At 67.4% G+C, this 57,671-nt stretch carries 48 protein-coding genes (1 of these 48 running past the window's edge); 18 read left to right on the top strand and 30 right to left on the bottom strand.

Going from position 1 to position 57,671, the window contains the following annotated elements; all coding sequences use genetic code 11:
* On the bottom strand, window positions 1-816 hold the 5' portion of the coding sequence (locus tag ACV22V_RS28100; RefSeq protein WP_448016134.1) for a DUF3772 domain-containing protein. 1,644 nt of this gene lie to the left of the window's left edge; the window shows 816 of its 2,460 coding nt (coding positions 1-816); the start codon lies at window positions 814-816; the stop codon falls past the left edge of the window.
* A gap of 420 nt (window positions 817-1,236) precedes the next feature.
* On the opposite strand from ACV22V_RS28100, the gene ACV22V_RS28095 reads away from it, so the two are divergent.
* Window positions 1,237-2,655 carry an MFS transporter gene (locus ACV22V_RS28095; protein WP_059697576.1) on the top strand — a complete coding sequence of 473 codons (1,419 nt, stop codon included), beginning with the start codon at window positions 1,237-1,239 and terminating at the stop codon, window positions 2,653-2,655.
* A 268-nt stretch (window positions 2,656-2,923) separates the two neighbouring features.
* Window positions 2,924-4,105, top strand: coding sequence for a hypothetical protein (locus tag ACV22V_RS28090; RefSeq protein WP_448016133.1), 1,182 nt, complete (start codon window positions 2,924-2,926; stop codon window positions 4,103-4,105).
* A 271-nt stretch (window positions 4,106-4,376) separates the two neighbouring features.
* Here the strand turns inward: ACV22V_RS28090 and ACV22V_RS28085 are convergent, their stop codons facing one another.
* Window positions 4,377-6,575, bottom strand: coding sequence for a penicillin-binding protein 1A (locus ACV22V_RS28085; RefSeq protein WP_448016132.1), 2,199 nt, complete (start codon window positions 6,573-6,575; stop codon window positions 4,377-4,379).
* A gap of 97 nt (window positions 6,576-6,672) precedes the next feature.
* Window positions 6,673-8,226, bottom strand: coding sequence for a MocR-like pyridoxine biosynthesis transcription factor PdxR (gene pdxR, locus ACV22V_RS28080; protein WP_448016131.1), 1,554 nt, complete (start codon window positions 8,224-8,226; stop codon window positions 6,673-6,675).
* Between the two features lie 125 nt (window positions 8,227-8,351).
* Here pdxR and ACV22V_RS28075 point away from each other — a divergent pair, with 125 nt between their 5' ends.
* Window positions 8,352-8,990 carry an FMN-binding negative transcriptional regulator gene (locus ACV22V_RS28075; RefSeq protein WP_448016130.1) on the top strand — a complete coding sequence of 213 codons (639 nt, stop codon included), beginning with the start codon at window positions 8,352-8,354 and terminating at the stop codon, window positions 8,988-8,990.
* Between the two features lie 162 nt (window positions 8,991-9,152).
* Here the strand turns inward: ACV22V_RS28075 and ACV22V_RS28070 are convergent, their stop codons facing one another.
* The 4 genes from ACV22V_RS28070 to ACV22V_RS28055 all read right to left on the bottom strand — a co-directional run bounded on the left by ACV22V_RS28070 (window position 9,153) and on the right by ACV22V_RS28055 (window position 11,420).
* A complete protein-coding gene (locus tag ACV22V_RS28070; RefSeq protein WP_448016129.1) occupies window positions 9,153-9,407 on the bottom strand; it encodes a hypothetical protein in 255 nt (84 codons plus the stop codon).
* A gap of 59 nt (window positions 9,408-9,466) precedes the next feature.
* Window positions 9,467-10,099, bottom strand: coding sequence for a type VI secretion system amidase effector protein Tae4 (locus ACV22V_RS28065; protein WP_448016128.1), 633 nt, complete (start codon window positions 10,097-10,099; stop codon window positions 9,467-9,469).
* Window positions 10,100-10,102: 3 nt separating this feature from the next.
* Window positions 10,103-10,657: a PAAR domain-containing protein gene (locus ACV22V_RS28060; RefSeq protein ID WP_223965405.1), complete on the bottom strand. Its 555-nt coding sequence runs from the start codon at window positions 10,655-10,657 to the stop codon at window positions 10,103-10,105.
* 190 nt (window positions 10,658-10,847) lie between these two features.
* The gene (locus ACV22V_RS28055; protein ID WP_448016127.1) at window positions 10,848-11,420 is read right to left on the bottom strand and encodes a thioredoxin family protein; all 573 of its coding nucleotides are present in this window, start codon (window positions 11,418-11,420) and stop codon (window positions 10,848-10,850) included.
* A gap of 228 nt (window positions 11,421-11,648) precedes the next feature.
* Here ACV22V_RS28055 and ACV22V_RS28050 point away from each other — a divergent pair, with 228 nt between their 5' ends.
* Together ACV22V_RS28050 and ACV22V_RS28045 are read left to right on the top strand one after the other, a co-directional pair.
* The gene (locus ACV22V_RS28050) at window positions 11,649-12,389 is read left to right on the top strand and encodes a response regulator (RefSeq protein WP_059532572.1); all 741 of its coding nucleotides are present in this window, start codon (window positions 11,649-11,651) and stop codon (window positions 12,387-12,389) included.
* Entirely contained in the window at window positions 12,386-13,708 is a 1,323-nt protein-coding gene (locus ACV22V_RS28045) for an ATP-binding protein (RefSeq protein ID WP_448016126.1), read from the top strand. The genes ACV22V_RS28050 and ACV22V_RS28045 overlap by 4 nt, the downstream gene beginning before the upstream one ends.
* A gap of 22 nt (window positions 13,709-13,730) precedes the next feature.
* Here the strand turns inward: ACV22V_RS28045 and ACV22V_RS28040 are convergent, their stop codons facing one another.
* From ACV22V_RS28040 to ACV22V_RS28030, 3 genes are all read right to left on the bottom strand, one after another.
* Window positions 13,731-14,465: a metallophosphoesterase family protein gene (locus ACV22V_RS28040; protein WP_448016125.1), complete on the bottom strand. Its 735-nt coding sequence runs from the start codon at window positions 14,463-14,465 to the stop codon at window positions 13,731-13,733.
* A 97-nt stretch (window positions 14,466-14,562) separates the two neighbouring features.
* Complete coding sequence (locus tag ACV22V_RS28035; protein ID WP_448016124.1) at window positions 14,563-15,099, bottom strand: GNAT family N-acetyltransferase; 537 nt, start codon at window positions 15,097-15,099, stop codon at window positions 14,563-14,565.
* Window positions 15,100-15,141: 42 nt separating this feature from the next.
* Window positions 15,142-15,774, bottom strand: a complete 633-nt coding sequence (locus tag ACV22V_RS28030) for a LysE family translocator (protein ID WP_448016123.1) — start codon at window positions 15,772-15,774, stop codon at window positions 15,142-15,144.
* Window positions 15,775-16,086: 312 nt separating this feature from the next.
* Here ACV22V_RS28030 and ACV22V_RS28025 point away from each other — a divergent pair, with 312 nt between their 5' ends.
* Entirely contained in the window at window positions 16,087-17,280 is a 1,194-nt protein-coding gene (locus ACV22V_RS28025) for a porin (RefSeq protein ID WP_448016122.1), read from the top strand.
* A gap of 590 nt (window positions 17,281-17,870) precedes the next feature.
* Window positions 17,871-19,793, top strand: a complete 1,923-nt coding sequence (locus ACV22V_RS28020; RefSeq protein ID WP_448016121.1) for an SMP-30/gluconolactonase/LRE family protein — start codon at window positions 17,871-17,873, stop codon at window positions 19,791-19,793.
* A gap of 34 nt (window positions 19,794-19,827) precedes the next feature.
* Here the strand turns inward: ACV22V_RS28020 and ACV22V_RS28015 are convergent, their stop codons facing one another.
* From ACV22V_RS28015 to ACV22V_RS27990, 6 genes are all read right to left on the bottom strand, one after another.
* Window positions 19,828-20,769, bottom strand: a complete 942-nt coding sequence (locus ACV22V_RS28015; protein WP_448016120.1) for a c-type cytochrome — start codon at window positions 20,767-20,769, stop codon at window positions 19,828-19,830.
* Complete coding sequence (locus tag ACV22V_RS28010; RefSeq protein WP_448016119.1) at window positions 20,766-21,452, bottom strand: c-type cytochrome; 687 nt, start codon at window positions 21,450-21,452, stop codon at window positions 20,766-20,768. The genes ACV22V_RS28015 and ACV22V_RS28010 overlap by 4 nt, the downstream gene beginning before the upstream one ends.
* Window positions 21,453-21,508: 56 nt before the next feature.
* Complete coding sequence (locus ACV22V_RS28005) at window positions 21,509-22,561, bottom strand: molybdate ABC transporter substrate-binding protein (protein WP_448016118.1); 1,053 nt, start codon at window positions 22,559-22,561, stop codon at window positions 21,509-21,511.
* An 8-nt stretch (window positions 22,562-22,569) separates the two neighbouring features.
* Complete coding sequence (tetH, locus tag ACV22V_RS28000) at window positions 22,570-23,361, bottom strand: thiosulfate dehydrogenase (RefSeq protein ID WP_448016117.1); 792 nt, start codon at window positions 23,359-23,361, stop codon at window positions 22,570-22,572.
* A 214-nt stretch (window positions 23,362-23,575) separates the two neighbouring features.
* Window positions 23,576-24,871 (bottom strand): MFS transporter, encoded by a 1,296-nt coding sequence (locus ACV22V_RS27995; RefSeq protein WP_059532534.1) that lies wholly within the window; start codon window positions 24,869-24,871, stop codon window positions 23,576-23,578.
* A 133-nt stretch (window positions 24,872-25,004) separates the two neighbouring features.
* The gene (locus ACV22V_RS27990; protein WP_448016116.1) at window positions 25,005-26,468 is read right to left on the bottom strand and encodes a mannitol dehydrogenase family protein; all 1,464 of its coding nucleotides are present in this window, start codon (window positions 26,466-26,468) and stop codon (window positions 25,005-25,007) included.
* Between the two features lie 157 nt (window positions 26,469-26,625).
* On the opposite strand from ACV22V_RS27990, the gene ACV22V_RS27985 reads away from it, so the two are divergent.
* Genes ACV22V_RS27985 through ACV22V_RS27975 form a run of 3 tightly spaced genes read left to right on the top strand, consistent with a single transcriptional unit; the run spans window position 26,626 to window position 29,648 of the window.
* Window positions 26,626-27,357, top strand: a complete 732-nt coding sequence (locus ACV22V_RS27985; RefSeq protein WP_059532528.1) for a GntR family transcriptional regulator — start codon at window positions 26,626-26,628, stop codon at window positions 27,355-27,357.
* 21 nt (window positions 27,358-27,378) lie between these two features.
* Entirely contained in the window at window positions 27,379-28,587 is a 1,209-nt protein-coding gene (gene manD, locus ACV22V_RS27980; RefSeq protein ID WP_448016115.1) for a D-mannonate dehydratase ManD, read from the top strand.
* Window positions 28,588-28,616: 29 nt separating this feature from the next.
* Window positions 28,617-29,648, top strand: coding sequence for a Zn-dependent oxidoreductase (locus ACV22V_RS27975; RefSeq protein WP_448016114.1), 1,032 nt, complete (start codon window positions 28,617-28,619; stop codon window positions 29,646-29,648).
* Window positions 29,649-29,720: 72 nt separating this feature from the next.
* Here the strand turns inward: ACV22V_RS27975 and ACV22V_RS27970 are convergent, their stop codons facing one another.
* From ACV22V_RS27970 to ACV22V_RS27945, 6 genes are all read right to left on the bottom strand, one after another.
* A complete protein-coding gene (locus tag ACV22V_RS27970; RefSeq protein WP_448016113.1) occupies window positions 29,721-31,907 on the bottom strand; it encodes a TonB-dependent siderophore receptor in 2,187 nt (728 codons plus the stop codon).
* A gap of 218 nt (window positions 31,908-32,125) precedes the next feature.
* Entirely contained in the window at window positions 32,126-33,220 is a 1,095-nt protein-coding gene (locus tag ACV22V_RS27965; RefSeq protein WP_059691611.1) for a porin, read from the bottom strand.
* Between the two features lie 102 nt (window positions 33,221-33,322).
* Window positions 33,323-34,666: an MFS transporter gene (locus tag ACV22V_RS27960; protein WP_448016112.1), complete on the bottom strand. Its 1,344-nt coding sequence runs from the start codon at window positions 34,664-34,666 to the stop codon at window positions 33,323-33,325.
* Between the two features lie 155 nt (window positions 34,667-34,821).
* Window positions 34,822-35,883, bottom strand: coding sequence for a Rieske 2Fe-2S domain-containing protein (locus tag ACV22V_RS27955; RefSeq protein WP_448016111.1), 1,062 nt, complete (start codon window positions 35,881-35,883; stop codon window positions 34,822-34,824).
* Window positions 35,884-35,939: 56 nt separating this feature from the next.
* On the bottom strand, window positions 35,940-36,905 hold the full coding sequence (locus ACV22V_RS27950; RefSeq protein ID WP_448016110.1) for a PDR/VanB family oxidoreductase: 966 nt from the start codon (window positions 36,903-36,905) through the stop codon (window positions 35,940-35,942).
* A complete protein-coding gene (locus ACV22V_RS27945; RefSeq protein WP_059691645.1) occupies window positions 36,902-37,981 on the bottom strand; it encodes an aromatic ring-hydroxylating oxygenase subunit alpha in 1,080 nt (359 codons plus the stop codon). Before ACV22V_RS27945 ends, ACV22V_RS27950 begins: the two co-directional genes overlap by 4 nt.
* A 198-nt stretch (window positions 37,982-38,179) precedes the next feature.
* Here ACV22V_RS27945 and ACV22V_RS27940 point away from each other — a divergent pair, with 198 nt between their 5' ends.
* Window positions 38,180-38,668 carry a MarR family winged helix-turn-helix transcriptional regulator gene (locus tag ACV22V_RS27940; RefSeq protein ID WP_059532660.1) on the top strand — a complete coding sequence of 163 codons (489 nt, stop codon included), beginning with the start codon at window positions 38,180-38,182 and terminating at the stop codon, window positions 38,666-38,668.
* 73 nt (window positions 38,669-38,741) lie between these two features.
* Here the strand turns inward: ACV22V_RS27940 and ACV22V_RS27935 are convergent, their stop codons facing one another.
* Entirely contained in the window at window positions 38,742-39,488 is a 747-nt protein-coding gene (locus ACV22V_RS27935; RefSeq protein WP_448016109.1) for a TetR/AcrR family transcriptional regulator, read from the bottom strand.
* Between the two features lie 171 nt (window positions 39,489-39,659).
* Here ACV22V_RS27935 and ACV22V_RS27930 point away from each other — a divergent pair, with 171 nt between their 5' ends.
* The 7 genes from ACV22V_RS27930 to ACV22V_RS27900 all read left to right on the top strand — a co-directional run bounded on the left by ACV22V_RS27930 (window position 39,660) and on the right by ACV22V_RS27900 (window position 48,772).
* Window positions 39,660-40,841: an isovaleryl-CoA dehydrogenase gene (locus tag ACV22V_RS27930; RefSeq protein ID WP_059532493.1), complete on the top strand. Its 1,182-nt coding sequence runs from the start codon at window positions 39,660-39,662 to the stop codon at window positions 40,839-40,841.
* 31 nt (window positions 40,842-40,872) lie between these two features.
* Window positions 40,873-42,480 carry a carboxyl transferase domain-containing protein gene (locus ACV22V_RS27925; protein ID WP_059532490.1) on the top strand — a complete coding sequence of 536 codons (1,608 nt, stop codon included), beginning with the start codon at window positions 40,873-40,875 and terminating at the stop codon, window positions 42,478-42,480.
* Between the two features lie 19 nt (window positions 42,481-42,499).
* Entirely contained in the window at window positions 42,500-43,285 is a 786-nt protein-coding gene (locus ACV22V_RS27920) for an enoyl-CoA hydratase/isomerase family protein (protein ID WP_448016108.1), read from the top strand.
* Window positions 43,286-43,321: 36 nt separating this feature from the next.
* Window positions 43,322-45,322, top strand: a complete 2,001-nt coding sequence (locus tag ACV22V_RS27915; RefSeq protein WP_059691605.1) for an acetyl-CoA carboxylase biotin carboxylase subunit — start codon at window positions 43,322-43,324, stop codon at window positions 45,320-45,322.
* Window positions 45,323-45,568: 246 nt separating this feature from the next.
* The gene (locus ACV22V_RS27910) at window positions 45,569-46,711 is read left to right on the top strand and encodes a DUF2827 domain-containing protein (protein WP_059697627.1); all 1,143 of its coding nucleotides are present in this window, start codon (window positions 45,569-45,571) and stop codon (window positions 46,709-46,711) included.
* Between the two features lie 751 nt (window positions 46,712-47,462).
* Entirely contained in the window at window positions 47,463-48,266 is an 804-nt protein-coding gene (locus ACV22V_RS27905; RefSeq protein WP_223960840.1) for an EAL domain-containing protein, read from the top strand.
* Between the two features lie 62 nt (window positions 48,267-48,328).
* Complete coding sequence (locus ACV22V_RS27900; protein ID WP_448016107.1) at window positions 48,329-48,772, top strand: hypothetical protein; 444 nt, start codon at window positions 48,329-48,331, stop codon at window positions 48,770-48,772.
* A 42-nt stretch (window positions 48,773-48,814) separates the two neighbouring features.
* On the opposite strand, the gene ACV22V_RS27895 is transcribed toward ACV22V_RS27900, so the two are convergent.
* From ACV22V_RS27895 to ACV22V_RS27865, 7 genes are all read right to left on the bottom strand, one after another.
* A complete protein-coding gene (locus tag ACV22V_RS27895; protein WP_448016106.1) occupies window positions 48,815-49,141 on the bottom strand; it encodes a hypothetical protein in 327 nt (108 codons plus the stop codon).
* Between the two features lie 224 nt (window positions 49,142-49,365).
* Window positions 49,366-50,502, bottom strand: a complete 1,137-nt coding sequence (locus ACV22V_RS27890) for a DUF2827 family protein (protein WP_448016105.1) — start codon at window positions 50,500-50,502, stop codon at window positions 49,366-49,368.
* Between the two features lie 28 nt (window positions 50,503-50,530).
* Complete coding sequence (locus tag ACV22V_RS27885; RefSeq protein WP_448016104.1) at window positions 50,531-50,995, bottom strand: DUF4019 domain-containing protein; 465 nt, start codon at window positions 50,993-50,995, stop codon at window positions 50,531-50,533.
* A 25-nt stretch (window positions 50,996-51,020) separates the two neighbouring features.
* The gene (locus tag ACV22V_RS27880) at window positions 51,021-52,175 is read right to left on the bottom strand and encodes a DUF2827 domain-containing protein (RefSeq protein ID WP_448016103.1); all 1,155 of its coding nucleotides are present in this window, start codon (window positions 52,173-52,175) and stop codon (window positions 51,021-51,023) included.
* A 14-nt stretch (window positions 52,176-52,189) separates the two neighbouring features.
* Window positions 52,190-53,335 carry a DUF2827 domain-containing protein gene (locus ACV22V_RS27875; protein ID WP_448016102.1) on the bottom strand — a complete coding sequence of 382 codons (1,146 nt, stop codon included), beginning with the start codon at window positions 53,333-53,335 and terminating at the stop codon, window positions 52,190-52,192.
* A gap of 399 nt (window positions 53,336-53,734) precedes the next feature.
* Window positions 53,735-54,409, bottom strand: a complete 675-nt coding sequence (locus ACV22V_RS27870) for an OmpA family protein (protein ID WP_448016101.1) — start codon at window positions 54,407-54,409, stop codon at window positions 53,735-53,737.
* Between the two features lie 123 nt (window positions 54,410-54,532).
* A partial coding sequence (locus ACV22V_RS27865) for a YadA family autotransporter adhesin (RefSeq protein WP_448016100.1) occupies window positions 54,533-57,671 on the bottom strand: 3,139 nt, incomplete at its 5' end.

Raw genomic sequence — 57,671 nt, 5'->3', positions numbered from 1 at the left:
CGTCGCCAGCGCCAGCGCACTGCGGCGCAGCCGCGTGGGCGGCAGGCGGTTCAGGCAGAACCACGCAAGCCCGCGTTCGACGATGCGGCGGCCGCCGAGCCAGGCCGCGAGCGCGGCGATCACCAGCAGCGTGGTGAGCGCGCGCTGGCCGGGTGTCCAGGACGAACGCAGCATGTCGCGCAGTTCGTCGTTGAAATCGTCGAGCCGCTGGACGTCGTCCGGCGACAGATGGAACAGCGGCAGCCAGAACTGCGCGCCGAAGATGCTGCCGGAACGGAACGCAAGCTGGTTCTTCAGCAAGCTGCGGTGCAGCTTCGAGAACTGGTCGTTCAGGTTCGCGAGGTTGGTCTTCTGGTCGGCGGCCTGCTTCAGCGCCGCGTCGATCTGCGCCTTGCGCGCGTTCAGCGTCGCCCGCTGCTGTGCGACGGCGGGCGTTTCGGGCGATGCGCCCGGGGCCGGCGGCGGGCCGAGCACGTCGAGCTGCGCCTGGACCTGCGTGCGCTGCGGCGCGAGCTGGCTCTGCAGCTTGTCGACGTCGGCGCTCAGTTCCTGGGTCGCGTCGCCGAGTTCGTCGAGCTCCTTGCTGTTGGTCGCGTTCGACGTCTGCTGCTTGATGCGGTCCTGCTGCACCTGCATCTGCTTGAGTTGCGCGACGGCGTCGCCGAGCGAAATCGTCGGCACGGGGACGCCGACGCCGCTCGCGCCCGGGGCGGACGCGGCCGTCGGAAATGCCGACACGGTCGCGATCGCCGCGAACTGCAGCAGTGCGAACAGCGCGATCCGGCGTGCGTACGTGGATAGTCGTTGTATGGACATGGAATGCTTACGTTTTGCCGACAATGGCGGGCGCCGCAAGGCGCCCGGAAGCCGGGAGTTGGCCCGGTAGCATGTTACCGGGGCATGGCGGCCGCGGCGCTGCCGATCGTGCATCTTGCCTGGCGCGTACCGTGATGCCCGCGCGGGCATGCGATGGCCCCGCGAGCCCTTGCCGGCGGGGCCGTGACGGGTTGCGTTCGCAGTCCGGCAGCGAAACGTCGCGACGCCGGCGAACCTTACAGATCCGACAGACGGTTACGCAATTTACACAATACCCGGCGCGAAAGTGGGGTGTCCGAACCGGTTCGCCACGCCGCGCGGCCCGCGCGGCGTGCCGGTACAATGCAGCGAATCGCCCGACGGCGGCCCGCTGGCCGCCGGACAACAAAACATACGACACGATCAGGAGACACGACCAAGATGGTCTCAACGGACAGCTTTCCACCGGCAGCCGCCTCGTCCTCTTCCATCGACGCCGGCTCGATTTCGGCCCGCCTCGATCGCCTGCCGCCGACCCGCAGCGTCTGGAAGCTCGTCGTGCTGCTGAGCCTCGGCTTCTTCTTCGAACTCTACGATCTGCTGTACAGCGGCTACGTCGCGCCGGGCCTCGTGAAGAGCGGGATCCTGTCCGCGACGACGCACGGCCTGTTCGGCACCACGGGCGTCGCGAGCTTCATCGCCGCGCTGTTCTCCGGCCTCTTCATCGGCACGATCGCATGCGGCTTCCTCGCGGACCGCTTCGGCCGCCGCGCGATCTTCACGTGGTCGCTGTTGTGGTACACGGCCGCCAACGTCGTGATGGCGTTCCAGGATACGGCAGGCGGATTGAACTTCTGGCGCTTCGTCGTCGGTCTCGGCCTCGGCGTCGAGATGGTGACGATCGGCACGTACATCTCCGAACTCGTGCCGAAGCAGATCCGCGGCCGCGCGTTCGCGTGCGAGCAGGCGGTCGGGTTCGTCGCGGTGCCGGTGGTCGCGTTCCTCGCGTATCTGCTCGTGCCGCACGCACCGCTCGGCCTCGACGGCTGGCGCTGGGTCGTGCTGATCGGCGCGCACGGCGCGCTGTTCGTGTGGTGGATTCGCCGCGAGTTGCCCGAGAGCCCGCGCTGGCTCGCGCAGCAGGGGCGCGTCGACGAAGCCGATCGCATCATGCGCGCGCTCGAGGCGAAGGTCGAAGCCGAATATGGCCGGCCGCTGCCGCCGCCCGCGCCGGCCGAGCCGGTGCCGCCGCGCGGCAGCTTCCGCGACATGTGGGTGCCGCCGTATCGCAGCCGCACGATCATGATGACGATCTTCAACGTGTTCCAGACGGTCGGTTTCTACGGCTTCGCGAACTGGGTGCCGACGCTGCTGATCAAGCAGGGCATCACGATCACGTCGAGTCTCATGTATTCGAGCGTGATCGCGCTCGCGGCGCCGCTCGGCCCGCTGATCGGCCTCGTGATCGCCGACCGCTTCGAGCGCAAGTCGGTGATCGTCGCGATGGCGGCGGCGATCGTCGTCTGCGGGCTGCTGTTCAGCCAGACGACGGCGGGCGCATTCCTGATCGTGCTCGGCATCGGCCTCACGCTCGCGAGCAACATCATGTCGTACAGCTTCCACGCATATCAGGCCGAGCTGTTCCCGACGTCGATCCGCGCGCGCGCGGTGGGCTTCGTCTACTCGTGGAGCCGCTTCTCGGCGATCTTCTCGTCGTTCGTGATCGCGGCCGTGCTGAAGGGCTTCGGCACGTTCGGCGTGTTCGCGTTCATTGCCGGCGCGATGGTGATCGTGATGGCCGCGATCGGGTTCATGGGGCCGCGTACCAAAGGCATCGCGCTCGAAACCATTTCGAAGTAGACGCCGGTTGCGCACTCGCGTGTCGCGTGCGGCACGCGGGTGACAAGCAAGCGGCAACGAGTTGAAACAAAGCGTGACGAAGCGCAATACCGCCGCGAAACCGGGGGTTCGGCCCTGCCGATTCGTGTCCGCGCGGGTAGAATGAAAGACCTGACGACTCATTAGCCGCCATTGGACCGAACGCGTTGTACTGCGAACGACTCCACCGCGAAGAGGCGTCGGCGCCGGGCACATGCATGCGCCGGCGTGTCGATGGCTCGCGCGGGAGATGCGCCGTTCGCCACGTGCGATGGCCGGATCGGCCGATGGCTTCGATCGCATGATGCTCTCCGACCTGACGCGGCGGTTATCCAGGCCGCGTTGCCGTACCCTCGCGGTCGCCACGTATGTGTGGCTCGCGGCCGCAGTTCCGATCTCCGTTCTTGTCGCGCGGCCGGCCTTCGCCGCGTCCGACGTACCGTCGGCCACTGCTACGTCTTCCTCATCAAATGCTTCGGCCGCGCATCCGGCTTCGGCGGCGCACGTGTCGTCGGAGGCGGCGCCGGCATCCGCGGCGTCCGCCGCGTCCGCGGCCTCTCCGGCATCGGCGGCATCCGCCACACCGGCAAGCGAAGCCGAAGCACCCGCACCGACGCCGCCGCGGCGGCACCCGCCGCTGTCGGCCGAGGAGGCGAGGAGCGCAACCGCGCGTGCGATCGACATGCGCAAGCGCTTCACGCAGGAAGTCACGCGACGCCTGAACGTGCCCGCGAGCGAGCAGCGCGCGTATGGCGATCGCCTTCAGAACGCGCTCGCCGATGCGGATCTCGGCGATCTGGCCGGCGAATACGTTGTGCTCGTCGACCGTGCGCCGAACGTGCAGGCGCTGTTCATCTACTTCCGCGCGACGCCGTCCAATGCGTGGTTGATGATCGGCGCGTCGCCGGTCGGCACCGGCTGGCCCGGCAAATACGATCACTTCCTGACGCCGCTCGGCGTGTTCCACCACTCGCCCGACAACATGGATTTCCGCGCGGAAGGCACGACGAACGACAACGGCATTCGCGGCTACGGCAAGCGCGACATGCGCATCTACGACTTCGGCTGGGTGGACGGCGAGCGGGGCTGGGGCAAGGGCGGCAAGTCGCCGATGCGCTTCCAGATGCACGCGACCGACCCCGATCGCCTCGAACCGCTGCTCGGCATCCGGCATTCGAAAGGCTGCGTGCGGATTCCTGCGTCGCTGAACACGTTCCTCGACACGCACGGCATCCTCGACGACGACTATCAGGCGCGCGTCGAGGCCGGCAAATCATTGTGGGTGTTGCGCCGCGATCGCGACATCACGCCGATCGCCGGCCGCTACCTGGCCGTGATCGACAGCGCGCGCAAGACGCGTCCGGCATGGTCGCCGGCGCCGGGGCGCAACGCATGGTCGAAGTTGCCGAAGAACGGCGACACGGCGGACTGACGACAGCCGGCCCGACGGGGGCGGTACGGCGGGTGCGCCAGTTCGATGCACTGGCCGCGACGCTCGCGGCGGCCTGAGCGCGTTGTCGGTCGTATCCGCCGGCCCGCGCATCGCTCGGGGCCTGACGCAGGTCGCCCACGAAATCGTACGGCGTGCAGTCGCGGAACGCGAAACGCCACGCGTTGGCGACGCGCTCGAACGCGTCGACGATGCGCGATGCGTGACGGGATCGCTTCGTCAAGGATGACGAAGCGTCATTGTCGAGCGGTGCTCAGCGGAAGATTTTCAGCCAGTCGAACAGGCCGGGGTGCGGATGTCGCTTCGGCACCGGTGCCGGCGCACTGCGCGGCCGGAAGTCGGGCGAGAACTGCGCACGCGGATCGATCGCGCGCGCACGCAACGCCGCATCGTAGAACGAGCCGACGATCGGCAGCGCGCTGTGTGCGCCCGCGCCCCAGTAGTCGCTGCGCAGCGTCACGCTACCGTCGTCGAAGCCGACCCACGCACCGGCCACCAGTTGCGGATGCATCAGGATGAACCAGCCGTCCGTGTTGTCCTGCGTCGTGCCGGTCTTGCCCGCGACGTCGACGCGAATCCCGTAGCGCGAGCGGATGTCGGCGCCGGTCCCGTAATCGACGACGCCGCGCATCACGTCGACCAGCGTCTGTGCCGCGGCCACCGGCAGCGCGCGTTCGGGCGGCGCGCTGCCGAACGCGGCGAGCACCTTGCCGTCGCGGTCCTCGATGCGCGTGATCATCTGCGGCGCGACGTATACGCCGCGGTTCGCGATCGTCCCGTACGCCGACACCATTTCCTTCAGCGTGACGGGGCTCGTGCCGAGCGCGAGCGACGGCACCGCGTCGAGCGGGCTGTCGCGCACGCCCATCGCGCGCGCGAGCTGCGCGACCCTGGCCGCGCCTTCGCGCTGCATCACCTGCGCGGTGATGCGATTGCGCGACAGCGCAAGCGCGTCGCGCAACGTCATCGGCGCGTCCGTCGGCGGCTCGGCATCGGTCGGGTGCCACACCGCGTGCGCGCCGATCGGGATCGCGACGGGACGATCGACGAACGTATCGCCCGGCCGCATGCCGTCCGCGAACGCGGCGCCATAGACGAACGGCTTGAACGTCGAGCCCGGCTGGCGTCGCGCCTGCACGACGTGATCGAACGGCTCGCTGCCGAAATCGGGGCTGCCGACCCACGCGCGAATCGCGCCGTTGCGCGGATCGATCGCGACGAAGCCCGCCTGCACCTGCGTCTTGCACTCGCACAACGCGCGGATGAACGCGCGATTCGCGCCGAGCTGCTTCAGCGCCGCCGCATCGGCGAGCCCCGCGTCGCGCGCGGCGCGATAGTCGGGCGTCTGCCGGATGAAGCCGCGGAACAGGTCGTTGCGCAGCCCGCAGCCGGACGGGTTGTGCCACGCGCTATCGGCGATCGCCTGCAGGCGATCGGTCTGCTGCGTCAGCGCTTGCGTCGCCATGTCCTGCAGTTGCGCGTCGAGCGTCGTGCGGACGACGAGGCCGTCGGCGTAAAGATCGTAGTTGTTGCGGTCGGCCCATGCGATCAGCCACTTGCGCAGCTGCACCGCGAAGTGCGGGGCGGGGCCGGGCTGCGCGGTCTGCGGCTCGAAGTCGACGCGCAGGGGCCGGCGCTGCAATTGCGCGAGCTGCCGCGGCGACAGCATGCCCATCGACGCCATCCGGGCGAGCACGATGTTGCGGCGCTGTTCCGCGCGCTCGGGGTTCAGCACCGGGTTGTAATAGCTGTTGCCCTTCAGCATCCCGACGAGCGTCGCGCTTTCGACGATGTCGAGCTGGTCCGCCGACTTGCCGAAATAGGTGCGCGCGGCCATCTCGACGCCATACGCGTTGTACAGGAACGGCACCGTGTTCAGGTAGGTCTCGAGAATCTCGTCCTTGCTGTACACCGTCTCGATCTTGAACGCGGTGATCAGCTCCTTCACCTTGCGCGTGAGCGTCGGCGCGCGGCCGACTTCGTCCGGATACAGGTTGCGCGCGAGCTGCTGCGTGATCGTCGAGCCGCCCTGGCGGCTGCCCGAGAACGTGTGCAGCCCGGCCGCGAGCGTGCGGCGCCAGTCGATGCCGTGATGCGCGTAGAAGCGGTGGTCCTCGGTCGCGATCAGCGCGTCGACCATGTGCGGCGAGATCTGCTTGAGCGGCACCCATTCGCGATTGACGGGTCGGAATTCGGCGATCAGCTGACCGTCGGCCGACAGCACGCGCGCGGGGCGGTCGATGCGCGCCTTGCGGATGTCGCCGATGCTCGGCGTGAACGGCACGAACGCGAGCAGGACCAGCAGGCCGAGCACCGGTATCGCGGCGAGCGTCAGCGCGACACCGTGGCGCGTCGGATGGCGCAGGCGATGCCAAGCGCCGGCGCCCAGCACGCGGGCGCCGGTGCGGCAGCGAAGCCACAGGTCACGAAGAAACGGCACGAAGCGATTCACGACGGCAGGAGCGCGAGCGGAAAAGGCGCGATCCTAGCAAACCGCGCAGCGTTGCCGGCGGCCAAACAGCCCGTTTTCTTGCAGGATTTACAGACGATTACGTTTGTTTCCCGCGGACAACCTTTGGTCGTGTGCGCCGCCGCGATTCGTCCGATGAAACGGTGCCGGCCGCTTCGCCGACCACATCCGCGAGCCGCTGCGCGGCCGCCTCCATCCGCGCGCGATCGAACCCGCCGAAGCCGAGCACGAGGCCCGGACGCGCGGTGCCCGGCGCGAACATCGGCGACACCGCGCGCACCGCGACGCCCGCCTGCGCGGCGCGCGCCACCACGTCGAGATCGTCGATCCCTTCCGCGAGCCACAGCACGACGTGCATCCCCTGATCGCCCGGCTGCACCCACGCGCGCTCGCGCGGCAGCCGCGCGCCGAGCGTGTCGATCAGCAACGCGCGCTGTTCCGCGTAGACGCCGCGCACCCGGCGAATGTGGCGGTCGAGATGCCCTTCCGCGATGAAGGCGGCGAGCACGTGCTGATCGGCGGTCGGCGCGTGCCGATCCATCAGCGCGCGCGCACCGCAGAACGCGGGCACGAGGTCGTCGGGCGCGATCACGTAGCCGAGCCGCAGCGACGGGAACAGGATCTTGCTGAACGTGCCGAGATAGATCACGTGTTCCGGATCCAGACCTTGCAGCGACGGGAACGGATAGCCTTCGTAGCGCAGCTCGCTGTCGTAATCGTCCTCGACCACCCACGCGCGATGCGCGCGCGCCCAGCCGAGCAATGCGTTGCGTCGCGCCATGCTCATCGGCATCCCGAGCGGGTACTGATGCGACGGCGTGACGAACGCCGCGCGTGCGTTCGGCGCGAGACGGATGCCGGCGTCGACGTCGATGCCGTCCGCGTCGACCGGCACGCGGACCATCGCGTCGCTCCGGCCGGTGCTTTCGAGCAGCGCGGTGATGCCGCGATAGGCGGGATTCTCGACCCACGCGCGATCGTTCGGGCCGAGCAGGACCTGGCTCGCGAGGTGCAGCCCCTGTTGCGTGCCGCTCGTGATCACGACCTGATCGGCGCTGCAGCGCACCGAGCGCGAGCGGCGCACGTAATCGGCGATCGCTTCGCGCAGCGGCAGCGCGCCTTGCGGATCCGCGTAACCGGACGGCGCACCGGCGCCGCGGGCGCGCAGGCGGTTGCCGAGCCGGCGCCAGATGTCGTCGGGCGCGGTGAGCCCGACCGGCACCGAGATCGCGAACGGCACGGCCGGCAACGGCCGGAATTCGCGGGCGATCCGCGCGAACGTCGCGGCCGGTTCGGGCAGCCCGGCGGGTGCGGCACGCCGCCGGGCGGCGGGCGGTTCACCGGCCGGCGGAGCGGGCTCGGCCAGCGCGTTCGCGACCCGCGTGCCGGCGCCGCCGCGCGACTCCAGGAAGCCTTCGGCGACGAGCTGCGCATACGCGTCGACGACGGTGCCGCGCGCGACCTGGAGCGACGTCGCGAGCAGCCGCGTGGACGGCAGCGTGTCGCCGGGCCGCATGTCGCCGCGCCGCACCGCGTCCCGCAACGCCTGCGCGAGCTGGCGGCTCAGGTCGCCGGCCGCGCGATCGAGCACGCCGAGCGACGGGATTTCGACGATCCGGGCGGTTCTGGCCATGATTCTGGTCTGCTGAAATTGTTCGAAACCGGCTCTACAGCATAAACCAGTTAGCGATCACAATCTGCGCATGACGGGCCGGTTGCGCCTGTTCCGTCCGAACCCTTTTCGACCGTGGAGCCGCCATGTATGTCCCTGCCGATTGCGCCGAATCCCGCCCCGACGCGCTGCGCGAACTGATCGTCGATCATCCGTTCGGCAGCCTGGTCACGCACGGGAAGGGCGGGCTCGACGCGAACCACCTCCCGTTCGAATTGCTGCCGGCCGACGGCGGCCTTGGCGAGTTGCATGCGCACGTCGCGCGGGCGAATCCGGTCTGGCAGGAGGTCGCGAACGGCGACGAGGTGCTCGTGATCTTCCGCGCCGGCGACGCGTACATCTCGCCGAACTGGTACCCGAGCAAGCATGCGGCGCATCGACAGGTGCCGACGTGGAACTACGTGGTCGTGCATGCATACGGCCGCATCACGGTGCGCGACGACGAGAAGTTCGTGCGCGGCGTGGTCGCGCGGCTGACGCGCACGCACGAGGCGTCGCAGCCGGCGCCGTGGAAGATGACCGACGCGCCGAAGGACTATCTCGACACGATGCTGCAGTCGATCGTCGGGCTGCAGATCGAGATCACGCGGCTCGTCGGCAAGCGCAAGCTCGGGCAGAACAAGGCGGTCGACGATATCCGCGGCGCGGGCGACGCGCTGATCGCGGACGGGAATCTCGCGATCGGGGAGGCGATGCTGGCGGAGGCGGACCGCAAGAAAGAATAGTCTCGCGATCGTGAGGCGCGGCGTCCGTCGCCGAGAGCACAGTGTCGTGCGAAGGTCGTTTGCGGTCGGGCAGATTGTTCTCGACGGTTCTCGCACCTTCTCGTATGGCGCAATGCACATGTCGGTGAAGGTAGCTGGCACGTGTCGTGCAGGTCACGTGGTTTACTTCATGACGGAATCGACCATATAAAGCGTGGCGGTCACGATGAGAATGGCGACACTCCACAGTGCCCACTTTCTGGCGGACCACCGCTTCCAGGCAACGGCGTTGAGTGTGCCGAAAGCGATAGCGGGACCAAAAAAATACGAAACCAATACGGGTAAAACCCACCACGGCGTAGGACATTTACCGAGTTCATGGCAGCCCGTTGCGATATGGTCAGGTTTGAACCATTGAACACGGCTGAGCGTGTACATGAATACCCATGCGACGAGCAACCCGTAAAAGAAGCCGCAGAGTGATATTGCAAACCGTTTCACTTGATTTCCCAAAATAGGATTTGCTTAGCCCCTCCCAGATCAGAATACGATGCGCCGGCCAGTATGGACGCGCCTTGACGGATGGACCCGATGCCAAGATAACGCCCCCATGTCGCGAACCCATTCCAAAATCCGCTGACCGTCAGTCGCGATCCGTTCCACAAATCTATGTGACCACCGCTAGCGTTTTCAGTCGATTCGCCATCGCGCGTCCAGTACCTTGAAAACTGGATGATACCGGTGCGGACTTTGACCTTCGATGCCCAATCCTCCCCAGTGATGTTTTCGGCTTTGGGAAGACCGGCGAACGGCTGTAGCTGCAACCATGCGCCCAACTCATCGGCACGGGTCGCGGTGGGTTTCCCGTCAAGCAAGATACGGCCGATCGTCTTTGAACCCAACATCGGCCTGACGTTCCTCGCATTGAACGATTTCATTCCGACACCGACACGGTGCAGCGCAACGCTAAGGCGAATGGCGCATTGATTGGTATACGCTGGGTCGTCGTACGGATTGCCGGACGGGAAATTATCCCAAAGTTCCTTGAAGGTGACCCCTGCTAACGGCACCACCTTCTCGGAACCTTTCGTGTTGGTAGTACGAACTCTTGTGGGCTCGGTGTGTGGCATCAGTTACTCCCCGTTTTGCTTGGAGAGCGCGTCATCGCCCCAATAGACCATGTAATCACTTGCCCCGTCTCCGGTATGGATACGGGGCAGTTTTCCGCTTGAATCGAGACGCCCAAAATGCATGCGACCGTCGGAGGTTTCGATATAGTAGGGAAACCCTTCCGTTACCTCCTTGGTCGCCCTTACCCGCTCGTCGAAAGCGCCTTTCCTGATCGATGCGATCTCGCCCGTTAGCGTGCGGCTCGAGATGACTTCTCCGAGACCCTTTATCCCATCATTGCACCAAACTTCTCCTGCCAGCAGTGCAACGATGTGCGGTGGAGTCGTGCAGCCGCACAGGACGACATCGTTGTCCAGAGCGACCTCTCCTTGGAATTTGATTCGGTATGGGCCACCGGATTTTGCGATGGTGCCGAGGCTTTGGCACGCGGTGCAGAATGCGTTACCTCCAATCAGGGCTGCTTGATACCCGTGTACAAGGAACGGCGGACCGCGGTATGGTTCAATTGTCCCGCCGCTTGAAAGACTATCGCCAACGACTGCAATTCTTCTTTTCATTGATCAGCCCTCTCGGAAAGCCGTCATCGTAGCCGCGTGGTGCGATAGCGCATCTCGATATTGAGAGGTTTACTTGGAATGGCAAGTTTGAACCAGCAACAATCACGGGGAAACCGCCCGCTGGGGCATGAATCCGGAGTGCGTGCGTTCGCTGTTTCCGAATCGGTTTCCCTGCGGCCGCACGCGTCATCTATTGCGATCGCTTTTCGCCTTCCCCCGCCTGCGCCAGCGCCCCCCGAATCGCCGCTTCCGTCTTGTCATACCCGCCCTCGCCGTACCGCGTATAGACGACCTTCCCGTTCGCGTCGATCAGGTACAGCGCGGGCCAGTACTGGTTCCCGTACGCACGCCACGTGTCGTAGCGGTTGTCCTGCGCGACCGGATACTGGATGCCGAAGCGCTTGACCGCATCGGCGACGTTCTTCGCGTCGCGTTCGAACGGATACTCGGGCGTATGCACGCCGACCACGACGAGCCCCTGGTCGCGATACTTCCGGTACCAGTCGTTCACGTACGGAATCGTATGGATGCAGTTGATGCACGAGTACGTCCAGAAGTCGACCAGCACGACCTTGCCGCGCAACTGGTCGAGCTTGAGCGGCGCGCTGTTGTGCCAGCGCTCGATGCCGGTGAAGTCGGGCGCCGGCGTGCCGGCCAGCGAGGCGGTCATGCCCGCGTCGTCGCGGGTGCCGGCGAACGCGGCGAGCCCGGCCGTGGCGGCGAGGGCGATCACGAGGGCGGTGGTCTTGAATCTGGGCAGCATGGCGGTTCTCCGGTTCGGCCGGCCGCTGCGCGAGTGCGCGGGCCGGACAGGTTTCGACAGCCGCCATTGGGCCGCGCCGACGTATCTGCGGTGTGTCCGGCAAGCCGCGCGTGTGCAATGTTGTGTGTCGTCACGGCGGCGCGATACATTGGGATACAAACGCGCGCCCGCGGTGCGGTATAAAAGCGGACATCACCAGCCGGAACATCACGCCAACGACATCGACTCATGGACAAGATCGACCACGTACTGATCGTCGACGACGATCGCGCGATCCGCGAACTGATCGCGGACTATCTGGAGAAGAACGGCATGCGCGTGTCGCTCGCCGCGAACGGCCGCGAGATGCGCAACGCGCTCGACGACGGCGCGCCCGACCTGATCGTGCTCGATCTGATGATGCCCGGCGAGGACGGCCTCACGCTGTGCCGCGACCTGCGCGCGGGCAAGTTCCGGACGGTGCCGGTGCTGATGCTGACCGCGCGCGGCGAGGAAACCGACCGCATCATCGGCCTCGAGATGGGCGCCGACGACTATCTCGCGAAGCCGTTCGCGGTGCGCGAACTGCTCGCGCGGATCCGCTCGGTGCTGCGCCGCGCGCGCATGCTGCCGCCCGGCATGCAGGTGACGGAGACGGCCGCGATGCTCGCGTTCGGCGAATGGCGGCTCGATACGACGGGGCGTCACCTGCTCGACACCGAAGGCACGCTGGTCGCGTTGAGCGGCGCCGAGTACCGGCTGCTGCGGGTGTTCCTCGACAATCCGCAGCGCGTGCTGACGCGCGACCAGTTGCTCAACCTCACGCAGGGCCGGCAGTCCGATCCGTTCGACCGGTCGATCGACCTGCTCGTGAGCCGGCTGCGGCAGCGCTTGCGCGACGGTGCGCGCGAGCCGCGCTACATCAAGACGCTGCGCAACGAGGGCTACGTGTTCTCGTCGGCGGTGACCGCGGTCGAAGGCGACGCATGAACACGCGCACCCTGTGGCACTGGCCGCGCTCGCTGTTCGCGCGGCTCGCGCTGATCCTGTGCGTGGGCCTCGCGCTCGCGCAGACGCTGTCGTTCTGGCTCACCGTGACCGAGCGCGACCAGGCGACCACCAACCTGATGATGGGCTACATCGAGCGCGAGGTCGCGAGCTCGGTCGCGCTGCTCGACCACCTGCCGCCCGATCAGCGCGCCGCGTGGCTGCCGCGTCTCGCGCGGCGCAGCTACGCGTTCATCCTCGGGCCGGGCGAGACGGGCACGCCACCGGAGGCGCGGCTCTCGGCGCGCGTCGAGCGTTCGATCTCGGACGGCATCGGCGGCGATTACCCGCTGACCGCGAACGCGCTCCCCGGCGATCGCGAGCATCTGCAAGTGCATCTGCGCCTGACCGACGGCTCGCCGCTGACGATCGACATCCATCCGATGTCGACGGTGCCGCTGTCGGGCTGGCTGCCGGTCGTGCTCGCGCTGCAACTCGCGGTGCTGGCCGCATGCTGCTGGCTCGCGGTGCGGCTCGCGACGCGGCCGCTGAAGCAGCTCGCGCAGGCGGCCGACGCGCTCGGCCCCGACCTGAAGGGCGAACGCCTGAACGAGGACGGCCCGTCCGAAGTCGCGCGCGCGGCCCGCGCGTTCAACGCGATGCAGGACCGCATCGCGCAGTACATGGCTGAGCGCATGCAGATCCTCGCGTCGATCTCGCACGACTTGCAGACGCCGATCACGCGGATGCGGCTGCGCGTCGACGTGATGGACGACGACGCGCAGGGCGCGAAGCTGCGCCAGGACCTGCTCGAGATGGAGCATCTGGTGAAGGAAGGCGTCGCGTATGCGCGCACGCTGCACGGCACGGAAGAGGCCGCGCGCCGCATCGATCTCGACGCGCTGCTCGACAGCATCGTGTGCGACTACACGGATGCGGGGCAGGACGTCGCGCTCCACAGCGGCGGCCCGCTCGCGCTCGTCACGCGGCCGAAGGCGCTGCGCCGGATCGTCGGCAACCTCGTCGACAACGCGCTGAAGTTCGCGGGCGCGGCCGAGATCGACGTGCAGGCGGCACCGGGCGGCGGCGCGGTCATCGCGGTGCGCGATCGCGGGCCCGGCATTCCGGATGATCAGCTCGACGCGGTGTTCGAACCGTTCCGGCGCGTGGAGACGTCGCGCAACCGCGAGACGGGCGGCACGGGGCTCGGCCTCGCGATCGCGCGTCAGCTCGCGCTCGCGATGGGCGGCACGCTCACGTTGCGCAACCGGCCGGACGGCGGCGGGCTCGAAGCGCGGTTGACGCTGGCGGACGCTGCGTGATCGGACGCCGCGTGATGCGGCGTCAGCACCGGCCGGTGCGCAGCGCGACGGTCCAGTCGTCGCGGCCGCGCGATGCCGCGGTGGCGGCGGCCGTATGCCAGTCGTATTCGACCGCATGGAACTCGGCGTGCCAGCCGGCCGGCGTGCGCGACACCATCGCATAGCGCGCATGTGGCGAACCGGTTTCGATCCGGTGCGGATGCGGAAGATCGTCCCTATACGCCTGCAGCCCGACGCTGCCCGGGTTGACGATCACACGGCCGTCGTCGAGCTTCGCGATGCGCGGCACATGCGTGTGGCCGCACAGGATCAGCGACGCCGGCGCGTCGCCCGCGCGCTGCGCGATTTCATCGGGCGTCGCCGCGCGGCAGCCGTCGGGCGTCACCGTTTCGAGGAAATAGACGAGATCGCTGGCGGGCGTGCCGTGCACTATCAGCACGTCGTCGCCGAGCGTCAGGCGCTCGGGCAGCGCGGCGATCCACGCGCGATGGTCGTCGCGCAGCGTGTCGTGCGCCCAGCGATCGGACAGCCGCATCGCGTCGCGATCGCCGGTCAGCAATTGCCGTTCGTGATTGCCCTTGATGGTCGGCAGGTCGAGCGCGATCAGGCGGTCGGCCGTGTCGGCGGGATGGAGTGCGCCCGACACGATGTCGCCGAGGTTGACGATCACGTCGGCGCCGCGGCGGCGCACGTCGTCGAGCACCGCGTCGAGCGCGGCGAGGTTGCCGTGGATGTCGGACAGCGCGGCGATTTTCATGGTGAGCAAGTCGAGGCGGGGAACGGCGATTGTCGCGAATGCGGCGCGGATCGTCCAATCGCATCGATGGCGGGACACGCGCGACGCGCGGCGAGTTTCAGTCGGTCGCGAGGCGCGCGTACATCGCGAAATCGCCCGGCACGCCGCGCACCATCCGGTACGCGCGCAACAACCCTTCGTAGCGGTAGCCGCATTTTTGCAGGACGCGCACGGAGCCGGCGTTGCTGGTCAGCACGACGCCCTGGATGCGCATGAAGCCACCTTCGGCGAACGCCCATGCGGTGACGCTCGCGCACAGCGCGCTCGCGATGCCGCGCCCCCAGTGCGACGGCGCGAGGTCGTACGCGATCTCGGCCGAGCGGTTCGCGGTGGACACCGTATGCAGTCCGATCGTTCCCGCGAGTGCGCCCGACGCGTCGTCGACGATCGCGAGACGGCGGATCGAATCCGGATGAGTCGACTCGATGCCGTCGAACAGCGGCAGCAGATCGTCGCGCGCCTGCAGGTTCCAGCTCGTGTGGCGGACGACGTCGTGATTCGACAGGTACGCGTACCACGCGTCGAGATACGCGGGGTCGAGCTGCCGGAGCGACAGGCCGGGGAAACCGGAGCGGGGCGGCGCGGCGATCCTCATCGCGCACCCGCCACGCACGCTGCGGCGCGCATGCCGACGCGCCTACGCGGCATGACGCCGGTACAGCGCGAGCGAACCGGCCAGGGCGAGCAGCATCGCGCCGCACGTGCGTTCGAGCCACAGCGCGCCCGAGCGCTTCAGCAGCCGCACCGCGCGAGCGCCGAGCAGCGCGTAGCCGAACATCACCGCCCCGTCGAGCAGCGCGAACGTGACCGCGAGCGCGACGTATTGCGGCGCGAGCGGCGCGGACGGATCGAGGAACTGCGGCAGGAATGCGGAGAAGAACAGATAGCCCTTGGGATTGGTCGCCGCGGTCAGGAAGCTCTTCGCGAAGATCGACGCGTTGCGTCCGTGCGCCGCGCCACCATGCGCGACGGCGACGTCGAGCGCGCCCTTCGACGTGAGCAGCCGGATGCCGACATACGCGAGATAGGCGGCGCCCAGCCATTTCACCACCGAGAACCAGAATGCCGACGCCATCAGCAGCGCGCCGAGGCCGAGCGCGACCGCGACGATCAGCGCGAAGTCGGACAGCATCGCGCCGGCGAAACCGTAGGCCGCGCGGCGCACGCCGTAGCGCGAGCCGTTGGTCAGTGCGAGCAGCACGGTCGGGCCGGGCGTCGCGATTCCGACGAACGCGACGGCGGCGAAGATCAGCAAGGTCGTTTGATGCATGCCGAAGGCTCCCTGTGCAAGGCGGGTGCTCGATTATCGGGCGCACGTCGTCGCGCTGTACAGCGGCGTTCGATGCGCGAGCGATTATCTCGATTCTCGCAAGAAATTGTTTTCATCATTGCGCTGTCGATGGGAACCGGTTCCAACTACCATGGCGGCCGTGGCGGGCATGCTCGCCGCGACGTCGCGCGCGCGTATCGCACGCGCGCGTTCCCGTATGCGGCCGCGGCCGGCCTCGCATGCCGGCGGATCTCCCTGCCGCACACGCTACTCGCATAGAACAACGGGTTCAGCCCGGAGACGCTAACAACCATGAACAAGCAACTGATCGCAGCCCCGCTGCTGCTCTCGCTCGCGGGCATCGCATCCGCGCAAAGCTCCGTCACGCTGTACGGCATCGTCGACGCGGGCGTCACCTATCGCAGCAACGACCGGGTCGGCTCGCCGGGCGCCTATACCGGGCATTCGAACGTCGGCCTGACCACCGGCAACCTGTCCGGCAGCCGCTGGGGCATCAAGGGTTCCGAGGATCTCGGCGGCGGGATGCGCGCGCTGTTCGTGCTCGAGAACGGCTTCGACATCACCAACGGCACATCGGGCCAGGGCGGTCGCCAGTTCGGCCGGCAGGCGTTCGTCGGCGTCGGCAGCACGCGTTACGGCACGGTCACGCTCGGCCGCCAGTACACGTCGCTCGACGACTTCGTGAGCCCGGTCGGCCCGTCGTCGTTCATCGGCGGCTTCGGCGCGCACCCGGGCGACATCGACGATCTCGACCAGACCGCGCGCGTCGACAGCTCGATCAAGTACACGAGCGCGAACTACTCGGGCTTCACGTTCGGCGCGCTGTACGGCTTCGGCGGCCAGCCGGGCAGCATGAAGCAGCGCAACACGTGGAGCGTCGGCGCGGCATACGCGGCGGGGCCGCTGCGCGTGGGCGTCGGCTACGAGCGTTCGGACAACAGCAAGACGGGCGCGACCGACCCGACGGCCGGCAAGTGGCGAAGCACCGACGACGGCCTGTTCAACTCGTCGATCAACGAAGGCTATGCGAGCGCGCAGTCGCAGCAGATCATCGCGACCGGCGCGACGTACGACTTCGGCCCGGCCGTGATCGGCGTGAACTACAGCAACGTGCAGTACCGCAGCGGTGCGCAGTCGCTGTTCAACGGCCACGCGACCTTCAACGTCGCGGGCGTGTTCACGCGCTGGAACGTGCAGCCGCAGACGCAACTGTTCGCGGGCTACAGCTACACGCGCGGCAGCGACGTCGACGGCATCGACAACCGCGCGCAGTATCACAACGTCACGCTCGGCGCGGTCTACGACCTGTCGAAGCGCACCAGCGTGTACCTGCTCGGCGCGTACCAGCATGCGTCCGGCACGACGCTCGACGCGCTCGGCCGGCCGGTGGCCGCGACCGCGTCGGTGTCGGACAAGGCGAACGGCCACTCGTCCGACTCGCGGTCGCAGGCGATCGTCAGCCTCGGCCTGCGCCAGAAGTTCTGACGGCACGCGCATGACCGGCGGCCCGCGTTCGAGGCGGGCCGCCGGTTGCGTGGCCCGTTGCCTGTCGATGTCTGTTCCGCCGGCAGCGCGCGATCGACATCGTCGATGCGCTGCCATCGCTGCGCGCATCGCTCGTCGCCGCACGCGCGGGACATCTCTCTCCTCATCCGCATCTTCATCGGCAATGGCATTCCGCCGCACATCGCCTTATTTCACATATTCACGACTTTCCCGGCAATGCAGCGTGCGCCGCATAATATTTTTTCTCTTTCATTTTAATTTCGATTTGTAATCATTGAATCGCTTTGCCGGAAATGGGAATTCAATGCATGTAAATCAGAAAAAATGACGCGTTCGTATTGGGTGATTCGGAATTTAGTGCCGGAAAGCGCGAATTGCGAGAGCGCCGCCGGGGCGCGGATCCGCGATATGACACCCGGAGCGGCGTGTCTTCAGTCAGCCGGTGTCGCGCGGTCAAAGAACGTAATGGATCATTCGCGGCGCAATTGAGCCGGTTTTTGAAAAAATCACCAATATTTCATACGCATCGAATTAGAGTGTCGAAAAACGATCGTCCGGGAGCATCATTCATGTTATCGAAACAAATTCGCGCGGCATTGCTTGGATTGTGCATGGCAATGCTGGCGCCGGTCGGTCACGCACAAGCGCAATACACGACGGACTGGCTTGCGAACACGTTCGGCACGCTCGCCGCGCACGTCGGCAACGGTGCGCGCTCGCTGTGGGTCGCGCCCGAGGGCGTGATCTATACGGCGTCGCGCTGGGACGAGAACGCGGGCGGCGTCGCGATCTACCAGAACGGGCAGACGCTCGGCACGATCGGCATCCACGACGAATTCCAGGGTGGCGCGATCACCGGCAACGCGAACTCGCTGTTCGTCGCGCTTGGCTACAACCGCACGTTCGGCAGCGGTTCGGTCGGCCGCTACAACCGCAGCACGAACCAGCGCGACCTGCGCATTCCCGTCAGCACGTGGACGGGCATCCAATACGCGGACGTGATCACGGGCCTCGCGACGACCGGCAACCTGCTGTACGTGAGCGACTTCTACGGCAACCGCGTGCGCGTCTATACGACGGACGGCGTGTGGCAGCGCGACATCGGCGTGTCGGGCCCCGGCGCGCTGGCGCTCGATGCGGCCGGCAACCTGTGGGTCGCGCGCAAGAGCGCGGGCGTCGTCGCGCAGTTCAGCCCGACGGGCACGGCGATGAGCACGATCCAGATGGCGGCCCGCGCGCGGCCGGCGTCGCTGTATTTCGATGCGCCGAGCGGGCAGTTGCTGGTGGGCGACGAAGGCCCCGACATGAACATCAAGATCTACGCGCTCGTGGGTCAGCCCGTGCAGCTCGGCACGTTCGGCGTGCAGGGCGGGTATCTCGACACGACCTCGGGCATCAAGGGGCAGGTCGGCGACAAGCGCTTCACGCGCGTCGCCGGCATCGGCAAGGATGCGGCCGGCAACCTGTACGTGCTGAATAACGCGTGGGGCGGCGGCTGGGATCTCGGGCGCAACGGCAGCACCGATCTTCATTCGTACGGCCCGACGGGCGCGCTGCAATGGAAACTGCAGGCGCTGAACTTCGAAGGTGCCGCCGCGCCGGATCCGGCGACCGACGGCGCATTCTTCTACAGCGGCAACAACGTATACACGGGCACCGCGGGCGGCACGTTCGTCGCGAACACGATCGATCCGTTCAGCTATCCGAAGGACCCGCGCCTCGACATGAACGACTACCAGCGCGGCCAGCATTTCGGCCAGCTCGCGTTGGTGAACGGCACCCGGATGCTCGTCGCGACCGGGCAGAACCCGGGCAACTACAACATCTATCACTTCAACGGCGCGAACGGCTACATCGCGATTCCGGACGGCTCGATTCCCGGCAAGCCGTTCAACACGACGCTGCAGGTCACGGCCGGTTTCGCGCTCGACGACAACGGCGACGTGTGGGCCGGGCTCGATCGCACCAACAACATTTCGCACTATCCGATGACGGGTTTCGACGCGACCGGCAAACCGACGTGGGGCAAGCCGGTGCAGATCCCGATTCCGCGCACCGTGCTGCCGCTCACGCGAATCATCTACCAGGCCGACAGCGACACGATGATCCTCGCGCAAGGCATCGCGGGCACCTGGGACTGGACCGCGATGAACGGGCACATCGAGGTCTATCGCGGCTGGAAGGCCGGCAACATGAGCACGCCGAACGTCGCGATCAACCTGACGAGCGCGAATCCGAAATCGATGGCGGCGGCCGGCCACTACCTGTTCGTCGGCTATGTGCACACGGTGCCGAACGTCGACGTGTTCGACCTCAACACCGGCAGCCTCGTGACCACGCTGACGAACTCGAACACGTCGGCGATGGACGTCGGCAACGACGTCGACTCGATGTACGGCATCCGCGCGTATCTGCGCTCGACCGGCGAATACGTGATCACGAAGGACAACTACAACGGGTCGAGCGTCGTCGTGTATCGCTGGCGTCCGTGATCGCGCATGCCGCACCGTTCGGACCAGCCAGGTCTCACGGCGCGCCGAGCACGCGGCCGTTCACCTCGCGCCCGTACATCGAGTCGGGCGTGTCGTGGAATTTCGCGCGGGTGTCCTGGACCGAGCCGGTGAAACGCGGGTCCTGCGGGCGCTCGTGACTGTCCATGAAGGTCGCGACGTCCCACGCTTCCTGATCGGTCAGCGTGCCGCCGAGCCCGAGCGGCATGTTGGCCTTCACGAAGCCGGCCGCGTTGCGGATGTCGCCCATCCCCGCGCCCCAGTTGAACGAGCGCGCGCCCCAGAGCGCCGGAAAGACCGGCTTGCCGCCGCTCGATTGCCCCTGGCCGTCCGCGCCGTGACACAGCGCGCAGTGCTGCGTGTAGACGGCGGCGCCACGTGCGTAGTCGGCCTTCTGCGCGGGCGGCGGCAGTTTCGGAAAGCCTTGCCCCGGCAGCTTCGCGCCGACCGGCGCACCCTTCGCGAGCCAGTACGAATAGGTTTCGAGCGCAACGAGGATCGGGTCGCCGGCGGGCGGCGCCTTGCCGTTCATGCTGTAGCGAAAGCATCCCTGCAGGCGTTCGGCGAACGTGTTCACATGGCCGTTCTTGATCCGGTAGGCCGGGTACAGCGGGTACGCGGCCCACATCGGGCTCGAATCCGGACGGCGGCCCGCGTCGAGGTGGCAGCTCGCGCAGGTCAGCTTGTTGCCGACGTACTTGCCCGCGTATTCGGGCGTGTGCAGGAAAATCTGCTCGCCGAGCTTCACGGTCTTGCCGAAGTCGTCGGCGGGGATCGCGGATTCGGGCGGCGGCGTGAACGGCTTCGCCGTCGTCGCGGCGGGCAGGGCGACCGCCGCAGGAGCGGAAGCGGTGGCCGGTGCATCCTGTGGCGCGGCCGCGCAAGCGAGCGCGGGCATCCAGGCCGCGCCGAGCAGCGCGGCGCGCGCGCCGCGGATCAACGTCGTGCGGTCGATCATTGCTTTTCTCCGTTCGCGGCACCGCCGCGCGCATAGTACGCAGCCACCGCGTCGACATCGGCGTCGGACAGCTTGCCGGCGATCGTCGGCATCAGCGCCATCGGGCCGGGCGCCCGCGTGCCGTGCTTCCAGCCGTTCAACTGGCCCGCGATGTATGCGGCCGGCTGGCCGGCGAGCGGCGGAAACGCGGCGCCGACGCCGAGGCCGCCCGCGCCGTGGCATTGCGCGCACGCGGGCAGGCCCTGCGACCAGCGTCCGCGCGTCGCGAGCCATGCGCCGGTGTTCGCCGGGTCGATCGACGTGGCGTCGGAAGCGGCAATCGCGGGCGGCGCGGGCAGGCTCGCGAAGTACGCGGAGACCGCGTCGCGATCGTGCGCCGACAGCAGTTTCGCGAGCGGCTGCATGACCGGGTTCTGGCGGCTGCCGTCCGCGAACGCGGCGAGTTGCGCGGCAAGATAGGCGGCGTTCGTGCCCGCGAGACGCGGAAAGCCGGCGGCGGCGTTGCCTTCGCCCTGCGCGCCGTGGCAGCCGATGCATGCGGCCGCGCCCGTCGTCGTGCCCTGGGTGGCGATGGTCTTGCCGAGTGCGATGTCGTCCGCGTGGGCATGGCCGGCGAGCAGTGCCGCCGCGGCGAGCAGCAACCGCGCGGACCGGCGCCGCGGGATGTCGACCGAATCGTTCACGTGTCCCCTCCTTGATGTCTGTCTTATGGCGTGGCCCGGCGTGCACACTCGCGCGGTCAGCCCGCGTCGGGCCCGTCTTGCCGTGGCGCGAGATTCGGCGTCGGTGCCGTCGCGTCGTATTGCCCGAAGCCGTAGCGCGCGAATATCCGGAACGCTTCCGGCGACCGGATGAACGCGAGCCACGCGCGTGCGGCTTCCGGATGCGGTGCGTGCTTCACCATCGCGCCCGCATAGATCGCCGTCGTATTGTGCGCGGCCGGAATGTCGATGTGCATCAGCGGATGCCCGACCTGTTCCTGGAATGCCGCTTCCGATTGCCACAGCACGCCGGCGTCGGCACGCCCCTGCATCAGGAACAGCGCGGTTTCCCGATGATGGATGTGCGTGAGCTCGGTCGTGCCGGCGCGCACCTTGTCGTCGTAGACGATGCGCGCGAGCGCATCGCCGCCGGCCTTCACGAGCGATGCGCGGATCTGCCGCGCGACGCCTTCGAATGCCGGGTTCGGCATCGCGAGCGTCACGTCGGGCCGCGCAAGATCGTTCAGCGACGTAATGCGCTTCGGGTTGCCGGCGCGCACCATGATCGTCAACTGGTTCGTTACGTAGGGCACGGCCGGGCCTTCGAGCGTGCCGTCCGCGATCAGCTCGCGGATCTTGCCGAGCCCGGCGAAATACGCATCGGGCTTGACCGTCCACGTCATGTTGCCGACGGTGATCGTGCCGCCCGCGTGAATCTGCTTCACGAGCAGGCCGGGCGGGATGGTTTCCCAGTAGATGCGGCCGCGGTATTCGGGATGGTCGGTCTCGAACTTCGCGACGAGCGGTGCCATCGCGAAGAAGTAGTTGCCGCCGACGTACAGCACCAGCTTCGGCGCGGTGAGGTCGCCGTGGAAATCGGCGAGCACGTCGACCTGCGGCACCGTGAATTCGAGGCCGCGGTTCGTCGCGTCGTTGTTGCGGCCGTCCTGCCACGGCGGAAAGATGCTGCGCGACGTGTCGGCCGGTGCGGCGAGCGACAGCATCGACGTGCAGCAAAGCGCGGCCAGCGCGGCATGCAGCGCCGGGCGCCACCGGCGTCGCAACGGAGAACGCGTGCGGAGCGATGTCATCGGGCGCCTCACTTCGCGTAAGTGAAACCGGCGTGCTGCAGTTCGGGCAGCGTGCCGACCGCGCCCGGCGTGACGATCGCCGACGGAATCACGTGGTTGGTGAGATCGGCGGCGAGGGCGTCGAGCGGCAGCTTGTCGGGATTCGCGTTCGCGCCGTCGAGCCGTTCCGCGAGTTCCCAGATCGCGTTGTGGCACGACAGGAACACGACGCCGCGCTGCAGCAGCGCGGCGATGCTGTTGTCGTGCGACGAGAATGCGCCGTCGGCCCGTTCATGGTCGGCGGCGTCTTTCGATTGCGCCGGTTTCGCGGCAAGCAGCGTGTTGGTCGCGAACGCTGCGCCGGCGAATTTCGCGAGGCCGTATTTGTCCCACGCGGCCTGGTCGAACAGCGCGAGATGCGCGGCGCCATGCGTGGCCGATACGACGAGGAAGTCCGGATGACCGAACGCCCAGATCTGCGCGTTCAGCGCGTTGCGCATCAGGTTCAGCCATGGGCCGCCGAGCTCGGTGTTGTCCCACACCTGCTTCGGGCCGCCGCGATAGCCGATCACTTCCATGAGCGCCGCATGATCCCATTGATCGGGGCGCTCGATGATCATCGGCACCGTCTTGAAGTCGCGTCGTCTCGGTATGGCCGCGAGACGGCGGGTGAGGTCGGCGAGGCGCGTCGCGCCGCCGGCCAGCAGCGCGCCGGATTCGGGTGTCGCCGCCTGCGCGACGCGCGAGGCGCCGAGCAGCGCGGTGCCGGCCGCGAGGCCGAGTGTCTTGAGCGCGCCGCGGCGCGCATCCCGGTCGGACATCGAACTCTCCCATATCGTTTTTGTGGGGGCGTGGCGCATCGCAGTGTCGCGGCGATGCGTCGCCATCGCGTAGCCAGTCTAGAGGCGCGCGATCGACAGCGGAAATCGCGATATCGGATGGGAGATATTCGAGGGTCCGATGATTGACGGAAACGACAAGGCCGCGCGGCGCCGACGTGTGCGGCATCGCGCGGCCTTCGTCAGCCGAGAAAGGTCAGTGCGCGGCGCGTTCGCGCAGCACTTCCGACGGCCGCACGTTGCGCACGAACACGCCGGCCAGCACCGCGCCTGCCAGTGCGATCGCGCCGGCCAGCACGAACGCGGACGCGAACGAGCCGCTGCGCTCGACGATGAAGCCGGTCACGGCCGGCCCGATCACGCCGGAGAGGCTGCCCATGCAATGCAGGAAGCCGCTGACGCCGCCGACGCGCGCCGGATGCACGACGTCCTGCACGATCGCCCAGTAGATCGCGCCCGTCACGTACAGGAAGAACAGCGATACCGACATCAGTGCGACCGCGCCTTGCGTCGACTGCACGGCGCCCGCGACGGCCACGCACGCGCCGGCGCCGAGCAGGCAGGTGACGAGCACGATGCGGCGCGACAGCAGGAGGTTGCCGGTGAGCCGGTACAGCGCATCCGAGATCGCGCCGCCGCACGCGAGGCCGACGGTGCCGACGAGCCAGGGCACGACGGTGGCGATGCTCATCTCCTTGATGTTCAGATGGTGCGCGCGCACGAGGTAGCTCGGGAACCAGCTCAGGAAGAAGAACAACACGTAGTTGTAGCTGAAGAACGCGGCGGCCGTCGCGAGGATGCGCGGCTGGCGCACATAGTGCGACAGCGTGTGCGCGGGCGTTGCCGTGCCGGCGGCGGCAGGGGCGTGGGCGGGCGTTGCGGCAAGCGTTGCCGCGGGCGCACGCTCGGCATCGCCGACCGGCGTGGCCGGACGGTCCGTCGTCGACATCATCCACACGACGACCCACACGAGCCCGATCGCACACACGATCCAGAACGCCGGTCGCCAGCCGAACTGCGCGGCCAGCAGCCCGACGATCGGCCCGGCGATCGCGCCGCCGAGCGGCGAGCCGGCACTGAGCAGGCCCATCGCGGTCGCGGCGGCGTCGCGCGGCAGCCAGTTGTTGACCATCTTGTTGGCCGCCGAGCACAGCGGCCCTTCGGCCATGCCGAACAGCAGCCGCACGATCAGCAGGCTCACGAAGCCGACGGTGAGCGCGGTCATTCCGCAGAACACCGACCACAGCCCGACCGACAGCACGTACACGAGCTTCGGCCCGAGCCGGTCGGACGCAAGCCCGCCGATGAAATTGAACAGCGCGTAGCCGATGAAGAACGTGCTGAACACGAGGCCCATCTGTGCGGCGTCGATGCCGAGATCGGTCTGCACGATCGGCGCGACGATCGACAGCGCGACGCGGTCGAGATAGTTGATGCCGTACACCAGGAACAGCAGGAATACCGTGAACCATGCCTGCGACTTCTGCTTCATCTCCGTCTCCTTCGTGCCGGTGGGCCGGCCGTCATGTGTTGTCTTGTCGATCGTTTGCCGCGTCGTCGTGGACCTCGGCGGGCAGGGTATTGCGCGGTTCGCGTCGATTGCCGCGAACCGGGTAAACGGTCGTTCAGCGCGCGTGCAATGGCGCGAGCAGCGCATCGGTGCCGCCCGCGCGCAGCGTCGACAGGTGCGCGCCGACGCGCGCGATCAACGCCTCGGGCCACGCGGCCGAGCCTGCCTGCGCGGTGCTGCCGAGTGCGGCCCGAACCGCGCCGGTCGCATCGCCGGCCGCGGACAACGTCGCGCCGAGCGTGGCCGCGCCCGGATCGCTGATCGTGAGCGGTCGGCCCGATTCGTCATGCGCGGTGGCGAGGTAGTGCAGCCACAGCGCGAGCGCGCGTTCCAGATACGGTCGCTCGGCACCGGCCGCCGCGCTTTCGCCGAGCGCCGGCAGCCAGCGCAGCGGCACCTTCTGCGTGCCGTCCATCGCGATCTGTTCGGTTCGATGCGCGAGCGTCGGATTGCGGAAGCGCTGCACGAGCGTCGCGCAATAGCCGTGCGCGTCGTATCCGGCCGGCACGTCGACGGTCGCGAGCAGGTCGCGCGTCATCACGCCGTCGACGAGTGCCGCGATCGCCGGATCGGCCATCGCATCGGACACGGTCGCACGGCCGCGCAATTGCCCCGCGTACGCGATCGCCGAATGCGAGCCGTTCAGCAGCCGCAGCTTCATCGTCTCGTAGGGCCGCACGTCGCCGACGATGTGTGCGCCGGCATCTTCCCAGCGCGGGCGCGGGCCGGCGAAGTGATCCTCGATCACCCATTGCGAGAACGGCTCGCAGACGATCGCGGCCGCGTCGCGCGCGCCGAGATGGGCATGCGCCCAGTCGAGCGATTCGGGCGTCGCGGCCGGCACGATCCGGTCGACCATGCTGTTCGGGAACGCGACGTCGTCGCGGATGCGCCGCGCGAGCGCGCCGTCGATGCGTTCCGCGTAGTCGATCATCAGCGCGCGCAGCGTGTCACCGTTCGACGTCATGTTGTCGCAGCTGACGACGCTCAGAGGCGCATGGGCCGGCCGCAGCCGCAGGCCGGCCGCGATCACGCCGAGCGCGGTGCGCGGCGCGTCGGGTGTCGCGAGATCGTGGCGGATCGCGGGATCGTCGGCATCGAGACCGCCACTGGGGCGGCGGCAATAACCTTTCTCGGTGACGGTCAGGCTGACGATCGACACGGCCGGATCGGCGATCAGCGCCAGCAGCGCCGGCAGCGATTCGGGTGCGAACAGCGCGCCGTGCACCGCGCCGACGATGCGCGTGCGCGCGCCTTGGCCGTCGCGTTCGGTCACCGTGTACAGGTGATCCTGCGCGGCGAGCAGGTCGACGGTATGACGCCGCCGCAGTTCGACGCCGACGATGCCCCAGCGCAGGTCGCCCTGTTCGAGCACCGTATCCGTATGCAGCGCCTGATGCGCGCGATGGAACGCGCCGAGGCCAAGATGGACGATGCCCGTGCGGACCGCCTGCCGGTCATAACCGGGGCGGCGCGTGCCTGGCGGCGCGGTGCGCAGGAAATCGGGGGCTGATGACATGACGATTGGCAACGAGTTGTACCATGGTAGACGATAGAGTGCGTGCAGGTTATTTCGAGTTTCACCGCGAAGTTATCGGTGTAAACGCTAGATCGTCTGAATTCGATTGCTTATGTACCATGGTAGACATCGATATCAAGTCGGATCAATCGCAACCATGAGCGAAACGGCAGCACTGGAAGAAGCAGACGTCGTGGTCACGGCGTTGCAGGGGTTCTCGCTGGACGAGAGCCGGTCGTATACGGATCAGGTGCATGCGCTGCTGCGCCACGCGATCGTGCGCGGCGCGTTGCCGCCGCGCACCGCGCTGTCGGAGGCGGTGATCTCCACGACGATCAAGGTCAGCCGCACGCCGGTGCGCGAAGCGTTCGCGCAGCTCGCCGATGAGCGGCTCGTGCAGATCATCCGGAAGGTCGGCACGCTGGTCGCGCCGATTCCTGTGTCGATCCTCGAGGAAGGGCGCTTCGCGCGCAGCACGCTCGAATGCGCGAACCACGTCGAGCTCGCACAGAAGATCACGCCGGCGCAGCTCGCGGAACTGTCGCGGATCATCGATGCGCAGCGCGAGGCCGTGGCGGCCGGCGATGTCGAAGCGTTCTTCGATCTCGACGAGGCGATGCACGGCCGGATGTTCGCGTTCGCGGGCCGGCCGCACGTGTGGGAAATGCTGCAGCCGATGAAGCGCCAGTTCGACCGCGTGCGCTGGCTGCTGCTCGACCGCGTCGAGGATCACGCGCGCCGCGCGCTGCAGGAACACGAACAGATCCTCGCGCACATCGCGTCGCGCAACATGGCGCTGCTCGGCGCATCGGTCGCGGCGCACGTCGACCGGATCGGCTCGCACCTGCCCGACGTGCGCAGCCGCGCGCCGCATTACTTTGTCGACTGAAACGCCCGCTGGAGGAGCGCAGTGAAAATCGAACGCTTGCAGATCATCGTCACGTGTCCGGGCCGCAATTTCGTGACGGTGAAGATCGTGACCGACGAAGGCGTATACGGCCTCGGCGACGCGACGCTCAACGGGCGCGAGCTCGCGGTGCGCGCGTACCTGGAAGACCACGTGTTCCCGTGCCTCGTCGGCCGCGACCCGCGCAATATCGAAGACATCTGGCAATACCTGTATCGCGGCGCGTACTGGCGGCGCGGGCCCGTGACGATGACGGCGATCGCCGCGATCGACATGGCGCTGTGGGACATCCTCGGCAAACTCGCGGGCATGCCCGTCTACCAGTTGCTCGGCGGAAAGAGCCGCGACGGCCTGATGGTGTACGGCCACGCGAACGGGCGCGATCACGAGGAAGCGGTCGACGCGGTGCGCGCACACATCGAGGCCGGCTATCGCGCGATCCGCGTGCAGTCGGGCGTGCCGGGGCTCGACAAGGTGTACGGCGTCGGCAAGACGGCCGGCGCGTACGAGCCCGCCGAGAAAGGGCTGCCGCCCGAGGAACCGTGGGACACCGCGCTCTACCTGCGCCACACGCCCGAGTTGTTCCGCAAGGTGCGCGACGCGGTCGGAGATGCGCCGCACCTGCTGCACGACGCGCATCACCGGCTCACACCGATCGAGGCCGCGCGGCTCGGCCGCGATCTCGAGCCGCATCGCTTGTTCTGGCTCGAGGACGCGACGCCCGCGGAGAACCAGGACGCGTTCCGCCTGATCCGCCAGCACACGACGACACCGCTCGCGGTCGGCGAGGTATTCAACTCGATCTGGGATTGCAAGGACCTGATCCGCGACCAGCTGATCGACTACATTCGCGCGACCATCGTGCACGCGGGCGGCATCACGCACGTGCGGCGCATTGCCGATTACGCGGCGATGTACCAGGTGCGCACCGGCTTCCACGGCGCGACCGACCTGTCGCCCGTGTGCATGGCGGCGGCCGTGAACTTCGGGTTGTGGGCGCCGAACTTCGGCATCCAGGAACTGATGCCGCACAGCGCGCTGACCGATGAAGTGTTTCCGCACAGCTACCGCTTCGAGGACGGCTATCTCGTGATGGACGACGTGCCGGGTCTCGGCGTCGACATCGACGAGACGCTGGCCGCGAAATATCCGTATGAGCGTGCGTACCTGCCGGTTGCCCGGCTGCGCGACGGTTCGATGTGGAACTGGTGAGCGCCGAAGATCCGAGGGAGAGAACTGAAATGTTGAGCGTCGTTGTCGATCGTCCGAACAGCATGGCCGTGCGCGAGGTGCCGCTGCCCGCGCCCGCCGCCGGCGAAGTGCGCGTGAAGGTGCGCTATGCGGGCATCTGCGGGTCGGACCTGCACATCTTTCACGGCAAGAATCCGTTCGTGTCGTACCCGCGCATCATTGGCCACGAGTTCGTCGGCACGATCGAATCGGTCGGCGCGGGCGTCGACGCCGCGCGGCTCGGCGAGACGATCGCGGTCGATCCGGTGATCAGCTGCGGGCATTGCCATGCGTGCACGATCGGCCGGCGCAACGTCTGCCGGCACCTGACCGTGCTCGGTGTGCATCGCGACGGCGGCTTCAGCCAGTACACGTGCGTGCCGGCCGACAATGCGTACCGGATTCCGGACGCGATCGCCGACACCTGCGCGGCGATCGTCGAGCCGTTCGCGGTGGCCGCAAACGCGACGTCGCGCACCGGCGTGCTGCCGGGCGATGTCGCGCTGATCTACGGCGCCGGCACCGTCGGCCTGACGATCCTGCAGGTGCTCAAGCGCGTGTACGGCATTCGTGCGTTCATCACCGACCAGCTCGACGCGCGGCTGCAGCTCGCGCGCAAATGCGGCGCGGCGGAGGACGAGATCATCAACACGAGCGTCGAGTCGCTGCCCGACGCGCTGGAAAAGCGCGGCGTCGACGGCGGCCCGACGCTGATCTTCGATGCGGTCTGCCATCCGTCGATTCTCGAGGAGGCCGTGCGGATCGCCGCGCCGGCCGGCCGGATCGGCGTGCTCGGATTTTCGTCGGAGCCGTCGGCGATCGTGCAGGCGGAGCTGACGAAGAAGGAGCTGACGCTTGCGGCGTCGCGGCTGAACTGCGCGATGTTCCCGCAGGTGATCGACTGGATTGCCCGCGGGTTGATCCAGCCGGAGCACATCGTCACGCACAAGGTGGGTTTTCGCGACGTGGCGCAGGCGTTCGAGATGGCCGAGCGCAATCCCGAGAAAAGCTGCAAGATCCTGCTCGATTTCGCGGGCGGCTGATACCGCCTCGCATAGCCGGTCAGGGCGCGTTGTAGCCGCGAGCCAGGCCGCGGCCGTCCGCACGAAGGTGCGTCAGAACGACACCGTCGTCGTCAGCGTGACGAGCCGCGGCTCGCCGACGGCGACGATCAGATTGCTGTTGCTCGACGGATAGTAGGTCTTGTCGAGCAGGTTCTTCACGTTGAGCTGGATGCGTGTCGGGAACTTGCCGATCGTCGTTTCATAGGCCGCGAATGCGTCGACGGTCACGTAGCCGGGCAGCGTGAAGCTGTTCGCGGTGTCGCCGGGCCGTGCGCCGACGAGCCGCGCGCCGCCGCCGAAGCGCCAGCGTCCGGGCAGGTTCGCGATCGCCGTGTCGTACACCGCGAACAGGCTGCCGGTGTGGCGCGCGACGTTGACGAGCGGCGTGTTGCTGTCGCGGTCGTTCGCGTTCGTGTACGCGTAGCTGCCGATCAGGCTCAGATGGCGCGTGAGCTGCCCCGCGACGTCGAGTTCGATCCCGCGCGAGCGCGCGGTGCCGATCGTCGACGTGATGTCGCCGACCGTGACCGCGACGTTGCGCTTGTCGATCTGGTAGGCCGCGAGCGTGCCGGTGATGCCGGGTTTCAGGCTGAACTTCAGGCCGGCTTCCAGCACGCGGCCGAATTCCGGCGCGAGCGGTGCGGCCACGTTCGACGCGACGTTCGGCTTGAACGAGCGGCTCACGTTCGCATAGGCGGTCAGCGACGGCGTGAGCGCATAGGCGAGCCCGAACTGCGGCAGCCACACGTTGCCGTGCGAGCGGTCGGCGAACACGAACGGCCGCCCCATCCCCGATTCCTGCTGCCAGTCCTCCCAGCGCAGCCCGCCGACCGCGGTGAGCCGGTCGGTGATCTTTACGGAGTCCTGTACGATCATCGAGTACGTGTGCACCTTCGAAAGCGAATCGCTCTGCTTCGTGCTGATCGTGCCGCCGGGCGCGAGCAGGCCGTAGACGGGATCGTAGAGATTGAAGCCCTTGGTCGCGGCGCCGCGGATCGTGTCGCCGCGGAAGCTGCGCTGGCGCTCGTATTCGCCGCCGATGTAAAGCGCGTGGTTCATCCCCGCGAGCGTCAGGTTGCCGAGCAGGCCGAGCGTCGCGATCTGATCGGAGTCGTTGCGCCCGAGGTTCGCGTCGGACGTGCGCGACAGCGCGCCGGTCGTGGCGTTGAAGGCGGTCGCGCGGGTGATGTATTGATCGTAGCGGTCGCGGCCCCAGCCGTAGGTCGCGCGCACGCGCCATGCGTCGGAGAGGCGGTGCTCGATGCGCGCGCGCAGCGTTTCCTGGATCCCGCCGCTTTGCGCCCACGCTTCCTCGTAGCGGCGATAGCGCAGCGCATCGTCGGGGCGGCCGTTCACGAGCACGGTGCCGCGATCGAACGGCATCGTGTAGTCGACATACTGGTAGCTGACGTCGATCGACGTGTTCGCGTCGTGCCATGAAAGCGCGGGCGCGATCAGCGCGTTGCGTTCGCGGCCGAAGCTGCGCCAGTAGCGGCTCGTATCGTATTCGCCGGTGAGCCGGAACGCGAGCGTGCCGCCCGCGACCTGGCCCGGCTTGCCGAGCGGACCGGTCAGGTCGAACTGAGCGCTGCTGCCGCCGTGGCTCGTGCGCGAGGCCGAGATCGAGCCGCCGAACGTTTCTTCCGGCTTGCGCGTGACGAGGTTGATCACGCCGCCCGGGTCCTGCATCCCGTACAGCAGCGAAGCGGGGCCCTTCAGCACTTCGACGCGGTCGATCGTCGCGAGATAGCTGTGCAGCACCGGTGTGCGCACGCCGTCGACGAGCACGGAGCCGTCGTTGTTCGAACCAAAGCCGCGCTTGATGAACGCGTCGCGCGTGCCGCCGAGCGTGTTGGTCTGCGTCACGCCGCTGATGTTGCCGAGCACGTCGTCGAGCGAGCGCGCCTGCTGGTCCTGCATCACGCTGCTGCTGACCACGGCGACCGATTGCGGAATGTCCTTGAGCGGACGATCGTCGCCGCCGGCGACGCTGCTGGTGCGCGGCTGGTAGCCGACGGTCGGATCGGCGGCCGCCGATGCGCTGACGCTGATCGTCGGCAGTTCGCGTTCGGGCGGCGCGGGCGTCGACGACGGCGAGGACGTGACCGCCGAAGCCGTGGCGGCAGGGTCGGCATCCGCATGCGCGCCGCTTGCGACGCAAAGAGTGATCAGGGCAGGCAGGCTCGCGCGCCACGGACGCAAGGTCCGCGCGCGGCGGGGCAATCGACGGGATGGCATGAATCGATGAATGGACGGCGTGCTAAGGAGAAGGCGCGGGCCGCGGCGCTTCACTGATTCGCCGCGGCAGGACGCGCATGATATACGTAATGAGAATCGTTTGCAATTATGGCGAGGCCGATACGGACCGGCCATCGCGATTACCGGGCCGCAGGCCGTCTGCTGCCGTAGCGGCAAAAATTCCTGTCACGTCGCGCTCGACGCGCGGTGTCCGGCAATCAGAACTTCTGCTGGATGCCGGCCATCACGCCGAGCTGATTCATCCCGGTGCCGACCGTCCCGCCGGCGGCGACCGCGTTCGCGGCCAGCGTGCTGTTGAACATGTAGCCCACCGACGTATAGACGGTCGTCCGCTTCGACAGGAAATAGTTCGCTCGGCCGACGAGGAGCGTGGCGTTCGTGCCGCTTTCGCCGTTTTCCCGGCGTTGCAGGTAGCGCACGCCCTGCAGGTCGAGCGCGAGGTAAGGTGTCGCGTAGTACGTGCCGCCGGCGAACACGATGTCGGCCTGCAGGTGTGCGGCCGCCGCGAGATTGCGGCGGATCCAGCCCGCGCCGAGTTTCGCGGGGCCGATCTTCACGTAGCCGGCGACGATGTCGCGCGTGTCGGTGTACGCCGGATTGTTCAGCGGCGCGAGCGCGCCGCCGCCGCCGCGCATCACGTCGTGCGACGCGGCGAGCCCGAAATTGCTCGCGTCATAGGCGAGCATTGCCGTGTATTGGCGGCAGGCGACGATGTCGCCGGGCACTTGTCCCGCGCAGCCCGTCGCGGACGGTCCCGCCGGCCCGGCCGCGTCGCGGCCGAAGCTGTAGGTCGCGCCGAGCGTCACGCCGTGGAACGTGCCCTTGTAGCCGATCGCGTTGTCGCTGCGCGCGTTCGGCAGATACGAGTCGAAATCGGCCATCGAATGAATCGACGGACCGATCACGTCGGCATTGGTCAGCACGATCATCGACATGTTCATCTGTCGGCCGAGGGTCAGCGCGCCGAAGGGGCTGTTCACGCCCACGTTCGCTTGCCGCCCGAACAGACGCCCGCCGTAGTTCAGCGCACCGGTGCCGGGCTGGAAGCCGTTTTCGAGCACGAAGAAGGCCTGATAGCCGCCACCGAGATCCTCCGTGCCGCGCAGGCCCCAGCGTGACGGCACCTCGCCGGTCAGCGTCGGCATGCCGGTGAACGATCCGCCACGCGCGGCATTGTTGTAGTAGGACACGCCGGTATCGATGATCCCGTACAGCGTGACGCTGCTTTGCGCACAGGCCGGTCCGGCCAGCGCCATCGCCGTCGCGAATGCGACGCCCAGTTTCGTTTTCATGGCTGTCTCCAAACAGTATGTAGATCTACTTATCGATTTTTCTAATGCCCCGGACATGTCCGGGATGCCGACGGGTATCGGCAGGGCCGCGTGCGTCGCGCGTTACGAGATCGCCGGGTCGCGCTGCCGCTGCGGCGCCGCGACACGCGCGCCTGCCACGGCGACGGCGATCGCCGCGCCGGCCATCGGCACGAGGAACGCCAGATAGAGATGGGGCACGGACCAGCCGTCGTCGAGCAGCGCGCCGACCGTCATCGGCGACAGGATCGCGCCGAGGCGGCCGATGCCGACCGCGAGACCGATGCCGGTCGTGCGGATCTCGGCGGGGTAGGGTGTCGGCGACAACGCATACATGCCGGCCACGCACGCATTGATCACGGCGCCGAGGAACACCGCGACGGTCATCCCGATGTCGAGCGAGCCGGTGTTCGCGCCGAACACGACCATCAGCGCGCCGCCGAGCAGCAGCGTCGCGCCCAGCAGGTTGCGCAGGCCGAACCGGGTCGACAGCAGGCTGAAGAGCGACGCGCCCGCGATGCCGCCGAGGTTGAGCAGCACGCCGCCGGTCACGCCCTGCGATGCCGACAGTCCGGCCTGGACCAGCAGCTTCGGCGTCCAGCTCACGACGAAATAAAAGCTGCCCATCACGAGAAAGAACGCGATCCAGAGCGCGATCGTGCGGCGCGCGAGCGGTGCGCGCAGCACGGCCGTCCAGCTCGACGCGGGGCCCGTCGTGTCGATGGACGCCGTCACGGCCGGCAGCGCGTCGATGGGCGCGCGCTTCATTCTCGCGAGGATGCGGTTGATTTTCTGCAGCGCGTCGTCCGGCCGCCGTGCCAGCAGGAAGTCGAGCGATTCCGGCAGCAGTGCGAGCACCATCGGGATCGCCATCAAGGTCAGGATGCCGCCGAACGCGAACACGCTGCGCCATCCCCACGTCGACAGCAGGTAGCCGGCGATGACCCCGCCGGCGGTGGCGCCGATCGCGTAGCCGGTCGACTGCATGCCGATCGCGGCGCTGCGCCATTTGTTCGATGCGTATTCGCCGCTGATGACGGTCAGGCTCGCGAGCATGCCGCCGATGCCGAGCCCTGTGTAGGCCCGTGCGATCGCGAGTTGCAGCGTGCTGTGCGTGGCCGCGCAGGCGAGCATCCCGGTCGAGATCACGGCGAGGCAGAGCAGGATGATGCGGCGGCGGCCGACGCGGTCGGCCAGCGGAGCAATCAGCACCGAGCCGATGCCCATGCCGGCGAGCCCCGCGCTCAGCAGCAGGCCGATTTCCTTGCCGCTCAGTTTCCACTCGGCGGCCAGATGCGGCGCGGCAAATGCGATGGCCAGCACGTCGAAGCCGTCGAGCATGTTCAGCACGACGCAGGCCGTGACCGCCATCGTCTGGAACGCGCTCATCGGGGATGCGTCGATCGTATTGCGGATATTTGCACTCACGTCAAAGACCCTTCATAAAAATAGTATGACTAATCGAATGGGAAAAACAGAAGCCGGCTGCAGCAAGCGTGGCGAACGCGAATGCATGTGCCGGCGGCCAACCGCGGGGATGCCTGCAGCCACAAGCAGGCGTCGTTCGCGCGCCGGCGCGACGGTTACACGGGTTCGGGTTGCTGCAGCAGTCGCTCGATCACGCGCCGCGCGCGATTGGGGCCCGCGTCGACGTGAATGTCGATCTGGCGGCTGCCCGGAAACCGAAGTTGGTTCCGGTATTGCGCTTCGATCACGGTCTTGTCCTCGTCGAACGTCGCCGCCGATTGCTCGATGACCGTTTGCGCGACGCGTTCGACGTCGTGTTGCGGATTGGTCGCGATGGTCCAGAAATAGTGCGTCGTGGTGTCCGTCTCCGGCGTGATGCCGTGGAAGCCGCGCATGTGAAAGCCGCCGCGTGCGGGATCGAGCAGGTCGCCGGTGCCGGCGTCCATCGCGCCGGTCCAGATCCGGATATGCGACACGTGGAATTCGATTTCCTGCCAGCGATCGACCCGGCCCGCGAACGGCCACGCGGCCGTGTACGTTGGCGGCGGGTCGGAATCCGGCATCCGGCGCGCGAGCGTCACCGTGTCGCCGTCGCTGCTGACGCGGGTTTCCGCGCCCATGTGCAGCGGCGCGTTGCCGCCGATCGTTTTCAGATGGACATAGCCGAGGTGGCTCAGGTCCATCAGGTTGTCGTGAATCAGCTGATACGGCGCGTCGTAATGGTAGTTGCCGCCGCCGAACCGATATTGCGGATCCGTGTGGAACGCATAGCGCGGCGGCGCGCAGGTCGGTTGAGCATGCGCGTCGGCGCCGATCCAGATCCACACGATCGCATCCTGTTCCCGCACCGGATACGACGACACACACGCCTTTGCCGGAATCCGGTCCTGCCCGGGAATCTCCACGCAGGTGCCGTTGCGGTCGAACAGCAGGCCGTGATAGCCGCAGCGCAGGCCGCGCGCTTCGAGCGAGCCGCACGACAGCGGCAGCGACTTGTGGCAGCAGCGATCCTCCAGCGCGCCGACTTCCCCGGACGGCATCCGGAACAGCACGACCGGGCGGCCGAGCAGCGTGCGGGCGACGGGTTTGTCCGTCAGTTCGGAAGACAGCGCGGCGACCCACCATCGGTCGACCGGGAACTTAGTAGTATTGATCGGTGGCCGGGCATGTTGCGCCATTGATCGTCTCCAGTATTGTGATTGGCCGCCGCGTGTCGGGCGGTCCGTCTACAGATCTACAGGTCGAGTACCAGCAGATCGCTTCGCGATCGCGAGCAGCACGGCATGAACTGGTCGCCGGCCGCCTGTTCCGCTTCCGTCAGATACGAATCGCGATGATCGGGCTCGCCTTCGAGCACGCGCGTCACGCAGGTGCCGCAGACGCCTTGCTCGCACGACGTGAGCACGTCGATGCCGTTGGCCGCCAGCGCGGCGATGACCGTGCATTCGGCCGGCACGTCGATCACCTTGCCGCTGCTCGCGATGCGGACCTGGAACGCGCGATCCGCGCCGGACGATGCAACCGCGCCGCCGAAGAACTCGTAATGCAGCCGCTCGTCGGCCCAGTTGCGCTCGCGTGCGGCGTTCAGCACCGCCTCCATGAAGCCGCGCGGGCCGCATACGTACAGGTGGGTGCCGTCAGGCGCCGCGGCGAGCACGGCGGGCAGGTCGAGGCGTTGCGCGGGGTGGCCGTCGTCGACGTGGAAGCGGGCGCGGTCGCGGAACCCGGCTGCGTCGATCCGCTCGACGAAGGCCATGCGATCGGTCGAACGCGCGCAGTAGTGCATGTCGAAGGGCGTGCCGGACGAGAACAGCCGTTCCGCCATGCAGAGAATCGGCGTGACGCCGATCCCGCCCGCGATCAACAGGTGGTGCGGGGCGTCGGGCGCGAGCGGAAATTGATTGCGCGGCATGCCGATCCGTACGGTATCGCCTTGCCGGACTTCGTCGTGAATCGCGCGCGACCCGCCGCGGCCCTCGGCATCGCGCAGCACCGCGATCTGGTAGCGATCGCCGAGTTCGGGGTGGTTGCAGAGCGAGTACTGGCGCACGAGCCCGCCCGGCAAATACACGTCGATATGCGCGCCGGCGTCGAAGCGCGGCAAGGGCGACCCGTCATCGCTGACGAATTCGAAACCGCAGATGTCGCGCGCTTCCTGCCACTTGCGGGCCACCCGGACCGTCAGCGTCGCGGCGCTCATGACGCCTCCTTGATCTGCGCGACCGGAATCACGGGCCGCTGCGGGCTCGACGCGTTTTCGTCGGCGAGCAGCCGCTCGATCACCTTGCGCGACAGCACGCCGCCGGCGTCGATGTTGAGCTTGAGCAGCTTGCGGTCCGGCCACTGCTCGAGATTGAGTTGCTGGCGCTCGAGCATGTCGAGATCCTCGGCGAAGATCTTGCCCTGGCCTTCGCGGATCTCGGCGGTCAACGCGTGATCGTCGGGCCGGAAGTTGCGCGCCATCCCCCAGAAATACCAGATCGAGGTGTCCGTCTCCGGCGTGATGAAGTCGACCACGATCGACGACGCCTTCAGCTCGGCCGGCGCGTCGTAACCGCCGTGGCCCGCGTGCGCGACGCCCACTTCGATCATCACGTGGCTCGGCGGCGTGAAGCGGCAGATCTGCCAGCGGTCGACCGGCACGTCGTCGGCCAGCCCGTTGCCGCGCAGCGCCATCCGCCAGAACGGCGGCGGCATCACGTTCTCCATGAAGCGGCTCGTGACGACTTCGTCACCGTTGGCGGTCGTCTTCGGCGGCGCTTCGTCGATCTCCTTCTGGCCGATGCTCGTCGCATGCACGTAGGTCTCGTGCGTGAGGTCCATCAGGTTGTCGATCATCAGCCGGTAGTCGCAACGGATGTGATACAGGCCGCCGCCGTGTGCCCAGGCCGGATCTTCGGCCCACTGGAGCGCGGGCAGCTTGTCGGGATCGGCTGCGGACGCGTCGCCGGGCCACACCCAGACGAATCCATACCGCTCGACCGTCGGAAAGCTGCGGATCGGCGGAAAGCCGCCGACGCGCTGGCCCGGCATGCCGGCCGTCTTGCCGTTGCAGCCCATTTCCAGCCCGTGATAGCCGCACACGAGCACGCCGTCGCGCACGAATCCCAGCGACAGCGGCGCGCCGCGGTGCGGGCAGAAGTCCTCGAGCGCGGCGACCCGGCCGTCCGCCGCGCGGTAGAACACCATGGACTCATTGCAAATCTTGCGGCCGAGCGGCTTGCCGTCGATGTCATCGGGCGTGCACGCCACATACCAAGCGTTCTTGAGAAACACGTTCTTCGTCTCCTTCAGGGCGGTGCCGCCGGTGCGCGGCAATTCTTCATTCCGTGTACTGAATGAGATTCAGTGTACTCATCGAGATTGGCCAGGGCAAGGCGAGCGGTATACTGGTTTTCCCGGGAAATGGCGCGACGCAGCGCCATGCCGTCGGCGCACGCAACGGCGTGCGCCGCCTATGTCATCGACTCATTCATGGAAAAAACGAATCCCGCCGACGCGCCGGCTTTCCCGCTCGACCTGTACGACGAACCCGGGCATCTGATCCGGCGCGCGCACCAGATCGCGGTTGCGATGTTCTACGAGAAGCTGGGCCGGGACGTGACGCCGGTGCAGTACGCGGTCCTGCGGATGCTTTATGAGTGTCCGGGGCTCGATCAGGTCACGCTCGCGCAGCGGGTGGCGCTCGACACGTCGACGACCGCGGATCTCGCGGTCCGGCTCGAAGCGAAAGGATTGATCGTCCGCGAAGTGTTGCCGCGGCGTCAGCGGCGCTTGCTGCTGACGCCCGCGGGCGTCGAACTGCTCACGCACCTGATTCCGTCGGTGCAGGAGCTGCGCGCCGGCCTGTTCGACGGCATGGGGGAGGACGATTCGCGGGAACTGATGCGCCTGTTGCGCAAGTTCGTTCACTTGAACAACGAGCAGAGCCGTGCGCCGCTGCGGGTCGGCGAGGAGTCGTAGCGATTGAATGCCCCGCGACGGGGGGGCGATGCGGCAACGCGGCGGCAGGCCGCTCAGCGCCGCCCCCTCGGTGTCACGGGCGTGACGCTTCCCCTTCCAGCCGCCGGACCGCTTCCGCGACTTCGTTCCTGAAGCGCACCAGCGCCGCCTGCTCCGGCGCGGGCGGCTGCACGGCCGCCCACAGCATGTCGATGAGCTGCGTGGCCGTCGTTTCCGTATCGAGCTTGCGGTGCCCGAGGATCGCATCCCACAGCACGTGCTCGATCGGCCCGAACACCATCGAGCGCAGCAGGCTCAGCGGCATGTCGCTGCGCACCTGCCCGGCCGCCTGGCCGCGCGCGAGCACGTCCATCAGCGGCGCCGTGTAGCGGCGCTGCAGCGCGGTGAGCTCGTCGCTCAACGCATGCTGCTTCGCCCGCCCCTCCGACAGCACCAGCGCGCACAGCCCCGTGCCGTTCACGAGCATCAGCCGCAGGTGCGTGCGCACGATGAACGCGAACTGCTGCTGCACCGACGCTTCCTGCGGCATCCCGACTTCGAACGCGGCAATGATTTCGTCATACCAGTCGGCGATCACGCGCGCGCACAGCTCGCGCTTGCCGCGGAAGTAGCTGAACACCGTCGCCTCCGATACGCCGACGCGCTGCGCGATCTCGGCGGCCGTCGCATGCTCGTAACCCTTTTCGGCGAACACTTCACGACCGGCGCGCAGGATGTCCTGCACGCGTTGCTGGGACTTGCGCCCGGCGGGTGCGCGCGACGGCTCGGGGCGGTCGGCTTTGGCGGTGGCGGTCATGGTGTCGGCGGTAGCGGCTGTCATGCCGCCATGATATCTGAGTGTCACTCAAAAAACTATTGACGGCAAGCTGGACGAGGCGCGAAACTGTGCAAAATTTACGCTGCATTGGCTTAATGAATCGACGCATTGATCCGATTTGAGCGAAACTCAGAAATCGGCGCGTGCGACCCACTTTCTGGAGACGGAGGAGACATGATCAACCTGCCCGGTGTGCAATTCATGCTCGGTGAAGACATCGAGATGCTGCGCGACGCCGTCGCGACGTTCGCGGCAAAGGAAATCACGCCGCGCGCGGCGGAAGTCGACCGCACCGACCAGTTTCCGATGGATCTGTGGAAGAAGTTCGGCGATCTCGGCGTGCTCGGCATGACGGTGGCCGAGGAATACGGCGGCGCGAACATGGGCTACACCGCGCACATGGTCGCGATGGAAGAGATCTCGCGCGCATCGGCGTCGATCGGCCTGTCGTACGGCGCGCACTCGAACCTGTGCGTGAACCAGATCCACCGCAACGGCACCGACGCGCAGAAGCAGAAATATCTGCCGAAGCTCGTGTCGGGCGAACACATCGGCGCGCTCGCGATGAGCGAGCCGAACGCGGGCTCCGACGTCGTCAGCATGAAGCTGCGCGCGGACAAGCGCGGCGACCGCTACGTGCTCAACGGCACGAAGATGTGGATCACCAACGGCCCCGACTGCGACACGCTCGTTGTCTACGCGAAGACGGACATCGACGCCGGCCCGCGCGGCATCACCGCGTTCATCGTCGAGAAGGGGATGAAGGGCTTCTCGGTCGCGCAGAAGCTCGACAAGCTCGGCATGCGCGGGTCGCACACGGGCGAGCTCGTGTTCCAGGACGTCGAGGTGCCGGAAGAGAACATCCTCGGCCAGCTCAACGGCGGCGTGAAGGTGCTGATGAGCGGCCTCGACTACGAACGCGCGGTGCTGTCGGGCGGCCCGACGGGCATCATGGCCGCGTGTCTCGACGCGGTGGTGCCGTATATCCACGACCGCAAGCAGTTCGGCCAGTCGATCGGCGAATTCCAGCTGATCCAGGGCAAGGTCGCCGACATGTACACCACGTTCCAGGCGTGCCGCGCGTACCTGTACGCGGTCGGCCGCCATCTCGATTCGGCCGGCAGCGACCACATTCGCCAGGTGCGCAAGGACTGCGCGGGCGTGATCCTCTACACGGCCGAGAAGGCGACGTGGATGGCCGGCGAGGCGATCCAGATCCTCGGCGGCAACGGCTACATCAACGAATATCCGGTCGGCCGTCTGTGGCGAGATGCGAAGCTGTACGAGATCGGCGCCGGCACGAGCGAGATCCGCCGCATGCTGATCGGCCGCGAGCTGTTCGCGGAAACGATGTAACGCCCCACGTCACGCGAACGGAGCCCCGTCGATGCCGATCATCGAATCGAAACTGAACCCGCGTTCGGAAGACTTCCGCGCGAACGCCGCGGCGCTGGAGGCGGTCGTCGCCGACCTGCGCGCGAAGATCGAACAGCTCGCGCAAGGCGGCGGCCAGGCCGCGCGCGACAAGCACCTGTCGCGCGGCAAGCTGCTGCCGCGCGACCGCATCGCGCAGCTGCTCGATCCGGGTGCGCCGTTCCTCGAGCTGTCGCAGCTCGCGGCGAACGGCATGTACAACGACGACGCGCCGGGCGCGGGCGTGATCACCGGGATCGGCCGGATCGCGGGCCGCGAGTGCGTGATCGTATGCAACGACGCGACGGTCAAGGGCGGCACCTACTACCCGATGACCGTGAAGAAGCACGTGCGCGCGCAGGAAATCGCCGCGGAAAACCGGCTGCCGTGCGTGTACCTCGTCGATTCGGGCGGCGCGAACCTGCCGAACCAGGACGACGTGTTTCCCGATCGCGACCACTTCGGGCGCATCTTCTTCAACCAGGCCACGATGTCCGCCGCGGGAATCGCGCAGATCGCGGTCGTGATGGGCTCGTGCACGGCGGGCGGTGCGTATGTGCCGGCGATGAGCGACGAGTCGATCATCGTGAAGAACCAGGGCACGATTTTCCTCGGCGGCCCGCCGCTCGTGAAGGCCGCGACCGGCGAGGAAGTGAGCGCCGAGGATCTCGGCGGCGGCGACGTGCACACGCGCCTGTCGGGCGTGGCCGACCATCTCGCGCAGAACGACGCGCATGCGCTGTCGATCGCGCGCAGCATCGTCGGTCATCTCGCGCCGAAGATCGCGTCGCCGGTGGCGGTGCGCGAGCCGAAGCCGCCGCGCTACGACGCGAAGAGCCTGTACGGCGTGATTCCGGTCGACACGCGCAAGCCGTTCGACGTGCGCGAGGTGATCGCGCGCATCGTCGACGATTCGGAGTTCGATGAATTCAAGGCACGCTTCGGCACGACGCTCGTCACGGGCTTCGCGCACATCTGGGGCCATCCGGTCGGGATCGTCGCGAACAACGGCATCCTGTTCTCCGAATCGGCCGTGAAGGGCGCGCATTTCATCGAGCTGTGCTGCCAGCGCAAGATTCCGCTCGTGTTCCTGCAGAACATCACGGGCTTCATGGTCGGCCGCAAGTACGAGAACGAAGGCATCGCGCGCCATGGCGCGAAGATGGTGACGGCCGTGTCGAACGCGAAGGTGCCGAAGTTCACGGTGATCATCGGCGGCTCGTTCGGAGCCGGCAACTACGGGATGTGCGGCCGCGCGTTCGGCCCGCGTTTCCTGTGGATGTGGCCGAATGCGCGGATCTCGGTGATGGGCGGCGAGCAGGCCGCTTCGGTGCTCGCGACCGTGCGCCGCGACGGCATCGAGGCGAAGGGCGGCACGTGGTCGGCCGAGGACGAGGATGCCTTCAAGCAGCCGATCCGCGACCAATACGAGCGCCAGGGGCATCCGTATTACGCGAGCGCGCGGCTGTGGGACGACGGCGTGATCGACCCCGCGCAGACGCGCGACGTGCTGGGTCTCGGCCTCGCCGCGTCGATGAACGCGCCGATCGACGACACGCGCTTCGGCGTGTTCCGCATGTAACGGCCGGGAGGGCTGACCGATGCGATACGAAACGATCAAGGTAAGCGAAGCCGGCCGCGTGGCGACCGTCACGCTCGCGCGGCCCGACGTGCGCAACGCGTTCAACGAGACGACGATCGCCGAGCTGACCACCGCGTTCGAGTGGCTCGATGCACACGCCGGCGTGCGCGCGGTCGTGCTCGCGGCGGAAGGCGCCGCGTTCTGCGCGGGCGCGGACCTGAACTGGATGAAGAAGATGGCCGGTTACTCGGACGACGAGAACCGCGCCGACGCGCGCAAGCTCGCGCGGATGCTCGAGGCGATCCATCGCTGCGGCAAGCCGGTGATCGCGCGCGTGCACGGCGACGCGTATGCGGGCGGCGTGGGCCTCGTCGCGGCGGCCGACATCGCGATCGCCGCCGACGGCGCGAAGTTCTGCCTGTCCGAAGCGCGGCTCGGGCTGATTCCGGCAACGATCGCGCCGTACGTCGTGCGCGCGATGGGCGAGCGCGCGGCGCGTCGCTACTTCACGACGGCCGAAGTGTTCGACAGCGCGCGCGCCGCGTCGCTCGGCTTCATTCACGATGCCGTGCCGGCCGAGGCGCTCGACGAAACGGTCGCGAAGCTGGCCGCGACGCTCGCCGCGAACGGCCCCGACGCGGTGCGGGCATGCAAGCGGCTCGTCGCCGACGTGGCCGGCCGGCCGCTCGACGCGACGCTGATCGAGCAGACCGCCGACTGGATCGCGCGGACCCGCGCCGGCGCGGAAGCGCGCGAAGGGATCGCGTCCTTCCTCGAGAAACGCACGCCCTCGTGGCGTGAATGACGGCGTGCCCCTAACTTTCCGGACGACACCGAAGCCATGTTCGACAAGATTCTGATCGCCAACCGCGGCGAAATCGCCTGCCGCGTCGCCGCGACGTGCAAACGTCTCGGGATCGCGAGCGTCGCCGTCTATTCCGACGCGGACGCGAACGCGAAGCACGTCGCCGCGTGCGACGAGGCCGTGCACATCGGCGGCTCGGCGGCCGCGGACAGCTACCTGCGCATCGAGCGCATCATCGAGGCCGCGCGCGCGACCGGCGCGCAGGCCATCCACCCGGGCTACGGTTTCCTGTCCGAGAACGAGGATTTCGCGCACGCGTGCGAAGCGGCCGGCATCGCGTTCATCGGGCCGCCGGTCGACGCGATCGCGGCGATGGGCTCGAAGGCCGCCGCGAAGGCACTGATGCACGCGGCCGCGGTGCCGCTCGTGCCCGGCTACCACGGCGACGACCAGGACGCGGCCAACCTGCATCGCGAAGCCGACGAGATCGGCTACCCGGTGCTGCTGAAGGCGAGCGCGGGCGGCGGCGGCAAGGGCATGCGCGTGGTCGAGCGCTCCGAGGACTTTCCGGCGGCGCTCGCGTCGTGCCAGCGCGAGGCCGCAAGCAGCTTCGGCAACGATCGCGTGCTGATCGAGAAATACCTGACGCGCCCGCGTCACGTCGAAGTGCAGGTGTTCGGCGACACGCACGGCAACACCGTCTACCTGTTCGACCGCGACTGCTCGGTGCAGCGCCGTCACCAGAAAGTGCTCGAGGAAGCGCCGGCGCCGGGGCTGCATGAAGACGTGCGCCAGGCGATGGGCGAGGCGGCGGTCGCGGCCGCGCGTGCGGTGAATTACGTCGGCGCGGGCACCGTCGAATTCATCATGACGGGCGACGCGTTCTACTTCATGGAAATGAACACGCGCCTGCAGGTCGAGCATCCGGTCACCGAGATGGTCACGGGGCTCGATCTCGTCGAATGGCAACTGCGCGTCGCAGCGGGCGAGCCGCTGCCGCTGCAGCAGGACGAGCTGCGCGTGCAGGGCCACGCGATCGAGGCGCGTCTCTACGCGGAGAATCCGGCGCGCGGCTTCCTGCCGTCCACCGGTACGCTGAAGCACTTGCGGCTGCCGGAAGGCGTCGAATTCGCGATCGGCGCGCCGGTGCGCGTCGACAGCGGCGTGCGCGAAGGCGATGCGATCACGCCGTTCTACGATCCGATGATCGCGAAGCTGATCGTGCACGGCGCGGACCGCGCGGAAGCGCTCGGGCGGATGCTGCGCGCGCTGCGGGCATGCGAGGTGGTCGGCCTGCACACGAACGCCGCGTTCCTGCAGCGGATCGTCACTTGCGCGCCGTTCGCGATCGCCGATCTCGACACGGGCCTGATCGAGCGCAACCATGCTGCGCTGTTCGCGCCGCAACAGCCGCCGCGCGCGACGCTCGCGCTGGCCTGCGCGGCGCTGCTCGCGCGCGAGCGCGATGCGGCCGCACGGGACGGCGCGTCGCCGTGGCGCGCGCTGCCGGACTGGCGGCTGAACGGCGGCTATCGCCGCACGCTCGAATGGCATGCGCCCGAACGCGAAGCGGACGTGACGGTCACCTACCTGGACGACGGCGGCAGCACGCGCATCGCCACCGGCGACGCGGCCGCGCAGCCGTTCGCATGGGCACGCGGCGCCACGCCGCTCGACTTCGACGTAACGCTCGACGGCGTGCGCAGCAGCGGCCGCGTGTATGCGGACGGCGACAGTTTCCACGTGTTCACGCAGGGTGTCGCCGAGACGTTCGAATGGCGCAACGTGCTCGCGCACGCGGGCGATGCCGAGCATGGCGGCGGCCGCCTGACCGCGCCGATGCCCGGCAAAGTGATCGCGGTGCTGGTCGAGCCGGGCCAGAAGGTCGAGGCCGGCACGCCGCTGATCGTGATGGAAGCGATGAAGATGGAGCACACGATCGGCGCGCCGGGCGCGGGCGTCGTCGCCGAAGTGCTGTACGGCGTCGGCGACCAGGTCGCGGATGGCGCGCAGTTGCTGATGATGGCGGAAGGCTGACGGGGCGTGCGTCACGCACGGGCCGGCGTGGCGCCTCGCGGCGCGACGCCGGCCTTGTCGCATCTGGCGCCGGCGGCGCGCATGGCATGCCTTGCGGTGCGCCCGGTCGCCAACCGGCGCCCTTGGCACCGCGTATGACCATGCATGACAGTCTGGCGGCCGGTGCTCCGCTAGACTGGCGGATTGCTCGCGCGGCCGCGTGCCGCGCGCTACACTGCGACCATTCAACCTCCCATCCCGCCGACGATGACGTCTCCTGTCCTGAACGGCCTGCGCATCGGTATCACGATCGGTCTGCGCGCCCCCGACGAAAGCCTGTGGATCAACGGTATCAAGCAGAACGCGCTGTTTCTCGCGAAGCTGCTGATGGCGTCGCCGCACGGCTACCGCGTGACGCTGGTCAACACGACCGACGTGCCGCTGACCGACGCGCTGCCGTGGGATCGCACCGTGTACGACACGCGCGCGTTCGCGGACATGAAGGATGCGCTCGACGTGGTGATCGAGCTCGGCGGGCAGATCGACGCCGCGCAGACGGCCTACCTGAAGGCGCGCGGCGCGAAGATCGTCAGCTACTGCTGCGGCGTCGAGTACATCAACGCGATGGAATCGATGCTGTTCGGCCGCCGGCTTTGGGATTCGCTGTTCATCAACCGCGGCTACGACGAGGTGTGGGCGATTCCGCAGATCGCGCCGTCGTCGCTGCCGTTCCTGCAGTCGCTGCGCCGCTGCCCGGGGCGCGTCGTGCCGTTCGTGTGGGATCCGATGTTCCTCGACGCGCGAGCGGCATCGCTGCCCGGGCACGGCGAGTACCGCCCGCGCAGCGAGCCGGGCAAGCGGCTCACGGTGATGGAGCCGAACCACAACGTCGTGAAGTTCTGCGTGTACCCGATGCTGATCATCGACGAAGCGTATCGCCGCGACCCCGATGCGATCTGCTTCGCGCACGTGACGAACGCCGACCGTCTCGCGCACGACAGCCCGGAGTTCGTGATGCTGATGAACTACCTGGACATCGTGCGCGCCGGCAAGGCGAGCTTCGTCGGTCGCTTCGACACGCCGCTGTTCCTGGCCGACCTGACCGACATCGTGGTGTCGCACCAATGGTCGAACCCGCTCAACTACTTCTATTTCGACGTGTGCTGGCAGGGCTATCCGCTCGTGCACAACGCGAGCCTCGCGCCCGATCTCGGTTACTACTACCCGGACAATGACGTGCAGAAGGGCGCGGAGGCGTTGCTGCACGCGCTGCACACGCACGACGACGACTGGGAAGGGTACACGCGGCGCCAGCGCGAGATCCTTGGCCGCTATACGTCGGCGAACCCCGCGCTCGTCGCCGAATACGATGCGCTGCTCGCGAACCTGATCGGCGCGACGGCGGCGTGAGTTGCGCGTGCCGCAAGCCGTCGTGCGGATTGTCTCCGGTTAATGTCTGAAGAAATGGTGCCATTAAAAAAGAAACCGTCGAACCGGGGAAGATTCGACGGTTTTGAAGGCACGAATTTGACGGCTCCGAGGGAAGTCCGTCAGAAATTATTTTAGAGGTTAACAAGTCGGAAAGATTGTTAAACATCTTTCAATCGACGACGATCATATAATTCGGGCGAATATTATCGCCTCTGACTTGTATGATTAATATTCGGTCATCGTCAATATCGTTTGAAACGACGGAATTCAATTCTGTCGAGACCGAATATGCCGTGTCGGGTCATCGGCGGCGCACGATGCGGGCGGCTGTGGCGAAATCCGGGTATCGAGCCCGGGCAGTTTTCGCTGGCGGTTATTTGTCATACAAAAATATCGAACGTCCGATTTTTGAAACGAGTCGTGCAGTAAATCGATTCGCCGAGCGATGTTCGGGCGGATCAAAATGAACGATATCGATTGGCGCTTTTCGGGTGATTTTGTGTAATCTGCCGCACTGTTGTCGACGTGCCCGCGTGGTGTATTTCCTGTATTTGAATATCGTTGACAATATCGGGTTTGACGGCGCGCTGAAATAAAAAGTACGCTCCCGGAAAAGATCAAAACAAGAGGATGGGCCGGGTAGGCGGTGGCGCGTGTCGTGGTCGGCTCGCGCCATATGTATCGAGAGCGCGGGCCGTCATCGGCGGTCCGACATTTGCCGGAGCGCCGGATGAATGCGGTCGAACCTCGCCTGGAGGCGAACAGCGTTGCGAATCGGGACGAGATCGATCTCGTGTTCGGCGCGCCTGACGATCACCCCGACCTTGCGTCGGTACGCAGTTTCGTCGAAAGCCGGCTCGGATTCGCGCGCGAGCCGGTCTGCCGCGCCGACCTGTCGGGCGGCGTGCTGTATCACGAATGTCTCGCGCGGCTGCGCTGGGGATCGCGCGATGCATTGCCGCCGCTTGCGTTCCTGCCGCGTCTCGAATCGCTCGGGCTGATGCGCTGGTTCGACCGCCTCGTGGTGAGTCGGACGATCGACGCGCTGCGCGCCGATCCGAACGCCGTATACGGCTGCAACGTCGCGGCGATGAGCGCGGTGGTGGACGACGCGTGGGTGGCCATTTTCAGGCGGCTCGAGCGCGAGCCGTCGGTCGCGGCGCGGCTGGTCGTCGAGATTACCGAGACGGGGCCGCTGAATCCCGTCGCGGGCCGGTCGTTCGTGAACCGGTTTCGCCAGGCCGGGTGCCGCGTCGCGATCGACGACTTCGGCGTCGGCTTCAGCGCGCTGAACAACCTGGTGGTCGGCAACCCCGATATCGTGAAGCTCGACAGGTCCGTCCTGTCGCTGATCAAGCGCAACGCGATCGGGCGCTACCAGTTTCGCCGGCTGATCGCGTTCGCGCATGAAAGCGCGCGGCACGTCGTCGTCGAAGGCGTGGAGAACGAGATCGACCGGCAGATCATCCTGGATTCCGGCGTCGCCTGGGCGCAGGGCATCCGCTTTACATGGCGGTCGCCGGCCGCCGCATGACGCCGCGGCGCGGGCGCGGCGCGCCGGCATCGGGCAACGAAGGATTGCAAAGGGGCGTGGGTATGGCGGCGACGAAGAAGGCCGGGCACGGAACGGGCACGCAGGCGGTCGATGCGCGCGAACTCGTCGCGATCGCCGAACTGGCCGACATGCTGTGGCAGCTCGGCGCCGAATCGACCGATGCGCCGCTCGACGTCGCACCGTATCTCGATGGCCTGAAGGCCGTTGCGTATCGTATTCGCCGGATGAAGCCGCTCGACGCCGACGGCCGCGAACTCGCGGCGCGGCACTACTATGCCGGCGTGTTTGCGGGCGCCTGCGGCGACGATTCGGTGATTGCGTGCGGCGTATCCGGCAGCCTCGCGCGGCACTCCGGCCAGGTCAGCCGTGCCGCGCTCCGCTGTTTCGCGGGGCTGGCGCGGATCGGACGCCGGCACGGTCGCCTGTTCGCCACGCGCGGCGGCGACCGGGTGCCGCCCTGGCGCCCGCTCGCGCACCGCGCCTGACGTTCGCCGATCGCGGGCGTGCGGCGCCCGGCAAGCACCCCGTCAGTCTTTTCCGAATCCGCCGAGCACGAGCGCCAGCGCGCGATCGACCGCATCGTCCCATTGGCCCGAATGCGCGGCGCGCACGATCCGGATGCCCGGATACAGCGCGGTACGCGACCCGGTTTCCCAGCGCGCATCGGCTTTCGGGCTCAGCAGCAGGACCGCCGGCACGCCCAACGCGCCGGCCAGATGGATGTGCGCGGTGCAGGTGGTGACCACGGCATCCATCGCGAGCATCAGCGCGGCCAGATCGCTGAAATCGCCGATCGCGCGATGCGGGAACGTGATCGGCAGATCCGCCGGCTCGAACTGCGCGGCGGTCAGCACGTTCTCGCTGGCGAGGGTCGCGCGCGCGGCTTCGTCGCGCCGGCCGGCACGCAGCAGCAGCGCCGAGCGCGCGAGTTCGACACGGCCACGCAGCGCGTCGGGTCTTGATCAGCGCGTCGGCCTGCTGCGTGCTGTGCCGGTCGATGACGAACGGGCCGTGGATCGAATCGACCACGACGAAGTTGCGGGCGGTGTGCTCATGAACGGCTGGTGGACGGATGTGCTCAGCCCAGCGCGCGCCCGGCGAACAGGCGCTGGATCTGCTCGGAATACGCGCGAACGTTGTGGTCGGCGAGCGTGTCGACCTGCTGCAGACAGCGGCGGGCCGCCGCGGCGTAATCGTCAAGCCGCGCGTCGTGCGTTTGCGCGGCGGTTGCGATCGCGCGCGCCGCGTCGAAGATCTCGAAGTCCGGGTAGTAATAGCCGACGTCGCGCAGGAACGGCGAGTTGTGCACGAGCGGGTAGTTGCCGTACAGCGCGTCGTACAGCAGGTAGTTCAGGCCGTTTTCCCAGTGGTGCGACACGACGATGTCGGTGTGATGCGCGGCCCACGCGACGAACGGCGCGCGCACGTCGGCCGTCGCCTTGCCGTCGCGCACCATCTCGAGCCCGAGCGCGAGATGCTTGAAGGCGACGTTTTCCTTCTTGTCGAACGTGTTGGTCATGTACACGTGCTCGACGACCTCCGGGTGCGCGACGTAGCACGCATTCGCGGCCAGCATCGGCACGATCGAACTCTTCACGACGTTCAGGTTCGGTTCGAAGAACGCGATGCGCTTGGCCGGGCCGTGATTGCGATAGCCGAAGCGCGCCTTCAGTTCGGGATCGGCGTCGAGGCTGCGTTCGATGAAGTACGGCGACCAGATGTGCGGCAGCTCGATTACCGGCGCGCGATACACGGCCTGGAAGTAGGCCGCGCACGTGTGCATGTGCTGCGGATTGGTCCAGATCTCGTCGAATTGCACGCGGTTCGGGTTCGGCCGCCAGTTGTTCTTCTCGAAGTTGATCGTCTCGACCGCGATCACGTAGTCGTTGCCGAAGCGGTACGACACGCACTTGCCGCCGCGCTGGCGCACCGCGTCCGTGTGCGACGGATCGATGAACGCGTTCATCTCGATCAGCAGGTCGGTCTGGTGGACGATCGACGACAGCGGCCGCAGCGCGTCGCCGAACGCGTCCATCATCAGCGCCTGCGGGTAGTCGGTGATGCCATCGTCGTGCGCGAGCCACACTTCGCCGATCAGCGGCGAGCGTTTCAGCAGCATGTACAGGTACACGCAATGCTGGTTCGCGCCGTTGTACCAGATCGACTGCGTCGCGTCGCGCTGAACGTTCATCGTAATCGCGACATTGATTTTCATCGGCGGCTCCGGGTGGACGGTGCGCGGTTCAAGGCGTGTCGTTCTGCGACTGGCGCGGCACGTAGCCCGTCAGGTGCCAGCGGCTGTCGTCGAGGCGAAAGCTCAGCTTTTCGTACACGGTCGTCCCGGTCGTGAGCGTCGTTGCATAGTCGATGTTCGCATAGAGCCCGTCGGGCATCGACGATGAATTCGTGTAGCGAATGCGCGTGATCTGCGCCCAGCCGCGATGGCTGACCATGCCGACCGACTGGCGCGCGCGCTGCATGTCCAGAGCGAACTGGTCCTGCTTGATGCGCGCCTTCACGAACGCGGCGGAGTCGTTCCACACCATGCCGTACTGGCCGGCGTCGAGCTGTTTGAAGACCGCATCGGCATCGCGCAGCAGCGCGTCGGCCGATTCGCCGCCGGCTTGCGCGTGCGCACCGATCGCGATCGACGCGATGGCGCAGCCGATCAGCCATTTCGTGCGGGCGAGGGGCGGGTGTGCGTTCATGTTGAGGCCCGGAGCAGGCGGCGCGTCATGCGTCGCGATAGAGCGACGCAATCGCGTCGGAATATGCGGCGACGTTGTCGGGGTTGTAGATGCTGACCGAGTCGAGCACGTGCTTCGATTGCTCGCGGTACGCGTCGAGGTTCGCATCGTGCTCGGCGAACGCCTGCAGCAGCGCACGGCCGCCGGCCTGGCAATCGAAGTCTGGATAGAAATACCCGGCCTTGCCGAGGAACGGCGAGTTGTGGATCAACGGATAGTCGCCATACAACAGTTCGTAGTACAGGTAGTTCTGCGCGTTTTCCCACGTGTGCGACACCACCGCGTCGCCGTACGCGGCCATGAACTCGTACACCGCATAGCGGCTTTCGAACGTCGTGATGCCGTGGTTGACGATGTCGAGGCTCTTCGCGAAGTGAACGAAGGTCGCATGTTCCTTCAGGTGCAGCGTATTGCACACGCGCACGAACTCGAGGAACTTCGGATTCGCGCGGTACGCCTCTTCCGTGACCAGCATCGGGATGATGCTCGTCTTCACCATGCAGATGTTCGGCTCGAACATCGTCACGCGCCAGCGCGGCTTGCCGGGCTGATAGCCGAACGACAAACCGGCGCCGAGCGTTGCACGCGCCTTGTCGAACAGCATCGGATGCCAGATGTGCGGGACGATCGTCACCGGCGCGCGCAGGCCCGTCTGGTAATAGTGCAGGCACGAGCGCTCGAATTCGGGAATCGTCCACACCGCGTCGTACGGCGCGCCCGAGAACAGGAAGCCCGACGGCTTGTCGAACATCGCGCGCTCGATGTCGATCACGTAGTCGTTGCCGACCCGCATCGTGACGACCTTGCCGCCGCGGTCGCGGAACGCGCGCAGGTAGTCGGCGCCGAACTGCGCGCTCATTTCGATCAGCACGTCGCAGCGCTCGAGCGCTTCGTCCATTGACAGCAGCGGCACGTCCCACTCGCCGAGCATCATCTGCGGATCGGCGACCTGTTCGCCGCCGTTCACCATCACGGCTTCCGCGACGAGCGGCGACTGGCGCAGCAGCAGGATCAGCAGCAGGCAGTTCTGGAAGATGCCGTTTTCCCACAGCGACTGGCCGGCGCCGCGTACGAACAGCGACACGCCGACGACGAGACGCTTGCCCTCGCCGGGCGCTTGACGGGCTTTGGAGTCCGACATGCGTATGCTCCGGTTCAGGCGACCAGACGCGCGACGAACGCGTCCAGGTTCGCGGGGTTGTCGATCGAGACCGACTGCAGCAGCCGGCCGGCTTTCGCGCGATAGTCGTCGAGCCGCTCGTCGTGATGCAGCCATGCATCGCGCAGCGCCTGGCCACCGCCGGCGGAATCGAAATCCGGATAGTAGTAGCCGGCGTCGCCGAGCAGCGTCGAGTTGTGGATCAGCGGATAGCCGCCGTACAGCACGTCGTAGTACAGATAGTTCTGCGCGTTTTCCCAGTGGTGGGACACGACGGCGTCCGCGTGGCGCGCCATGAAGCCAGGCAGGTCGATGCGCGGCTCGAACGTCGCCTTTTGCTGGCGCACGAGGTCGAGGCTGTTCGCGAAGTGCACGAACGTCGGATGCGCCTTCATCTGCATCGAGTTGACGACGAACAGATGCCGCACCGCGTCCGGATGTGCGCGGTAGAACTCGTCGCACGCGAGCATCGGGTAGTGGCAGGACTTCACGACCGAGATGTTCGGCTCGAGCGTGGCGAGATTCCAGGGACGGCGGCCGGGCCGATACCCGAACGTCAGGCCTTCGCTCGCCAGCGCGGCGATGCGGCGATCGAGGAAGTACGGCGACCACAGATGCGGAATCGTGAAGACCGGCGCGCGCGTGAGCGTGCGCAACAGCGGCACGTCGATCTTCTGCGACTTCTCGAGCACCCACACTTCGTCGAACTGCGTGCCGTTGAAGACGTGTCCCGACGGTTTGCCGAAGATCGGGGTTTCGGCGAGACCGCTGTAGGTATGGCCGACATAGCACGCGACGAGCTTCGTGCCGAGCGCCTTCACGTGCCGCATCCATTCGGTCGGCAACTGCGCGCCCATTTCGATCACGACGTCGAGTTCGTGCGTGACGTCGGTGGGCTTCACGAGCGGCACGTCGAGGCCGTCGAGTTCGAGGCCGGTCGGCAGTGCGTTGGCGTCGCCGCCGTTCAGGAAATAGACGGGGCCGACGCGATCGGAGCGCTTGAGCATCATCGCGAGGTACGCGATGTTCTGGTGAATCCCGTTTTCCCAGATCGCCTGGCCGTCCCGCGCAAACAGCGAGATGCCGACGGCCGGCCGTTGCTTGCGGGTGCCGCCCGAGGCGGCTTGATTGATGTCCGTCACCGGTTGGTTTCCTCTGCGGCGTCGTGCGTTCGGCCGTGGCCGCGAAACGGCGCGCCGTGGATTGTCGTGGTCGCGTTCGCGCCGGCACGCACTGGAATGTGCGTCGAGCGGCGCGGATCGCGAGGCGGCCGCAGGATTCCGGGGTGTCGTCGGGCGGGTCTGGCACGGCGCGCGACGCGGTCGGAACGCTCCGGCAGCTGTCTGCGGCGATTGTGGCACGGAAGGCGCCGTTTTGTGGAGGGGGCTGACGAACTTTGACATAGCCGCCGGCACGGGAGCCGGGGCCCCGGCGAAGCGGGGTCGACGGGGGCAGCAGGGTGCCGGCGGGGCAACCGCGCCCTGCCGGTGAGGGCCGTCGTGCGCAGGCGCGAGGGCGCCCGGGCCGCGACGGCCGGCTGCTCAGCGCTGCAGCGAGATCTCGACGCGGCGGTTGCTCGCGCGGCCTTCGGCCGTCGCGTTGGACGCGACCGGATCGGCGCTGCCGCGGCCCGTGACCGACACGGACTGCGCTTTCAGCCCGTGCGCCTTCAGGTAGCTTGCGACGGTTTCCGCGCGGCGCTTCGACAGCGCGAGATTGGCGGCGTTGCTGCCGACCGAATCCGTATGGCCGGTGACCGTCACCTGCGTGTACGTGCGGTCTTCGCGTTCGCTCAGCAGCTTGTCGAGCGATGCGCGCGCGGCCGGCGTGAGCGTGGCCAGGCCCGTCGCGAACAGCGCGTCGCCCGCGAGGTTCACATGTTCGACCGCCGCGGGCGCGGGGGCCGGCGCCGGCTCGGCGGCCGACGCTGCCGCGGCCGGCGCGGCACCGCACTGGAATACGAGCGTCGCGGGATCCGAGCCGTCGCGCACCGCACGGGCCGAGTCGACCGTGCGCACCGGCTGGTCGCCGCAGATCTTGCGGGCGGCCTTCATGCAGGTCTGCGGGCCCGACAGCAGGCCGTGGCAATCCACCTGGAAGGTGCGCACGCCGTCGCGCGGCTGCAGTTCGGATGCGCTGAAGGTCGGGCCGGATGCGGTCGAGCACGCGGCGAGGGCCGTTGCGGAAAGTGCGAGCGCAAGAGCGAGTTTGTTCACGATTACGTCCTCAATGCTTGGGTTGACTGAAGCCCGCCACGCATTGCGCGGCGGGCTCGTCCTGCCGTCGGGGCCGCCCGCCGCCGTCCGGCTCGTGAGCCGGCGGCGTGGCGGCGCGACGCGTTACTTCCACTGGTACAGCATGCCGGCGCCGATCACTTTCTGACCGCCGCTGAAGCCGCCGTTGATCGACGCCTTCAGGTTCTCCGTGATGCGCGCCTGCATGTTGACCGCCATCGCCTTCTGACCCAGGAACGACGCGGTGCCGACACCCATCCCGAAATTGGCGTCGCGATCGAGCTGCGGGATCGACGCCATCGCGCCGACGGCCGCGATACCCTGCTTCGCCATCTGGTCGGTCTGCTGCAGTTGCGAACCCAGCGAGTTGATCTGCGCCTGCTGGCCCGACAGTGCCGTCGACAGCGTCGTCTGCACCTGCGTCAGCTGGTTCACGTTCACCGCGTCCGTGCCTTGCGTGCCCGGCGCGACGTTCGTGATCTGGCGCTGCTGCGTGTCGCTGCCGACCGACACCACGTTCGAACGGCCGCCGTCGGTCGAATTCGCGCCGATCGCCACCGAGTTCGAGCCGGCGGTGACCGTCGGCCGGTCGGAGCCGGTGCCGGTCATGTCGGCCGCGACGGCGGTGTTGTTCAACGTGCGCGTCGTGTTGTTGTTGATCGTGTTCGACAACTGGTTCACCTGATCGCCGAGGTTCGTCACGCCGGTCGACAGCGAGGCCACCGTGCTGTTCGTCGTGCTCAAACCGGTCGACAGCGAGCCGATGCCGGTCGAGGTCGACGTGGACAGCGACGTCAGGTTGCTGTTCGTCGAGCTGAGGCCCGTCGACAGCGAGCTGATCGCCGTCGAGGTCGACGTGGACAGCGACGTGAGATTGCTGTTCGTCGAGCTGAGGCCCGTCGACAGCGAACCGATGCCGGTCGACAGCGACGAGATGTTCGACGCGGTCGACGTCGACAGGCTGTTGACCGCCTGGTTCGTCGCGTTGAGCTGGCTGCCGTTGATCGCGTCTGTGCTGGTGGCCGAGACCTGGCCTGCCGCGACGTTCGTGATCTGGCGTTCCGCACCGGGGGCGCCGACGCTGAAGACGCCCACCGGCGAGGTGCCGTAGACCGGGTACGTAATGCCGCCGACCGTGACGCTCGATACGCCGACGGCGTTGCCCGTGGTCGAGTTCGCGCCCATGGCGATCGAGTTGGCGACATTGGCCTGCGCGTTCGTGCCGAAGGCGAGTGCATCCGCGGCGGTGGCCGACGCACCCGAGCCGTAGGCTTGGGCGCCGGTCGCACTCGCGACCGCCTTGTTGCCGAGCGCGATCGTGTTGTCTGCGGTGGCCTGGTTCGAGCTGCCGAGGGCGAGCGCGCTGTTGCCGGTTGCCGTGTTCGCGTTGCCGAGCGCCACTGCGCCGGTGCCGGTCGCCGTGTCGTTCGCGCCCATCGCCACCGCGCCGGTGCCCGTTGCGATGCTCGGGTCGCCGATCGCGACCGCGCCGTCGCCGCTCGCGGTGTTGCCGGAGCCGATCGACACCGCCTTGCCGCCGGTGGCCGATGCGTTCTGGCCGATGGCGACCGCGCCGGTCGACTGTGCGTTCGAGCCGTCGCCGACCGCGACGCTGCTGGCGCCCGCCGCGCTGGCGTTCACGCCGGCGGCGAGCGAGTTGACGCCCGTCGCGCCGTTGTTGGCGTAGTTGCCTTGCTGCGTGCCGTTGTCGTTGACGCTGTAGTAGTGCGTCTTCGCGGCTTCGATCGCGGTCGACGTCGAGGTGGACAGCGACGTGATCGAGCTGGTTGCCGAGCTGAGGCCGGTCGAAGTCGAGGTCGACAGCGACAGCACCGTGCTGTTGGTGGAGCTCAGGCTGGTCGACAGCGAGCTGAGGCCGGTCGAGGTCGAAGTCGACAGTGACGTGACCGTGCTGTCGGTCGAGCTCAGGCCGGTGGACAGCGAGCTGATGCCGGTCGAAGTCGACGTGGACAGCGACGTGATCGTGCTGTTGGTCGAGCTCAGGCCGGTGGACAGCGAGCTGATGCCGGTCGAGGCCGAGGTGGACAACGACGTGATCGTGCTGTTGGTCGAGCTGAGGCCGGTGGACAGCGAGTTGATGCCGGTCGAGGTCGACGTCGAGAGCGAGCTGATCGAGCTGGTTGCCGAGGACAGGCCGGTCGACGTGGAGGTCGACAGCGAAGCCACCGAGCTGTTGGTCGAGCTGAGGCCCGTGGACAACGAGTTGATACCGGTCGAGGTCGACGTCGAGAGCGAGCTGATCGAGCTGGTTGCCGACGAGAGGCCCGTCGACGTGGAGGTCGAGAGCGACGCCACCGAGCTGTTGGTCGAGCTCAGGCCCGTGGACAACGAGTTGATGCCGGTCGAGGTCGAGGTCGAGAGCGACGAAATCGAGCTATTCGCCGACGAGAGGCCGGTCGACGTGGAGGTCGACAGCGAAGTGACCGAGCTGTTGGTCGAGCTCAAACCGGTTGACAGCGAGTTGATGCCCGTCGAGGTCGACGTCGAGAGCGAGCTGATCGAGCTGGTCGCCGACGACAGACCCGTCGACGTGGAGGTCGAGAGCGAAGCCACCGTGCTATCGGTCGAGCTGAGGCCCGTGGACAGCGAGTTGATGCCGGTCGAGGTCGACGTCGAGAGCGAGCTGATCGAGCTATTGGCCGACGAGAGGCCGGTCGAAGTCGAGGTGGACAGGGAGCTGATCGAGCTGGTTGCCGACGACAGACCGGTCGACGTCGAAGTCGAGAGCGAAGCGACCGAGCTATCGGTCGAGCTGAGGCCGGTCGACAGCGAGTTGATGCCAGTCGAAGTCGAAGTGGACAGCGAGCTGATCGAGCTATTGGCCGACGAGAGGCCGGTCGAAGTCGAGGTGGACAGAGAGCTGATCGAGCTGGTTGCCGACGACAGACCGGTCGACGTGGAGGTCGACAGCGAAGCGACCGAGCTATCGGTCGAGCTGAGGCCGGTCGACAGCGAGTTGATCCCGGTCGAGGTCGAGGTGGACAACGAGCTGATCGAGCTGGTTGCCGACGAGAGACCGGTCGACGTGGAAGTCGACAGCGAAGCCACCGTGCTATCGGTCGAGCTGAGGCCCGTGGACAGCGAATTGATACCCGTCGAGGTCGAGGTCGAGAGCGACGAAATCGAGCTGGTTGCCGACGAGAGACCGGTCGACGTGGAGGTCGAAAGCGAAGCCACAGAGCTGTTGGTCGAGCTGAGGCCCGTGGACAGCGAGTTGATGCCC

It is taken from the genome of Burkholderia sp. AW33-5 (genome assembly GCF_053427615.1).
Note: the sequence above shows the minus strand (reverse complement) of the source record. Positions and strands in the feature narration are given on the sequence as shown.

Excerpts from the sequence above, each read along its gene's own strand:
- ACV22V_RS27890 (WP_448016105.1), bottom strand. The coding sequence starts at position 50,502 with ATGAAAATCAATGTCGCGATTACGATGAACGTTCAGCGCGACGCGACG.
- ACV22V_RS28050 (WP_059532572.1), top strand. The coding sequence starts at position 11,649 with ATGGACAAGATCGACCACGTACTGATCGTCGACGACGATCGCGCGATC.
- ACV22V_RS28055 (WP_448016127.1), bottom strand. The coding sequence starts at position 11,420 with ATGCTGCCCAGATTCAAGACCACCGCCCTCGTGATCGCCCTCGCCGCC.
- ACV22V_RS28025 (WP_448016122.1), top strand. The coding sequence starts at position 16,087 with ATGAACAAGCAACTGATCGCAGCCCCGCTGCTGCTCTCGCTCGCGGGC.
- ACV22V_RS28040 (WP_448016125.1), bottom strand. The coding sequence starts at position 14,465 with ATGAAAATCGCCGCGCTGTCCGACATCCACGGCAACCTCGCCGCGCTC.
- tetH (WP_448016117.1), bottom strand. The coding sequence starts at position 23,361 with ATGTCCGACCGGGATGCGCGCCGCGGCGCGCTCAAGACACTCGGCCTC.
- ACV22V_RS27925 (WP_059532490.1), top strand. The coding sequence starts at position 40,873 with ATGCCGATCATCGAATCGAAACTGAACCCGCGTTCGGAAGACTTCCGC.
- ACV22V_RS27950 (WP_448016110.1), bottom strand. The coding sequence starts at position 36,905 with ATGAGCGCCGCGACGCTGACGGTCCGGGTGGCCCGCAAGTGGCAGGAA.
- ACV22V_RS28090 (WP_448016133.1), top strand. The coding sequence starts at position 2,924 with ATGCGCCGTTCGCCACGTGCGATGGCCGGATCGGCCGATGGCTTCGAT.
- ACV22V_RS28030 (WP_448016123.1), bottom strand. The coding sequence starts at position 15,774 with ATGCATCAAACGACCTTGCTGATCTTCGCCGCCGTCGCGTTCGTCGGA.
- ACV22V_RS28020 (WP_448016121.1), top strand. The coding sequence starts at position 17,871 with ATGTTATCGAAACAAATTCGCGCGGCATTGCTTGGATTGTGCATGGCA.
- ACV22V_RS27905 (WP_223960840.1), top strand. The coding sequence starts at position 47,463 with ATGAATGCGGTCGAACCTCGCCTGGAGGCGAACAGCGTTGCGAATCGG.
- ACV22V_RS28070 (WP_448016129.1), bottom strand. The coding sequence starts at position 9,407 with ATGTACACGCTCAGCCGTGTTCAATGGTTCAAACCTGACCATATCGCA.
- ACV22V_RS27935 (WP_448016109.1), bottom strand. The coding sequence starts at position 39,488 with ATGACAGCCGCTACCGCCGACACCATGACCGCCACCGCCAAAGCCGAC.
- ACV22V_RS27910 (WP_059697627.1), top strand. The coding sequence starts at position 45,569 with ATGACGTCTCCTGTCCTGAACGGCCTGCGCATCGGTATCACGATCGGT.
- ACV22V_RS27975 (WP_448016114.1), top strand. The coding sequence starts at position 28,617 with ATGTTGAGCGTCGTTGTCGATCGTCCGAACAGCATGGCCGTGCGCGAG.
- ACV22V_RS28060 (WP_223965405.1), bottom strand. The coding sequence starts at position 10,657 with ATGAAAAGAAGAATTGCAGTCGTTGGCGATAGTCTTTCAAGCGGCGGG.
- ACV22V_RS27915 (WP_059691605.1), top strand. The coding sequence starts at position 43,322 with ATGTTCGACAAGATTCTGATCGCCAACCGCGGCGAAATCGCCTGCCGC.
- ACV22V_RS27965 (WP_059691611.1), bottom strand. The coding sequence starts at position 33,220 with ATGAAAACGAAACTGGGCGTCGCATTCGCGACGGCGATGGCGCTGGCC.
- ACV22V_RS27880 (WP_448016103.1), bottom strand. The coding sequence starts at position 52,175 with ATGTCGGACTCCAAAGCCCGTCAAGCGCCCGGCGAGGGCAAGCGTCTC.
- ACV22V_RS27885 (WP_448016104.1), bottom strand. The coding sequence starts at position 50,995 with ATGAACGCACACCCGCCCCTCGCCCGCACGAAATGGCTGATCGGCTGC.
- ACV22V_RS28005 (WP_448016118.1), bottom strand. The coding sequence starts at position 22,561 with ATGACATCGCTCCGCACGCGTTCTCCGTTGCGACGCCGGTGGCGCCCG.
- ACV22V_RS27990 (WP_448016116.1), bottom strand. The coding sequence starts at position 26,468 with ATGTCATCAGCCCCCGATTTCCTGCGCACCGCGCCGCCAGGCACGCGC.
- ACV22V_RS28065 (WP_448016128.1), bottom strand. The coding sequence starts at position 10,099 with ATGCCACACACCGAGCCCACAAGAGTTCGTACTACCAACACGAAAGGT.
- ACV22V_RS27930 (WP_059532493.1), top strand. The coding sequence starts at position 39,660 with ATGATCAACCTGCCCGGTGTGCAATTCATGCTCGGTGAAGACATCGAG.
- ACV22V_RS27955 (WP_448016111.1), bottom strand. The coding sequence starts at position 35,883 with ATGGCGCAACATGCCCGGCCACCGATCAATACTACTAAGTTCCCGGTC.
- ACV22V_RS27900 (WP_448016107.1), top strand. The coding sequence starts at position 48,329 with ATGGCGGCGACGAAGAAGGCCGGGCACGGAACGGGCACGCAGGCGGTC.
- ACV22V_RS28035 (WP_448016124.1), bottom strand. The coding sequence starts at position 15,099 with ATGAGGATCGCCGCGCCGCCCCGCTCCGGTTTCCCCGGCCTGTCGCTC.
- ACV22V_RS28095 (WP_059697576.1), top strand. The coding sequence starts at position 1,237 with ATGGTCTCAACGGACAGCTTTCCACCGGCAGCCGCCTCGTCCTCTTCC.
- ACV22V_RS27970 (WP_448016113.1), bottom strand. The coding sequence starts at position 31,907 with ATGCCATCCCGTCGATTGCCCCGCCGCGCGCGGACCTTGCGTCCGTGG.
- ACV22V_RS28075 (WP_448016130.1), top strand. The coding sequence starts at position 8,352 with ATGTATGTCCCTGCCGATTGCGCCGAATCCCGCCCCGACGCGCTGCGC.
- pdxR (WP_448016131.1), bottom strand. The coding sequence starts at position 8,226 with ATGGCCAGAACCGCCCGGATCGTCGAAATCCCGTCGCTCGGCGTGCTC.
- ACV22V_RS27920 (WP_448016108.1), top strand. The coding sequence starts at position 42,500 with ATGCGATACGAAACGATCAAGGTAAGCGAAGCCGGCCGCGTGGCGACC.
- ACV22V_RS28045 (WP_448016126.1), top strand. The coding sequence starts at position 12,386 with ATGAACACGCGCACCCTGTGGCACTGGCCGCGCTCGCTGTTCGCGCGG.
- ACV22V_RS28015 (WP_448016120.1), bottom strand. The coding sequence starts at position 20,769 with ATGATCGACCGCACGACGTTGATCCGCGGCGCGCGCGCCGCGCTGCTC.
- ACV22V_RS27995 (WP_059532534.1), bottom strand. The coding sequence starts at position 24,871 with ATGAAGCAGAAGTCGCAGGCATGGTTCACGGTATTCCTGCTGTTCCTG.
- ACV22V_RS27985 (WP_059532528.1), top strand. The coding sequence starts at position 26,626 with ATGAGCGAAACGGCAGCACTGGAAGAAGCAGACGTCGTGGTCACGGCG.
- ACV22V_RS27940 (WP_059532660.1), top strand. The coding sequence starts at position 38,180 with ATGGAAAAAACGAATCCCGCCGACGCGCCGGCTTTCCCGCTCGACCTG.